This is a genomic window from Mycolicibacterium llatzerense (genome assembly GCF_025331195.1).
Classification (GTDB): Bacteria; Actinomycetota; Actinomycetes; order Mycobacteriales; family Mycobacteriaceae; genus Mycobacterium; species Mycobacterium llatzerense.
The window spans coordinates 496,527-551,535 of sequence record NZ_LXOV01000001.1; the positions used below are offsets into that span (position 1 = coordinate 496,527).

Sequence of the window (55,009 nt, forward strand, 5' to 3'; positions counted from 1 at the left end):
CCAGCTCCGGGTCGACCTGGTACGGCTCGGCCGGCAGGCCGAAGGTCATGCGCAGGAAGTTCTCGACCAGGTTCAGCGAGTTGTCCGGGTAGAGGAACGGCTGACCGACCGACTTCTTGTACGCGTAGGCCGCGATGGTCGGCAGCTTGGCCAGCAGCCGGATGGTCGACAGCTCGACCTGCTCGGGGTCCTTCGGGTCGAGCGAGTCCTGGTAGTAGGCGCTCAGCGCGTTGGCCGCCGACGACAGCACCGGCATCGGGTGCGCGTTACGCGGAAAGCCGTCGAAGAACCGCTTGAGGTCCTCGTGCAGCAGGGTGTGCCGCTGAATCTTGTTGGTGAACGACTCGAGCTCGGAGGCCGTCGGCAGTTCCCCGTAGATCAGCAGGTAGCTGACCTCGATGAAGTTCGACTTCTCGGCGAGCTGCTCGATCGGGTACCCGCGGTAGCGCAGGATGCCGGCGTCACCGTCGATGTAGGTGATGGCGCTCTTGGTCGCCGAGGTATTGACGAAGCCACCGTCGTAGGTGGTGTAACCGGTCTTGGCCAGCAGCGAGCCGAGCTCGATACCGTCAGACCCCTCGGTAGCGCGCACGATCTTGAGGTCGACCTCGCCTCCGGGATACCGAAGGTTGGCGACGTCGTCAGTGCTGGAGGTGTCGGCCACTAGAACCCCTTTTGCGGTGTCGACAGGAGAAACGTCCGGGACTAGACGGTAGTCGTTAAGAGAACTATGTGCCTTGTGGGGGTCGCATATACCCGTTGTCAACCATCATCTGCGCGCCACCCGATACCGGACGAACGCGGGTACCACCAGGACCGATACGACGACGCCGACCACCACCAGGACACCGCCGCCCGTCGCTGCCACCGTCGTGCCCACGACCGCGGCCGCCGCACCGTGCACCGCGTCGGCGATCCGCGGGCCACCCGCGACCACCACGGTGAACACACCCTGCAAACGGCCGCGCAGCTCGTCAGAGGCCGCTTCTTGCAGGATCGTGCTCCGGAACACCGCCGAGACCATGTCCGCGGCCCCGCCGACGGCCAGCAGCACCAGGGCGATCCAGAGGAAGCTGTCGGGCCGGCCCGTGGCCTGCCCGACCGCCAGCCCGAAACCGGCCATGGCCGCACCCCACACCACGATCGACACCACGACCGCCAAACCCTGCCTGCGTACCCGCGGCAGCCAGCCGGAAAACACCCCGCCGGCCACCGCGCCGAACGCCATGGCCGCCGACAACAGGGCCATCGCCGTCCCACCTGCGACCGGCCCGCCGAAGTTCTCATGGGCCATCTGCGGGAACAGCGCCCGCGGCATGCCCAGGATCATCGCGATGAGGTCGACGACGAACGACATGAGCACGACGCGATTCCCCGACAGGTACCGCAAGCCGTCCAGCACGGCCGCGAAGCCCCAGCGCGAGGTGTCGTCGTCGACCGAATGCTCGGGCGGCATCGGCGAGAGCCGGAAGGTGGCCCAGATCGGCGCGATCGTGGTGAGCGCGTCGATGAAGTACAACGTCGACAGGTCCACCCACCGCAGCATCACACCGGCCAGCAGCGGGCCGATGATCGCACCGGCCTGGAACACCGTCATGTTCAGCGAGTTGGCGGCGGGCAGCTGATCGGCGGGCAGCATCCGCGGAATGGCGGCCGAGCGGGTCGGCGAATTGATCGCGTAGAACGCCTGCTGCACCGACAGCAGGCACAGCACCAGCCAGACGTTGTTGAACCCGGCTGCGGCCTGCACCCATAGCAGGACCGACGCCACCGCCAGCCCGCACGACGCGATGATCAGCAGTAGCCGGCGGTCCATCGCATCGGCCCAGGCTCCGCCCCACAGGCCGAACACGATGAGCGGCACGACGCTGAACACACCCGCCAGCCCGACATACGCCGAGTTCTGCGTCAGCGCGTACAGCTGCACCGGCACCGCGAAGATGGTCAGGTTGGCCCCGATCACCGTGACGACGCTGGAGCCCCAGAGCCGGCGATAGTCCGGGTTGCGCAGCGGGGTGGTGTCGGCGATCAGACCTTTCAGGGCTGGAGCCGTTCGATACGGTCGCCGGTGACGCGAATCCTGTTGTGCACCCGGTTCTCCCGGCCCTGCCAGAACTCGATCACCTCCGGGGCGATCAGGTAGCCGCCCCAGTTCGGCGGCACCGGCACCTCGGGTACGTCGGCGAATCGCTCGGTCACATCACGCAACTGTTCCAGCAGCGCCGTGCGCGAGGCAATCGATTTTGACTGGTGCGACGCCCACGCCCCGAGCTGCGAACCGCGCGGCCGCTTCGACCAGTACTCGGCGGTGTGCTCGGCGTCGACCTTCGTCACCGGGCCGCGGATGTGGATCTGACGGCCCAGCAGGTACCAGGGGAACGTCGCCGACGCGTAGGGCACGGCGGCCAGCTGGTCACCCTTGTCGGAGTCGTAGTTGGTGTAGAAGGAGATGCCCGTCTCCTCGATCGATTTGCACAGCACCGAGCGGGTTACCGGATGCCCGTGCCCATCGACCGTGCCGAGCACCATGGCGTTGGGTTCGGAGACCCCGGCCTGCACCGCGTCGGCCATCCAGTCGCGGAACAATGCCAGCCAGCCCCGGTCCAGCCAGTCGACGTCGAGGTCGACGCTGCCGTCCTTCTCCGCCGAGCCGTACTCGGCCCGCATGCGCGCCAGACGATCAGCCGACTGTTCCACATGATCGGATGTCATGGACGGCGACGCTACGCCCATGCGGTGACACAATGCGGACATGGCGTCCATCACACCACCCGACTACTCGGTGTTCGTCTCGGCGGCAACAGCTTTCGCGGACCTGGTGGCATTGGTCCCGGCAACTTCCTGGGACGGCCCCGGTCTCGGCGACTGGGATCTGAGGTCGTTGGTCGGGCACACCTCACGGTCATTGATCACCGTCAGCAGCTACCTGCGGATCCCGGCTGAGCGGGAGGATGTGACCGGGCCGGCGCACTACTACGCGCTGCTGCGCGGCTATGCCGCGGACAGCCCCGACATCGTCGAGCGCGGCCGCGAGGCCGGGCGCGTTCTGGGCGCGGACCCCTCGGCCAAGGTCACCGAACTACTGCACCAGGTGTTGACCGATCTCGACGGCGCCGGCGACCCGCTGATCGCCGTGATCGGCGGTCTGGGCATCCGGCTGAGCAACTACCTGCCGACCCGGGTATTCGAATTGACGGTGCACAGCCTGGACATCGCGCGCGCCACCGGAATCGACTTCGCCCCGCCCGAGCAGGCACTGGAGGCCGCCACGGTGCTGGCGGCGCAGATCTCAGCACTGACCAGCCAGGCCGCAGCGGTACTGACGGCGCTCACGGGACGCGGTGCTCTGCCTGCCGGTTTCTCCGTGGTCTGACCGTTAGTTACCGGCCGGTAGCCCCACGCCCATCGACTAGTGGAACAATTTCGGCATGACCGGAACCACGTCAGTGTCGACGCCGCAGATCCCCGAGAACTTCGTCGCCGGGCTGGAAGGCGTCGTCGCTTTCACGACAGAGATCGCCGAACCGGACAAGGACGGCGGCGCGCTGCGCTACCGCGGCGTCGACATCGAAGATCTGGTGAGCCACCGCGTCACCTTCGGTGACGTCTGGGCCCTGCTGGTGGACGGCGAGTTCGGCCGGGGCCTGCCGGCCGCCGAACCCTTCCCGCTGCACGTGCACTCGGGCGACGTCCGCGTCGACGTCCAGGCCGCGCTGCCGACGCTGGCCCCCATGTGGGGTTTCCAGCCGCTGCTCGACATCGACGACGACACCGCCCGCGACCAGTTGGCGCAGACCTCGGTGACCGCGCTGTCGTTCGTCGCGCAGTCGGCCCGCGGGATCTACAAGCCCGCCGTACCGCAGCGCGTCGTCGACGAATGCTCCACTGTGACAGCACGTTTCATGACCCGCTGGCAGGGTGAGCCGGACCCGCGGCACATCGAGGCCATCGACGCCTACTGGGTGAGCGCCGCCGAGCACGGCATGAACGCGTCCACCTTCACCGCGCGCGTCATCGCGTCCACCGGAGCCGACGTGCCCGCGTCGCTGTCCGGCGCCATCGGCGCCATGAGCGGCCCGCTGCACGGCGGCGCCCCGGCCCGGGTGCTGCCGATGATCGAGGAGACCGAGCGCACCGGCGACGCCCGTGCCGTCGTCAAGGGCATCCTGGACCGCAAAGAGAAACTGATGGGCTTCGGGCACCGCGTGTACCGCGCCGAGGACCCACGCGCCCGCGTGCTGCGCGCCACCGCCAAGCGCCTGGACGCCCCGCGCTACGAAGTGGCTGCCGCACTCGAGCAGGCCGCCCTGGCCGAGCTGCGCGAGCGCCGTCCCGACCGGGCCATCGAGACCAACGTCGAGTTCTGGGCCGCGGTGATCCTGGACTTCGCCCAGGTGCCCAGCGCGATGATGCCCGCCATGTTCACCTGCGGCCGCACCGCCGGCTGGTGCGCCCACATCCTGGAGCAGAAGCGGCTCGGCAAGCTGGTCCGCCCGGCGGCCATCTACGTCGGCCCGCAGCCGCGCAGCGCGAACTCCGTGGCGGGCTGGGACAGCATCAAGCACAGCTGACATTTTGGGCTCAATTTTTTGTCACCGATGAGAAGTAGCGTTGGGGATGGTCATAACGAATGACCCAATCCACGCAGTACCGCTCTGAGGAGAACACGATGACCGAGTCCCAGACCTTCCTCGCCCCGCACCTCGTCGTCGGCGACGGTGCCGCCGCAATCGACTTCTACGTCAAGGCTTTTGGCGCCACCGAGCTGGGCCGGGTGCCTGGCCCCGACGGCAAGCTCATGCACGCCGCGCTGACTATCAACGGCGCGAACGTCTACCTCAACGACGACTTCCCCGAGATGTGTGGCGGCAAGTCGCAGACCCCGAAGGCCTTCGGGGGCACGCCGGTGACCATCCACCTGCAGGTCCCCGATGTCGACGCGGCATACCAGCGCGCCATCGACGCCGGCGCCACCGAACTGATGGCCCCGGCCGACATGTTCTGGGGTGACCGCTACAGCCAGGTGGAAGACCCGTTCGGGCACCACTGGTCGCTGGCGCAGACCGTGCGTGTAGTCAGCCCTGAGGAAATCGCCGAGGCGATGGCAGCCCAGCAGGGCTAGCGATTCGGGCGTGATCCGTAACGCCGAGCGCTACGGATCACGCCGAAATCAGCTGAAGGCGCCGAGCAGACGCTGACGCAGCGTCGGCTTCGGTGCGCTGGCGGCAGCGGCCAGCATGTCGGACACGTCGATGAACTTGTCCCGTGGGCGGTCTGCCCCGCCGCGGGCGATCTCGGCCGCATTGATGGCCCGCCACCCCGCCATGTCGACCACTTCTGGCCGCCGGTCGCGGATGAGTTGTTGCAGCGCACCGTTTCTCGCAGTGGGCTCACCGAGACGGCTGGCGTTGTAGTCGGCGACCAACCGGTCCACGGTGTGCGCCGCGCACGACTTGTTGGTGCCGATGAAGCCCGTCGGACCGCGCTTGATCCAGCCCGCCACATAGCTGCCGCGGACCGGCTCACCGGTCGCCGGATCGATGACGCGGCCCTCGTCGTTGGGCACCACGCCGGCGGCGTCGTCGAACGGCAGGCCACGAATTGCCTTGCCGTGGTAGCCGATTGACGTCAGCACCAGGCCGGCGTCGAGCTGACGGACCTCGTCGGTGCCGGTCACGGTGAACTCGATGCCGGTGACCTCGTCCGAGCCGAGTACCCGGGCCGGGGTCAGCTGGTAGGCCAACCGAATCCGCGGGCGGGTCGCCGGAGCGGAGCTGTCGGCCAGCTTGGCAAGGATCTCGAGCTTGTGCCGCGTCAGCGCGTCCGTCGCTGCTTCCAGGTCCCGGCGGACCAGCTCGTGGTCCGCGGCGTCGAGCACCACGTCGCAGGTCGTCGTCAGGCCGATCAGCTCGGGCAGGGTGAACGCGGAGTGGATCGGGCCACGCCGCGCCACGATGACCACCTCACGCACCTTCGAGTCGCGCAGTGCGGCCAGCGCATGATCGGAAATGTCGGTGCGCGCCAACGCATCCGGGTCGGCGGTCAGGATGCGGGCCACGTCGAACGCGACGTTGCCGTTACCGATGATCACCGCCCGCTCGTGGCCCAGATCGACCGGCAGATGCGAGAACTCGGGGTGCCCGTTGTACCAGGCCACCACCTCGGTGGCGGTTCCTGTTCCCGGCAGCTCCATGCCCTCGATGTCGAGACGCTTGTCGTTGGGCGCACCCACCGCGTACAGCACCGCGTGGTGGTGCTCCAGCAGCTCGGCGTGCGTGACGTCCCGACCCACCTCGACGTTGAGGTAGAAGTCGAGCCCGCGACGCTCGGTGATCCGGTCGAACAGCCGGGTCACGCCCTTGGTGTTCTGGTGGTCGGGGGCGACCCCGGCACGCACCAGCCCATAGGGCGTCGGCAGCTTCTCGAAGACGTTGACCCGGACCCCGCTCTGGGTCAACAACTCGTCGGCGGCATACATGGCGGCCGGCCCGGAGCCGACGATCGCGACCCGCAGCGGACCGTGCGGCCGCTGGTCCACCGCAGGGGCATCAGGCACCGGCGCCAGCTTCGACGTCGGCGGCAGCTTGCCCTCGTACTTCGGATAGAAGGACGCGTTGAGCTCGATGAACGGCAGCTGCGCTTCCGTCAGCTTCGTGTCGGGCTGGATCGCGCCGACCGGGCAGGCCGTGATGCAGGCACCACAGTCCACGCAGGCGGCGGGATCGATGAACAACATTTCGGCGGTAGCGAAACCCGGCTCGTCCGGGGACGGGTGAATACAGTTCACCGGGCATGCGAAAACGCATGAACCATCGCTACAGCACGACTGGGTAATGACGTGCGGCATGAGTTACCTAAATGCTCAGGCAGCGACCACGACGTGCTGGCGCTGCGGCTCGCTGCGGTATCGGCTCGGCGGACCGTCGATCTTGCAGAGCTTCCACACGAGCTTGGCGAGCGGGTTCATCAGACCGGTGTCGTACGCCAGCATGCGGACGTCGGAGAACATATTGCGCAGGAACATGCGCGACTCCGGAGCGTCGAAGAACAGCTCGTCGCGCACCGACTTCGGGATGTCGAAGGTCTTCCAGAAGACGCGCGGCGGCACGATGATCGCCGAGCAGAGGATGCGCATGGTCAGCGGCACGAACAGCGACAGCCAGAACTTCTTCCAGCGGCTCAGCTCCGGGACGCGCTTGTGCAGGTACTCGTGGGCGAACGAGATGTGCCGGGCCTCCTCGGCCACGTGGATGGCCATGACCCGCTCCATGATCGGGTGCAGCTCGCTGCCCTCACGCAGGATGTTCTTCTGGGTGTGGTCGATGGGCTCCTCGCCGGCGAGCACACCGAAGAAGAACGGGATGGGCGCCGGGCCGGCGGCCAGCGGGATCACTGGCTGAATCCACTTGAGCAGCTTCGGCATGCCCGGGACGTCTACCCCCATGTGGTTGACCATCTCCTGGAACATCAGGGTGTGGTTGCCCTCTTCGATGGCCTCGTGGGTGCAGTACCGGAATTCGGGCGACCCGTTCGGGACCCAGAAGGCGTACTCCATCAGGCCGCGGATCAGGATGTTCTCGAAGTGCAGACCGACCTTGGCGACGTTGGCCTGGCGCCACATGCCGATCTCGATCTGACGCTCGTGCGACTGGGCCTGGTACCACGGGTGGCCGCCGAGCGGGTCGGTGTCCGGGAGGATCCAGCGCGGGTCGTTCGGCACCACAGCGAATTCCGGCGAGTCCCAGGAGATGTCCGTGTACGGGTTGAAGTTGCGCCGCACCGACCCCTCGGACAGCGTGGCGAGCTTCTCGACGTAGCCCTGGTCGTCCAGGACATCCATGTTCCGACGCCAGCGACGGATCATGCGGGTACGAGCCATTTTGAGCCTCCCAGGGCTTCATTGTGAGCTTTACATTCGGCTGCCTTGTGTCGAACGGTACCGCAGGTATCACCTAGAAACTAGTGCCCGTCGTCACACATCCCTACCTACATTGTGATCCCGGTCACGCGATTCGGCAGAGCCGTCGGATAAGCAGCCGGATCCCCCACGACAACGAGGCGGCGACCTGCAACTACGCTGACACCCATGGCTGAGCTCACCATCCCCGCCGACATCAAGCCCGCCGACGGACGCTTCGGCTGCGGCCCGTCCAAGGTTCGCCCCGAGCAGCTGACCGCCCTGGCCGCCGCCGGCGACCTGTTCGGCACCTCGCATCGTCAGGCCCCGATCAAGAACCTGGTCGGCCGCGTGCGCGACGGCGTCAAGCAACTGTTCTCCACCCCCGACGGCTACGAGGTCATCCTCGGCAACGGCGGCTCGACCGCGTTCTGGGACGCCGCCGCGTTCGGCCTGATCGACAAGCGCTCGCTGCACCTCACCTATGGCGAGTTCAGCAGCAAGTTCGCATCGTGCGTCGCCAAGAACCCGTTCGTCGGCGACCCGATCGTCATCAAGGCCGACGCCGGCAGCGCGCCCGCGGTGCAGTCGGACCCGGACGTCGACGTCGTGGCCTGGGCCCACAACGAGACCTCCACCGGTGTCGCGGTGCCGATCCAGCGTCCCGCCGGTGACGCGCTCGTCGCCATCGACGCCACCTCGGCCGCCGGCGGACTGCCGGTCAACATCGCCGACACCGACGCCTACTACTTCGCGCCGCAGAAGAACTTCGCCTCTGACGGCGGCCTGTGGATCGCCGTGATGAGCCCCGCCGCGCTGGCGCGCGTCGAGCAGATCGCCGCCACCGACCGCTGGGTGCCCGACTTCCTGTCGCTGCCCATCGCGGTGGAGAACAGCCTCAAGAACCAGACCTACAACACCCCGGCGATCGCGACCCTGATCCTGCTCGCCGAGCAACTGGACTGGCTCAACGGCAACGGTGGCCTGGACTGGGCCGTGAAGCGCACCGCCGATTCGTCGCAGCGGCTGTACTCGTGGGCCGAGTCGCGTCCGTTCACCACGCCGTTCGTCGCGGACCCGGCGCTGCGGTCGCAGGTCGTCGGCACCATCGACTTCAACGACGATGTGGACGCCGCCGCGGTGGCAAAGGTGTTGCGCGCCAACGGAATTGTCGACACCGAGCCGTACCGCAAGCTGGGCCGCAACCAGCTGCGCGTCGCCATGTTCCCGGCCGTCGACCCCGACGACATCAGCGCCCTGACGGCGTGCGTCGACTGGGTCGTGGAACGGCTGTAGCGCAGCTCTCCGCATGATCTGAATCAGCAACCGAGGCGCGCAGCTCAGCAAGAGCTGCGCGCCTCGGTGTGTCAGCACGGTTACGAGTCGATAACGCAGTAGGGTGGGCCGTTAAGCCGCGTCCTAGGAGGTCACCAATGAGGGAACTCAAGGTCGTCGGACTCGACGCCGACGGCAAGCGCATCATCTGCGAAACCGCCGACACCGCAGAGAAATTCGTGGTTCGCGTCGATAATCGCCTGAAGGCCGCCGTCCGCGGCGACCGGGCCGCCAGCAACCAGACGCAGATCGAGGTCGAGGTCGAGGTGCCCAACACCCTGCGCCCCCGTGACATCCAGTCCCGCATCCGGGCCGGCGCCTCCGTCGAACAGCTCGCCGCGGCCGCCGGCGTGACCCCGGAGCGCGTCATGCGCTTCGCCCACCCCGTGCTGCTGGAGCGGTCCCGCGCCGCCGAGCTCGCCAGCGCATCGCACCCGATCCTGCCCGACGGTCCGTCGGTGCTGACCCTGCTGGAGACGGTGACCGGCGCCCTGATCGCCCGCGGCCTCGATCCCGAGGCCACCAAGTGGGACGCCTGGCGCAACGAGGACAGTCGGTGGACCGTGCAGTTCGGCTGGAAGGCCGGACGCTCCGACAACGTCGCGCACTTCCGGTTCAGCCCGGGCGCCCACGGCGGCACCACCACCGCGTTCGACGATGCCGCGACCGAGCTCATCGACCCGAACTACACCCGCCCGGCCCTGCGATCGGTAGCACCGCTCCCGCAGCTGCACTTCGAGGAATCGGTCGCCGAGATTCCGATGCCCGTCTTCGTGCCGGAACCGGAGCCCACGCCGGAACCCGTGCCGGCCCAGGTGGTCGTCATGACGCCGCCTCCCGTCGCTCCCCCGGTGCCCGAGGCGCCCGTCGCCCCGCCGGTGCCCGAGCCCATCCCGGTGCCGGAACCGGCCGCCGCGGCCGAAACCCCCGAGACTCCCGAGCCGGCCGCTCCCGCGGCGCGTCCGCGCAAGAAGAAGCCCGAGATTCCGGCCTGGGAAGACGTCCTGCTGGGCGTGCGGGCCAACGGCCAGCGCTGACACCTACTCGTCCAACGTGAACTAGATCGCGAGATTTCGCCAGAATCTCGCGATCTTCTTCACATTCGGCGGCTAGCTGCTCAGCGCGATGGCCAGTGTCGCGACCCAGCCCAGCGCCACGCCCAGCCCGGCGCCCCAGACAAACCAGCGCCATACCGGGCGCACGCGCCAGCTCCATACCGTCGGGGCCAGGCCGCCGACCGCCACCGCGTTCAACCCCACCGCCAGCAGCGGATGCACTCGCAACAGCCCGAGGGACAAGACGATGATGGCGGCGGCTGTCACCGCGGCCACGAACGCCGACACCGTCAGTCCGGTGCCCCACGGCGTGCGCGACGGCAAGGTCATCTGAGCCAATCTAGACCGCCGATCGAGTGCGTTCGTAGAACGCCATGGCTGCGGCGGTGGCGACGTTCAGCGAGTCGGTGCCCCGCGACATCGGAATGCGCGCCCGCACTTCACAGGCCCGCATGGTGTGTTCGGTCAGCCCGGGACCTTCCGCGCCGACCAGCACCCCGACCTTCTGCTCGGCCAGTGGCGCGAGGGCGTCGGCCAGCGGCACGGACCCCTGCCCCGGCGTCATGGCGATCAAGTGAAAGCCGTTGTCCTGCATCAATTTCAGATCGCCGGGCCAGGACTCCGCGCGAGCGTAGGGCACCAGCAGAGCATGGCCCATCGACACCCGGACCGCGCGCCGGTACAGCGGGTCGGCGCACCCGGTGCCGAACACCACCGCGTCGACGCCCAGGCCGGCGGCGTTGCGGAAGATCGAGCCCAGGTTCTCGTGGTCGTTGACGCCCTCGAGCACCGCGACGGTCCGGGCGCCCAGCAGCACCTCAGGCACCGACAATTCGACCGGACGTGGCGCCGCAGCCAGCACGCCGCGGTTGAGGTGAAAGCCGACGACCTCCGCCATCACCTCGGCGCTGGCGCGGTAGTACGGCACGCCGCAACCAGCCAGGTCGTCGGACAGCTCTCGGAGCCTGCGATCGGTGCCCAGGAAGCCCCTCGGGCTGAACCGCGATGCCAGCATGCGCTGCGCCACCAACACGCCTTCAGCGATCACCAGGCCCTTGCCCGACGGCAGGTCGGGGCGGCGGTCCACGCTGTTGAGGTCGCGAAAATCGTCGAGCCGCGGATCAGCGGGGTCGTCGACGTCGACAACGATGACGTCGTCCAGGGCGTCGATGTCGGGCGCCGCGCTCACTGGGCTTCGTCGATGATCGCGAACATCAGGTCCGCCGCGGCGAGCAGCGTCGCGCGGTCCTGCTGCTTCAGCTTCTCCAGCCGTCCCTGCAGCCATTCCATGCCGGCTCGGCGCTCGGCTTCGAAAAGCTCCTCACCGGCCGGGGACACCACGACCAGCACCTGGCGCCGGTCGTCGGGATGCGAACTGCGTTCCACCAGCCCCAGTTCGACCAGCGACGCGATGACCCGCGTCATCGACGGCGGCCGCACCCGCTCGCGGGTGGCCAGCGCGCCCGGTGTCATCGGGCCCTCCTTGGCGAGAGTCGCCAGCGCCGACAACTGCGTCAGGGACACCGGGGAATCGGGACGACGGAACCGCAACTGTCGCGCCAGCCGCACGACGGCCAGCGACAGGTCATTGGCCAAGCGGTCATCGGCGTCCGTCACGAGCAGATAGCGTACCGATCGATCGACTAGCGTTAGAGGAGATGGCCACGCCCGCGCACGAACACCCGGCGGCACCACAGCCGCCCGCTCTCCCCGACCGACTCCTCGACCCGGTTCCGGTGATCGTGGTGATCGCTGTGGGCTGGCTGGTCGCGGTGGTCTTGGCCTTCACCGTCGCGGCCCTGCACGACTGGCGTCCGGTGACCGTCGCGGGTCTCGGTGTCGGCGTACTCGGCACATCTATATTTCTGTGGCAACGCAGCGCAGCCCGTCGGGGCGCACGTGGTGCCCAACGCGGCCTGCGCTGACCCAACGTCTCGACAAGGGAGAGTCCGATGGCTGGAGAAACACCTCTGCTGCAGGCAGACATCACCATCAACGCGCCGGCGGCCAAGGTCTGGGCTCTGATCTCCGACCTCGGCAACATGCCCAAGTGGAGCCCGCAGTGTCGGACCATGAAGGCGATCGGCGCCGTCAAGGTCGGCACCAAGACCGTCAACGTCAACCGGCGGGGTGCGCTGTTCTGGCCGACGACCGCGACCATCACGGCACTCGACCCGCAGCAGAAGCTGTCGTTCCGGGTCAACACCAACAACACCGAGTGGACCTACGACCTCGAGCCCTCCGGCACCGGTACCAAGGTCACCGTCAGCAGGCACGCGGAAGCCGTGAAACCGATCTCCAGCACGCTGATCAACCGCTTCATGGGTGGAGTGCCCAACTTCGAAGTGGAACTGGTCGAGGGCATGAAGACCTCGCTCGGCCGGATCAAGGCCGCGGCCGAGGGCTCCTCGAACTAAGTACCGAGGTCGAGCACGCCGTCGTCGAACGGCTCGAACGCCGGTGAGCCGATGGGCTCCGGCGGCGGCGTGTCCGAATGGGCGCCACAGCCGTACTCTGCCGACACCACGCGTCCGTCCGCGGACAGCTCGTTGGCGCAGACACCGAACACCAGGCCGAGCGACCCCGACAGCGGCACGAAGAAGCCACAGCCACGGCAGGTTCGTCGGGTGGCGCGCGCCATGGCGGCGTTCGGTCCGAAGTCGCCGTCCTGCCAGCGCTGCGCGGCATCCGTCCGGCCCCAGTCGCTGAGCACCTGCTTGCGGCCGAACCCGATCTCAGCAGCGACGTCGTCAAGCTCAGGATCACCGGATGCCAGGTAACCCGGCACCAGACGCGGATCGTTGGGCAGCGGAGACAGCAGATCACCGGGGCTCAGGTCGCCCGGCTGCACGCGCTCATTCCACGGCACCCATTGCGGGGCCAGCAGCGCATCCGGACCCGGCACCAGGACCACTTCGCTGACGGTGGTGTGGTCGGCGCCCGGATAGGTCGCCAGCACCACTGCCCACTGCCAGCCGTGGTAGCCGGGCATCGAGGCGAGGAAACGATGGGTCACCGAGGCCGGGTCGTCGAAGCTGGCGCCCAGGTAGTCGCCGACGACGCCGTCGCCGCTGAATTCGATGATCGCGGCGCGGGCCTGATCGACCGCGCCCATCAGGATCGGGGTCAGGTCCGGTAGGTCGGCCTCTTCGACAACCGGCTCGGGGGCTGCTTCGGCCTCCGGCGCATCGTCGGTCTCCACAGCCGGAGCCTCGGCGGACGGGGATTCGTCGGCAGCGGCCTGCGGCTGCGGCTCGTCGACGGTCTCCGGCACGTCGGCGGATTCCACTGCCTCAGCGGGAACTTCGACGGCCTCCACGGTTTCCGCGGCGGCTTCAGCGGCCGGCACCTCGACCGGCGCCTCCGTCGGCGTCGACTCGTCCGGCGTCACGGCTGCCGATTCGGTGTCATTGGGCGTGTCCATCGCGATCAATACTGCCTGACCACCCAGGACAAGGCCACACCGCCTGCCTGCGCGCCGCTGTCGGCAGCATGGGGAACAATCGTGCTCATGAGTGGACCGCGGGACGCCGGGTGGTCGGGAGATCCCCGCTACTACCCGCCGCGCCCACCGCGCCGCCATGACGAAGAGCATCCCGGCATGGCCAACTACCCGAGCGATCCCGATCATTCACGACGCCGTCCGCCGCCCCGGGGCTCATCTGCGCACAGCGACAACCGGTGGCTGCCGCCGCTGGACGACGACCACCACGATGGTGCCGGCTACGACCGTGGCTACGACGATGACCGGGACGAGCGGCGCCGTGACTACGACGACCGGCGCGGCGGCCCCGCGGGCGGCGAGAAGATCACCGTCACCCGCGCCGCCGCCCAGCGCAGTCGCGAGATGGGCACCAAGGTGTACGGGCTGGTGCATCGCGCCGCCACCGCCGACGGCGCAGACAAGTCCGGCCTGACGGCGCTGACCTGGCCGGTCGTCGCGAACAACGCGCTGGACGCGGCCATGGGCATCGCGCTGGCCAACACCTTGTTCTTCGCGGCGGCATCCGGCGAGTCCAAGAGCAAGGTGGCCCTGTACCTACTGATCACCATCGCGCCGTTCGCGGTGATCGCCCCGCTGATCGGGCCGGCGCTGGACCGGGTGCAGCACGGCCGCCGGGTCGCCCTGGCGGTGTCGTTCGCGCTGCGCGTGGTGCTGGCACTGGTGCTGATCGGCAACTACGACGGCGCCACCGGCAGTTATCCGCCCTGGGTGCTGTACCCGTGCGCGCTGGGCATGATGGTGCTGTCCAAGTCGTTCAGCGTGCTGCGCAGTGCGGTGACGCCGCGCGTGCTGCCGCCGAGCATCGACCTGGTCCGGGTCAATTCCCGGCTCACCATGTTCGGGTTGCTGGGTGGCACCGGGCTCGGCGGTGGCCTCGCGGCCGCATTCGAGTACACCTTCGGTCTGATGCACCTGCCGGGCGCGCTCTACGTCGTCGCCGTCGTGGCCGTCGCGGGTGCGGTCCTGACGATGCGCATCCCCAAATGGGTCGAAGTCACCGAGGGCGAGGTGCCGGCGACGCTGTCGTACCACGCGCCGACCGAGCAGCTCCGGCATCCGCATCACGATCAATCTCCACGGCAGCCGTTGGGCCGCAACATCATCACGTCGCTGTGGGGCAACTGCACCATCAAGGCGCTGGTCGGATTCCTGTTCCTGTACCCGGCGTTCGTCGCCAAGTCGCACGACGCGGGCGCGTGGGAGCAGCTGAAGATCCTCGGCCTCATCGGGGCAGCCGCGGGCATCGGCAACATCGCCGGCAACATCGCCAGCGCCCGGCTGAAGCTGGGGCATCCCGCGCAGGTGGTCGTGCGCGCGACCGTCATCGTCACCGCATGCGCCATCGCCGCCGCGGTGGCCGGCAATCTGATGGTGGCCGCGGCGGCCGCACTGATCACCTCGGCGGCCACGGCGATCTCCAAGGCATCTCTGGACGCGTCACTGCAACACGACCTGCCCGAAAAGTCCCGGGCGTCCGCCTTCGGCCGGTCCGAGTCCGTTCTGCAATTGGCCTGGGTGATCGGCGGCGCCATCGGTGTGCTGATCTATACCGACCTCTGGGTCGGGTTCACCGCGATCAGCGCCCTGCTGATCCCCGGGCTGGCCCAGACCCTGGTGAGCTACAACGGAGGCTCATTGATCCCGGGCCTCGGCGGCAACCGGCCCGTACTAGCCGAACAGGAAGGACCACGGCCCGATCCCGCGGCAATGCCCGGGGCGCGCCAAGGACGGATATGAAACGAGTTCTCGCACTGTTGGCAGTCGTCGCGGTGCTGTCTGCGACGGCCACCGGTGTCCTGGTCTGGCGGATGACGCGGCACCAGGGCCCCGACTTCCCCGAGATCAGCGCCTTCACCGACGGCCAGCTGGCCCGGGTCGGGCCGTACCGCTACTGCGACGTGCACCTGAAGGCATGCGACGTCCCCGCGACGACGGGCGAGCTGCACGTGACGGCGCGGCATCCCATTCAGCTCTCGGTGCCGCAGGCCATCGCACGCGCACCGTGGGTGCTGCTGCTCGCCTACGAGGACGGCGGCTCGGCAGTGAGCGAGTTTCGGCCGGACAAGCGGCTGGCCGTGACGATCCCGACCGTCGACCCGCATCACGGCAAGCTGCTCGGGCTCGCCGTCCAGCTGCCCACGCTGGCAAGGGATTCCGACGGCAACGAGTTCCCGCTGCCGCACGCCGAATGGTCGGTGCGGACCGTCTGGCCGTAACCGCCGAATGGCCACTTGTCGCACGGGTTTTCGCGATTTCCGCGTCACAGGTGGCCACTCGGCGTAGGGGTCAGGCGCCGTGGCCGATCGGCACCTGTTCGCCCGCACGGACCGGGCCGGGTGGTGTGCCGTCACCGAAAGGCCTGCCGTCCAACGCTTCCCGGCCGTGCGGCGTGAGCCAGTCGGCCAGCTCGGGACCCTTCGGCACGATCCGCGTCGGATTGATGTCCGCATGCACGATGTAGTAGTGCTGCTTGATCTGCACGAAGTCGACGGTGTCGCCGAAGCCCGGCGTCTGGAACAGATCCCGGGCGTACGCCCACAGCACCGGCATCTCGGTGAGCTTGGACCGGTTGCATTTGAAGTGCCCGTGGTAGACGGGGTCGAACCGGGCCAGCGTGGTGAACAGCCGTACGTCGGCCTCGGTGATGGTGTCCCCCACCAGATAACGTTGGCCACTGAGCCTTTCGGTCAGCCAGTCCAGCGCGGCGAACAGCCGGTCGTAGGCGGCGTCGTACGACTGCTGCGAGCCCGAGAACCCGCAGCGATAGACGCCGTTGTTGACCTCGGTATAGATGCGACGCGCCACCTCGTCGATCTCGGCGCGTAGGTGCTCCGGGTACAGCTGCGGCGCACCGGGACGGTGATAGGCCGTCCATTCGGTCGACAGATCCAGCGTCAGCTGTGGGAAGTCGTTGGTCGCCACCGCGCCGGTCGGCACGTCGACGATCGCCGGCACCGTGATGCCCTTGGGGTAGTCCGGGTCGCGCTTGAAGTACGCGTCCTGCAGCCGCGGGATCTTCAGCACCGGGTCCACACCGCCGGGGTCCAGGTCGAACGTCCAGCTGCGCTGATCGTGCGTCGGACCGCAAAAGCCAATGGAGAGCACATCTTCCAGGCCCAGCAGCCGACGAACGATGATCGCGCGGTTGGCCCACGGGCAGGCCCTGGCCACGATCAGCCGGTACCTGCCGGCTTCGACGGGGTACCCGTCACGGCCATCGGCAGTGATCCGGGTGCTGATGTAGTTCGTGTCGCGGGTGTATTCAGTACCTGGGTTGACGTAGGACACGTCCCCAGTCTGCCCGCCCAAAGTTGGCTTGTGTGCGAGAAATCAGTCGAGTTTCGAACACAAGCCAACGTTCGGCGCAGGGATCAGGCGTCGAGCTCGCGCGCGACGGCCTTGACCACCTCGGACACCTTGCGGGCGGTCTTCTTGTCCGGGTAACGGCCCCGGCGCAGCTCGGACTGCACCGCATCCTCGAGGAGCGTGATCATGTCCGACACCATGCCGTGCAGCTCGTCGGGCGTGTGCTTGTGCTCAGGGGCCGACGCCTCGCGACGCGTGCGCGACAGGCTCGGCGGCGGGTCGATCAGCTTGAGGCTCAGCGCCTGCGGACCGCGGCGCCCGGCGGCGACGCCGAACTCGACGCGCTGACCGGCCTTGAGACCTTCGACCCCGTCGGGCAGCGCCGAAGACCGGACGTAGACGTCCTCGCCCTCTTCCTGAGAGAGGAAGCCGAAGCCCTTCTCCGTGTCGTACCACTTAACCCGGCCGCTTGGCACTGGTCTCACCTGCTCGTTCTCAACATGCGGTTACATAACGAAAGCGCCCCACCGACGCAGGACGCGTTGACGTTGATTCTACTCGGCCACCTCAGATCACAGCATCCCCATTACTCAGTAGACTGAAGGTTCTACCTGTAGGAGGTGACATGCGCCTGGTCCTGAACATCATTTGGCTGGTTTTCGGCGGCTTCTGGCTGGCGCTCGGTTACTTCCTCGCCGCCCTCATCTGCTTCATTCTCATCGTCACCATCCCGTTCGGCGTCGCCGCGGCGCGCATCGGCGTGTACGCGCTGTGGCCGTTCGGCCAGACGGTCGTCGACAAGCCCGGCCCGCGCCCGGGTGCGCTGGTCGGCAATGTGATCTGGCTGGTGCTGTGCGGTTGGTGGTTGGTGCTCGGCCACATCGCCACGGCCATCGCCCAGGCCCTGACCATCGTGGGTATCCCCCTGGCCCTGGCCAACCTCAAGCTGATCCCGGTGTCGCTACTGCCGCTCGGCAAGCAGATCGTGCCGGTCGATCAGGCGCACCCCGCACCAGCCTGGCAGCAATGACGCTCACGCCCCTCGGCCTGCCCACCGTCGCACGGCCCGTCGGTTCAGCACCGGAATCCGGGCCGCTGATCGATACGTACGGCCGCGTCGCCGCCGACCTGCGGGTGTCGCTCACCGACCGCTGCAACCTGCGCTGTACCTACTGCATGCCGGCCGAGGGCCTGGACTGGCTGCCCGGCGCCGACCTACTCACTCTCGAAGAGCTCACCCGGCTGATCCGGGTGGCCGTGACCCGTCTGGGCATCACCGGCGTGCGGTTCACCGGCGGCGAGCCGCTGCTGTCTCCGCATCTGGAGGACGTGGTCGCAGCGGCGGCCGCACTCGAGCCGCGTCCGGCGATCGCCGTCACGACCAACGGGATCGGACTGGCCAAGCGCGCCGCGGCATTGAAGAAGGCCGGGCTCAATCGCGTCAACGTCTCACTGGACACCCTCGACCCGGACCGGTTCGCGGCCATCACCCGGCGCCGGCGCCTCCCCGAGGTGCTCGACGGCCTGACTGCCGCGAAGGACGCCGGGCTGAGCCCGGTGAAGGTCAACGCGGTGCTCGATCCGCAGACGGGCCTGGACGACGCCCCCGCGCTGTTGCGCTTCTGTCTCGAGCACGGGTACCAGCTCCGGATCATCGAGCAGATGCCGCTGGATGCCGGGCACCACTGGGAGCGCGGTTCGGTCCTGCAGGCCGAGCAGATTCTGGCGGCCCTGCGCGCCGAATTCACCCTGCGCCCGGACCCGGCGCCGCGGGGTTCGGCACCTGCTGAGCTCTGGCAGGTCCACGACGACGGGGCGGTGCTCGGCACCGTCGGCGTCATCGCGTCGGTCTCCGCCGCGTTCTGCGGCACGTGTGACCGCACCCGGCTCACGGCCGACGGTCAGGTGCGCAGCTGTCTGTTCTCCCAGCAGGAGACGGACCTGCGCGCGTTGCTGCGGGGCGGCGCCGACGACGATGCGCTGGAGGCCGCCTGGCGGGCGGCGATGTGGGCCAAGCCGGCAGGGCACGGCATCAACGATCCGGGGTTCGTCCAGCCGGACCGCCCGATGAGTGCGATCGGCGGCTGAGGTTGACCGAATTGCTGGTGACGGTGCGCTATTTCGCCGCCGCGAAGGCCGCAACCGGAATCGAGACCGAAACGTTGCGGCTTCCTGAGGGTGGAACCGTCCGCGATCTGGTGGACTCCATTGGTACGCGTGGGGCAGATGTGGCAAAAGTGCTGACACGCTGCTCGTTTCTGCGCGACGGCGTCGCTGTGCGCGATCTGAACTCCGCGCTCGCAACAGCTCAGACGGTCGATGTGTTACCCCCCTTCGCCGGCGGCTAATTGTGAAATGCCTCACATAACGAATCGATAACGACCTGGCTGTGGTGCCGCTGACCGGCGTCAATACCTGCGAAAACGCCGAAACAGCCAGCGGCTTTAAAGTCCTCTCATAATTTGCCCTGGCCCGAAACGCCCAAAATCCGCCGAAGTGACGGAACCCACCGGACCCGATACCGTCGTCTCTCAAGCCAGAGCGACCCTTTGGCACCCGCACTTGAAACGCCTAGCTCCATCCATCAAGTGCGGCCGACGACAAACCGTGGATGGAGGCGGGGGACCCAACCGGTCCACCGAAGAAATCAGGACCAGGAGCCTCGGCTCCTTGGGGTGAAGCCTGCTTTGCAGGCCGGGCAACCTCTCCAGCCCGAACCCGACAGCTGACCTCGCAGGCGTTGACGAGAGGACTGCTTTTCTATGAGTGGACGCCACCGTAAACCGACCACGTCCAGCGTCAGCGTTGCGAAGATCGCCTTCACCGGCGCTGTTCTCGGCGGTGGCAGCATCGCCCTCGCCGCTCAGGCGAGCGCAGCGACCGACGGCGAATGGGACCAGGTAGCCCGCTGCGAGTCCGGCGGCAACTGGGCCATCAACACCGGCAACGGCTACCAGGGCGGCCTGCAGTTCTCGCCGAGCACTTGGAGCGCACACGGCGGTGGCGAGTACGCCCCGGCCGCGAACATGGCCAGCAAGGACCAGCAGATCGCCGTCGCCGAGCGCGTCCTGGCCCGCCAGGGCCGTGGCGCCTGGCCCGTCTGCGGCACCGGCCTCTCCAGCTCCACCCCGCGCAACGTGGTGAACACCCCGAAGCCGGCCCCGGCCGTCACGCTGGACAACCCTGAGCTCAACACCCCGGCCGATCCGGCGCCGGTGCAGGAAGCCGCCGCTCCGCTGGACGCACCCGCACCTGAGGCCCCCGAGGGTCCCGCGATCGTCAACGTCGTCAACGAGGTCCCCGCCCCCGAGGCGCCGGTCCTGGACGTGCCCGAGGCCCCCGCGCCCGAGGCTCCCGTCGTCGAAGCACCTGCCCCGGAAGCCCCGGTCGAGGCCCCGGCGCCCGTGATCCAGGCCGCCAACTGGGACACCACCGAAGCCCCCGCCGAGCCCGGCGTCTGGGCACTGCACGCCAAGCAGGACCTGCCGGCCGACCCGGCCCCGGTCGTCGACGCACCGGCTCCGGTTGCTGACGCCGCGGCCCCGGCCCCCGCGCCGGCTGCCCCCGCCGCGCTGCAGACCCCGCCGAACGGCACGCCGCACCTGGCCAGCCCGACCAACCTGCCTCCGGGTTCGACCATGGAGCCGACCGACACCGGCGACAGCGCCAACATGAGCTACCTCAAGCAGCTGTGGCACGCGGTCCAGAACAACGACATCTCGGGACGTGACGCTCTGCTCGCCGTCGCCTCGACGCGGACCGGCACCCCGGGTGGCAGCGTCCCGGCTCCGCCGAACGCTCCGGCGCCCGGCCCGGCCCCGGTTGCCGACATCGCCCCGGCTCCGGCCCAGTAACACCGACAAACAGAAATCGCCCCGGTCATCGACCGGGGCGATTTCTTTTTGCCGAGTGGCCAGTTACGGCACGGATATACGTCGAACGCGGGTCGTAAGTGGCCGGTCGGCGGAAGTCAGGCGGAGCCGACCCATTCTTCGGTGCCGTCGGTGAAGAACTGGTGCTTCCAGACCGGCAGCCGCTCCTTGACGGTGTCGACCAGTAGCGCGCAGGTCCGGAACGCAGCGGCGCGGTGATCGGCCGAGACCGCCGCGACGAGGGCCGCGTCGCCGATGTTGAGGACGCCGATCCGGTGGCTGACCGCGATGGCCCGCACGCCTTCGGAGGCGGCGGCGACCTCGGCGGCGACCTCGGCCAGTACCTCCGCGGCCGACGGGTGCGCCGAGTACTCCAGGCGCGTCACCCCACGGCCGCCGTCGTGATTGCGCACGACGCCGGCGAAGCTGACGACCGCTCCCGCGCCGCTGTGGTCGACCAGCGCCTCGTGGGAGGCGACGTCGATCGGCGATTCACTGAGGTCGGCACGGAGCACGATCACCCGGCATGGTCCTTTCCGCTGAGCTGGTCGAGCGCATGGTCCAGCACCCCGGCCAGCACGCCCAGCCCGTCCTTCACTCCCCCGGACGAACCCGGCAGGTTGACGATCAACGTCCGGCCGGCGACGCCGCACACACCACGGGACAGCACCGAGGTCGGGACGTGCGGCAGGCCGGACTGGCGGATCGCATCGGCCAGCCCGGGAATCTGGTAGTCCAGGACCTCGAGGGTGGCTTGCGGGGTGGCGTCGGTCGGGGAGATTCCCGTGCCACCTGAGGTGAGGACGACGTCCACGTCGTCGGCAATGGCGCGGCGCAGTTCAGCGCCGACCGGCGCGCCGTCGGTGACGACGACCGGTCCGGGCACGTCGAACCCGCGCTCAGCGAGCCAGGTGACGATCAGCGGGCCGGTGCGGTCCTCGTAGACGCCGGCGGCGGCCCGGGTCGAGGCGATGACGACGCGAGCGGTACGGCTCACGCCGGCTCCCAGAGACCGGTCTTGCCGCCCTCCTTGCGCAGCACCCGGATGTCATCGATGCGCGCGGCCGGGTCGACGGCCTTGATCATGTCGTACAGCGTCAGCGCCGCGACGCTGACGGCGGTGAGGGCTTCCATCTCGACGCCGGTGCGGTCGGTGGTGCGCACCGTCGCGGTGATTCCGATATCGGCAGCACCCGCACTCGTCTCGAAGGCCACCTCGACCTTGGTCAGCGCCAGCTGGTGGCACAGCGGGATCAGGTCGCTCGTGCGCTTGGCGGCCATGATGCCGGCGACGCGGGCCGTCGCGAGGGCGTCGCCCTTGGGCAGGCCACCGCTGGTGATGAGGTCGACGACGTCAGCGCGGGTGTGCAGGACGCCCGCCGCGACGGCGGTCCGTCGGGTGGCGTCCTTGGCGGACACGTCCACCATGTGGGCCGCACCCGATTCGTCCAGGTGCGAGAGCTCCACGGCTACTTGTTGACGACGGTGACCGGGTGCATGTACGGCAGCCGCTCGGCCGGCAGCGGGAACTCCACGTCACCGAACGGAGACAGGGCGCCGGTACGGTCCGTCGCGAGCTCACTGACGGCGTGATCGTCGTCGGCCACCTCGGGCCAGCCGTTGTCGACGTACTGGTTCTTCTTCTTCTCAGCCACGGATGACATTGTGGCAGGCGCCGCGCCCGCTGGCGAGGCCGGGAGGCTGCTTTACGCTGGTCAGCAATGATCGACGAATCCCCGGGTGTGCCGCTGGGCTCCTGGCTGGCCGACATGTCGGATGCGCAGCTGGTACAGCTGCTCAGCGCCCGACCTGACCTCACCCAGCCGCCACCGGCGACCCTGTCGGCGCTGGCCGCCCGGGCCCAGTCCCGGCAGTCGGTCAAAGCCGCGACGGACGATCTCGATTTCCTGCAGCTGGCGGTGCTGGACGCGCTGCTGACGCTGCAGGCCACCAGCATCGCCGTGCCGACCGGAGCCCTGTTCAAACTGCTGGCCGGCCGGGCCACCAAGAAGATCGTCACCTCGGCGCTCGACGAGCTGCGGACCCGCGGGCTGGTGTGGGGCGACACCTCGGTGCGGGTGGTCTCGGAGGCGGCGTCGGTGCTGCCCTGGCATCCGGGGCAGGTCACGGTCGAAGACCCTGACGGCGACGGCATCGCCGGGAAGCTGGCCGGTATCGATACCCCGCAGCGCGATCTGCTGGAGCGGCTGGCCGACGGATCACCGATCGGCCGAACCAAGGACGCGGCCCCCGGCACGCCGGACGACCGCCCGGTGCCACAGCTGATCGCGGCCGGACTGCTGCGCCGGATCGATGACGAGACGGTGATCCTGCCGCGACTCGTCGGCCAGGTGCTGCGCGGTCAGCCACCGGGGCCGACGACGTTGACTCCACCGGCTCCGTCGTCGCCCGTGCTGGCGCCGGCGGACGTCGATGCTGCGGCGGCCGGCTCGGCCATCGACCTGCTGCGCGAGGTCGAGCTGGTCCTCGAAACTCTCTCGGCCACACCGGTTCCCGAGCTGCGCAGCGGCGGCCTCGGGGTGCGCGACGCCAAGCGGCTGACCAAGGTCACCGGCATCGACGAAGGGCGGCTGTCGCTGATCCTTGAGCTGTGCGCGTCGGCCACGCTGATCGCGTCGGGCATCCCGGACTCCGACGACTACGACGACGGCCCCTACTGGGCGCCCACCGTGGCCGCGGACCGGTTCATCGAATCGAGCGCCGCGACGCGCTGGCATCTGCTGGCCACCACCTGGCTGGACCTGCCGGGCCGGCCCGGCCTGGTGGGCAAGCGTGGCCCTGACGGCAAGCCCTATGCCGCCCTGACCAATGCGCTGTACTCGTCGGCGGCTCCGCTGGACCGCCGGCTGCTGCTGACGGTGCTCGCCGAGCTGCCGCCGGGCAGCACCATGGACACTGCCGCGGCGTCCGCCGCGATGCTCTGGCGCCGGCCGCGCTGGACCGCCCGGCTGCAACCCGAGCCCACCGACGAATTGCTCACCGAGGCACACGCTTTGGGCATGATCGGCCGCGGCGCCGTCGCCGGCCCCATCCGGCTGCTGCTGGCGGGTGCGCCCGAAGAAGAGGTCACCGCCGCGATGGCCGCGGCACTGCCCGACCCCATCGACCATTTCCTGCTGCAGGCCGACCTGACGGTCGTCGTCCCCGGACCGCTGGAACGCGACCTCGCCGATCAGCTGGCGGTCGTCGCCGACATCGAATCCGCCGGCGCGGCAACGGTGTATCGCATCAGCGAGCAGTCCATCCGGCGTGCCCTGGACACCGGCAGGACCGCCAGCGAGATCCACACCCTGTTCGCCCGGCACTCCAAAACGCCGGTGCCGCAAGGCCTCAGCTACCTCATCGACGACGTGGCCCGGCGGCACGGACAGCTGCGGGTGGGCATGGCATCGTCGTTCGTGCGGTGTGAGGACCCCGCCCTGCTGGCACAGGCACTGGCCTCCCCCACCCTCGAGCAGTTGAGCCTGCGGGCCCTGGCCCCCACCGTCGCGGTGTCCCCGGCCCCGATCGCCGACGTGCTCGCCGGCCTGCGCACCGCGGGCTTCGCCCCGGCCGCCGAGGACTGGTCGGGCACCATCGTCGACCTGCGCCCGCTCGGCACGCGGGTGTCCACACCGATACACCGTCGCAGCTTCCGGCACCCGCAGCCGCCGAACCCGAAGACGCTCGGCGCGATCGTCGCCGTCCTGCGCCAGACTGGCCGCGGGGGCAACGGCGAGCGACTCGATCCGGCCGCGGCGATCTCGCTGCTCACCGATGCCGCCGTGACCCAGTCGTCGGTGGTGATCGGCTACGTCGACGCCGCCGGGGTCGCCACGCAGCGGGTGGTGTCGCCGGTCAACGTCCGCGGCGGCCAGCTGACCGCCTACGACCCGGCCGCCGGCCGGGTCCGCGAATTCGCCATCCACCGGGTGACCTCGGTGGTGGCGCCGGACTGACGGAATCTGGGCCACTCCGAGAAGTCTGGATAATGGATCGGATGGCCTGCGAGCGAGTAATGGAATGGATCGCACATGACTGACGGACCCCTGATCGTTCAGTCGGATAAAACCGTGCTGCTCGAGGTCGACCATGCGCTGGCCGGGGCGGCGCGGGCGGCGATCGCGCCGTTCGCCGAGCTGGAGCGTGCGCCCGAGCACGTGCACACCTACCGGATCACGCCCTTGGCGCTGTGGAACGCGCGCGCCGCGGGCCACGACGCCGAGCAGGTGGTCGACGCGCTGGTGTCGCACTCCCGCTACGCGGTGCCGCAGCCGCTGCTGGTCGACATCGTCGACACCATGGGCCGATACGGGCGCCTGCAGCTGGTGAAGCATCCCGCGCACGGGCTCACCTTGGTGAGCTTCGACCGCGCGGTGCTCACCGAGGTGCTGCGCAACAAGAAGATCGCCCCGATGCTGGGCGCCCAGATCGACGACGACACCGTCATCGTCCACCCGTCCGAGCGCGGCCGCGTCAAGCAGATGCTGCTCAAGATCGGTTGGCCCGCCGAGGATTTGGCGGGTTACGTCAATGGCGAAGCGCACCCGATCACGCTGGAAGAGGACGGCTGGAAGCTGCGCGACTACCAGGAGCTGGCCGCGGATTCGTTCTGGGCGGGCGGCTCCGGCGTCGTGGTCCTCCCCTGCGGCGCGGGCAAGACCATGGTCGGCGCGGCGGCGATGGCCAAGGCCGGGGCGACGACGCTGATCCTGGTCACCAACACCGTCGCCGGCCGGCAGTGGAAGCGCGAACTGATCGCGCGCACCTCACTGACCGAAGAGGAGATCGGCGAATACTCCGGTGAACGCAAGGAGATTCGGCCCGTCACCATCGCGACGTATCAGGTCATCACCCGGCGCACCAAGGGCGAATACAAGCACCTGGAACTGTTCGACAGCCGCGACTGGGGCCTGATCATCTACGACGAGGTGCACCTGCTGCCCGCACCGGTGTTCCGGATGACGGCCGATCTGCAGTCCCGGCGCCGACTTGGCTTGACCGCCACCCTGATTCGCGAAGACGGCCGCGAAGGCGACGTCTTCTCCCTGATCGGGCCCAAGCGGTACGACGCCCCGTGGAAGGACATCGAGGCGCAGGGCTGGATCGCGCCGGCCGAGTGCGTCGAGGTGCGGGTCACCATGACCGAGAACGAGCGCATGACGTACGCGACGGCCGAACCCGAGGAGCGCTACAAGCTGTGCTCGACGGCGCATACCAAGATCGCGGTGGTGAAGTCGATCCTGGCCCGTCATCCTGATGAACCGACCCTGGTGATCGGCGCTTATCTGGACCAGTTGGAGGAACTCGGCCAGGAGTTGGACGCCCCGGTGATCCAGGGCTCGACCAAGAACGCCGAACGCGAAGCGCTGTTCGATCAGTTCCGACGCGGTGAGGTGCGCACCCTGGTGGTGTCGAAGGTCGCCAACTTCTCCATCGACCTGCCGGAAGCGTCTGTGGCCGTTCAGGTTTCGGGCACCTTCGGGTCGCGACAGGAAGAGGCCCAGCGCCTGGGCCGGTTGCTGCGCCCGAAGGCCGACGGTGGCGGCGCAGTGTTCTACTCGGTGGTCTCGCGCGACAGCCTCGACGCCGAGTACGCCGCACACCGGCAGCGCTTCCTGGCCGAGCAGGGGTACGGCTACGTCATCAAGGACGCCGACGACCTGCTGGGGCCCGCTATCTAGTCAGTCCCAGCAATCAGGGCATAGGCTCTTCGCAGTTCGCCGATTGCGGAGGTCACAGATGACGTACGACTACGACTGGCTGGTCATCGGGTCCGGTTTCGGCGGCAGCGTCTCGGCGCTGCGCTTGGCCGAAAAGGGTTACCGCGTAGCGATTCTCGAATGCGGGCGGCGCTTCGAGGATGCCGACTTCGCGGACGAGACCAAGGACGCCAAGAATTACTACTGGGCGCCGCAGCTCGGGATGCGCGGCATCCTGCGGCTGACGCTGTTCAAGGACATCTTCATCGGCTCGGGCTGCGGTGTCGGTGGTGGCAGCCTCGGCTACGCGAACACGCTCTACCGGGCCTTCCCGAATTTCTACGAGAGCTCGCAGTGGAAGGGCCTGGCCGACTGGGAAACCGAGCTGGCGCCGCACTACGACGAGGCCGAACGGATGCTGGGCGTCGTCGAGTACGACGACGACGGGCCGGCAGACCTGCTGTTGCAGGAGTACGGCAAGTCGATCGGTGTCGGCGACACCTACCGCCGCGCGCATGTGGGCGTGTTCCTCGGGCAGCCGGGCCGGACGGTGCCGGACCCGTATTTCGGCGGCGACGGACCCGACCGGACGGGCTGCATCAAATGCGGTTCGTGCATGGTCGGCTGTCGCCACGGTGCGAAGAACACGTTGCGGAAGAACTACCTGTGGTTCGCCGAGAAGCTCGGGGTCCGCATTTTCAGCGAGCGCGCGGTGACCGACATCAAGCCGCTCGATGACGACGGTTCAGCGGGATATGAAGTGACACACCGCAAGAGTGGCGCATTGGGCAAGCGCACCAGCGAGACGCTGCGTGCCCGCGGCGTCGTCGTCGCGGCCGGGGCCTTGGGCACCAACCGGCTGCTGCAGCGCTGCAAGCTCAGCGGTTCGCTGCCGAACATCTCCGACCGCCTCGGGTATGTGGTGCGCACCAACAGCGAATCGATCATGGCGGTGATGGCGCCCGAGGGCTACCCCGACGACTTCACCCACTCGATCGCAATCACGTCGAGTATCTACACCGACCCGACCACCCACATCGAGGTCGTCACGTACGGCAAGGGCGGCGACACCCAGTCGATGCTGTTCAACCTGATGATCGAGGCCGGCAAGCGCGGCACCAGGCCACTTCATTTCCTGGCCGCCGCGGCGAAGAACCCGAAGGCAGCCCTGGCCGCATGGAAGATCAAGGGCACCTCACGCCGCACGATCATCCTGCTGGTCATGCAGTCCATCGACAACGCGATGCGCCTGAAGGTCAAGATGCGGCTGCCGAACGGAAACGTCGCGCTGACGACCGAGCAGGACCCGCTCAACCCCAACCCGGATTTCGTGCCGGCCGCCTACGACGCGGCGAAATGGTTCGCTCGGCGGATGGGCGGCGTTCCGTACACCGGCGTGACGGAGGGCATCTTCGCGATCCCGTCGACGGCCCACATCCTCGGCGGCGCGGTGATCGGCGCCTCTCCGGAGACGGGTGTGGTCGACAGCCGCAACCACGTGTTCGGCTATGAAAACCTGCTGGTCACCGACGGTGCGGCCGTCCCGGCGAATGTGGGTGCCAATCCGAGTCTGACCATCACCGCGCTCGCCGAGCGCGCGATGACGTCCATTCCACCTAACGCGCAGGCTGTTTGACCACCGTCAGCAGCACCACCGAGTCGGCGAGCGCCTTCAGGCTGTGCCGGGTGGACGGGATGATGAGGTGGTCGCCGGCCATACCGTCCCAGCTGGCCTGCTCGGCGACGAGCCGCACTCGGCCCAGCAGTACCTGAAGGGTGGCCTCGCCGGGGCTCTCGTGTTCGGCCAACTCATTGCCGTCGGCGAGAGCGATCAGCGTCTGCCGCAACGCGTGCTCGTGGCCGCCGAAGATCGTGTGAGCACTGCGCCCACCGTTCCCATCCCGCGCGATGTCCAGATGCTGGCGCGCCAGAGCGGTCAGCGAGATTTTCTCCATGAGTCAAATATCCGCTTCAGCAATGCCCACCGGAACCGTTTGGCGGTTTAAATCACGCGCAGCGAATCCCCCTCGTTGGGGAAGCGACGGCCCAGTGCGTCGAGCATCCGCTGCACCTCCATGAGTCGCCGACGCAGGGCGAGCAGAGTGTCCGACGGAAGCTCCGACCCCGCTGCCGCGGTGCCTTGCGCACGTCGGGATCGCCGCTCCACCAACGTCATCTGGTCTTCCAGATCGGCGATCTCGTCCAGCAACAGCGCCGCGAACAGGCGTGATTGAGCCAGGTCGGCGCGGTGGGCGGGACGGGGCTGCGTATCGACGCGCGGCCGGCCGCTCACGACGCCCTGGCGCACCGTGCGCCGGGTGGCCGTGGCATTGGAGGGGATCGGCACCGGGGCGGCTCGGCGTCCGGTTTCGCGCATCGTCGGCAACATGGCGCAATGATCACCGAGACTGCACCTTTGCGCTACCAGCCGTTCATCTGCCAGACCGGAAGCGGACACCTTCGGGTAAAGGTCAGCGGAGCGCGGTGGGCCGCCCGAAACGGGCCTGCACGCCCGGCGAGAACAGCGCGCGCAACGGCGGCCCCACCGGCACCACACCGCTGGCGGGCACCAGATCGTCGGTCAGCTCGATCAGCTCGGCCTGCCGTAGCGGCCAGGTCGGATGCGCATTGGGGACCCACCACGTCCGGCCTGCCTTGCGGGTGTGCGCGCCCCACCGAGCGGTCAGCCACACCTCCAACGCCGTGGGTTCGACGGGCTCCCCGATCGCCAGTTCCGCCAGGCTGCGCAGGCCCCGCTCCGGCCACCGGCGCGTGCCCGCATAGGTGATCCGGTCACCGGTGCGGGTGACCCGCAGCTTGGCCCAGGTGTACGGGACACCCATGCCGAGCCTCGTCATCCCGACGACCGCCAGCCGCGTCGTCTCCAGCGACCGGAACAGCACGCCGTGCCGGCCCGCGGCGTCCACCGAATACAGCCGCACGTTGGTTTCGGCGAAGGCGCCGAAGTACGGCAACGGCACTCTGCCGGCCACCGCGGAGCGGTGCATGACGAACGGGATCAGGCCGACGTACGTCAGCCCGTCGATGAACACGTCGGGCTCGGTGCCGGGCGGATACAGGTGCGCGACGGTCGCCGGATCGACCGGCCAGTGCAGGAACGTGAGGTCGCCCCAGAACTGTTCGACCCACACCGGCGGCGGCAGCGGCGGGGCGTCGACCAGGAAGTCGCTCACGTTGTCATCCTCACCCGCCCGACGGCTCCGCCGCCAGTTGAGGTCACGCGGCCGCGGGGCCGGCGGCCAGGATCCGTTCGTAGTTCCACGCGGTGGGCGGAGTGATGCTCGGCGGAGTCCAGTCGGTGACCCACCGGCCCTGGGGGTGGGCCACTTCGACGGGTGCCACTCCGAGCGTCCGCTGGACCGCGCCGTACGGTTTCGGCAGCAGCGCTTCCCATGGCGCCGCCATCAGCAGATCGGCCCTTCGGCCACGCTCGACGGCTTGGCGGTAGTACCGCAACTTGAACGGCACCGACGCACCCGGCAGCGTGAGCGCACCGAACCAGCCCAGCTTCTCCAACGGTCCGGCGGGTTCCATTTGCCCGCAATGGAATCCGATGTTGGCCATCTCGCCTGCGATGTCCGGGCCGTAGCCCCCGATGGTGTGGAACATGTCGTGCAGCGCGGTGCCGCGCACGACCATGTAGTAGAAGTCGTCGTCCCAGTTGTTCTTCTCGGCGATGGGCCGGATGGTCTCGGCCTCGCCGAAAACGCCCGCATCGAGCTTGTTGGTGTTGAGGAAGCTCAGGTAGGCGTGGCCGAGACTGCCGAACGGCAGCGACGCCAGGTACTCCCGGTCGTTCAGGACGGCGAGCAGATCTGGCTTGTCCCGGAACAGCTTGCGCCCGTTGGGATGTGACCGCACCTGGTAGTAGGCGCGCGCGAGGATGGGCGCTTCCATGCCGAGGAAGGCCTCATAGATATCGGTGTGATATTTGGCGTCGATGAGCATTCGCCAGGCTTTCAACCACGGCGTCCACGTCGTCTTATCTGGGACAACGCCACCGCTGCGTCCATATTCGGTCGGCCCTGGCACATGTTCATTCACCTGAATCCAGCCTCCACATTGAGTGATTCAACCGAATTCGATAATCAGACACACGACGACATATGTCAACATATTGGTCATGTGCTGGAGAATGTGGTGATGGCGCGGAACACGAAGGACGGCCCCGCCCCCAAACGCGGCCGGGGCCGCCCCACGGGAGGCGGAAACAGCGCACCTCAGGCGCAAACCCAGATCCTGGATGCCGCGGAACGACTCTTCATCCGGCAGGGTTTCGCGGCGACCACGATGGAGGCCATCGCCCTGGAAGCCGGATACAGCAGGGCTGTGATGTACCGGCATTTTCGCAACCGCGATCAATTGCTGGAGGCCCTCGTGGTCCGCGTGACGCTGACCCAGATAACCCAGATGGCCGCCCGGCTACTGATGCTGCAGGACCTCGCCGAGATCATGACCGAGTCGCTCGTCATCGTCGCCACCGAGGTACGTCAGAATCCGATTCTGCGGGTCCTGTCAGAGCACGACGAGAAATCAAGCGTCGCAACGCTTATCGTGACGGCGCCGAACCTGGTCACGCTGCTCGGCTCGATGTACGAGGGCCTGTTCAAGGCGCAGGTGATCAGCATGCGGCCGGGACTGCAACCCGCCGACGCCGCGCAGTACGTCCTGGGCGTGGCACTGAGCCTGCTGATGGATGTGATCCCCGGGGCCGACGACGCGGCCCAGGTACGTCGATACGTCCGGGTCTTCGTGTTACCGGCGTTGCTCGCCGAACCACCGGCAGCAGAGCCGGTGTTTCCGCAGTAGCGACGACGCCCTAACTCAGCGCGGGGATGACCTCGCGCTCGAATGCCTCGATGCTCGACCGGTCGTACGCGGCTTCCGGGAAATACAGGATCGCGTACTCACACCCGAGATCTTTGATCTTCTGCAGCTTCGAGACGACCTGTTCGGTTGTGCCGCAGGCAGAGTCGGGCGAGGTCAGGTTCTTGACCATCGCGTCGACGGCAGCCTCATGCGCGACAGCGACCTGCCGCTCCCGGATGCGCGCGATGCGGGCCGCGACGTCGGCCTCGGAGTCACCGATCACGACGTTGAAGTTGGCCGACCTGACGATGCCGTCGTAGTCGGTGCCGACCTCGCGGCAATGCTGTTGCAGCACTTCGGATTTGTGCGCGAAACCGTCGGGCTCGGAGGTGAAGTTGGTGTACTGCGCGTACTTCGCGGCGATCCGCAGCGTCACCTTCTCCCCGCCGCCCGCGATCCACAGCGGAATCCCGCCGGTCTGCAACGGCTTGGGCTGCACGATGGCACCGTCGACCTGGTAGTGCTTGCCGTCGAAGCTCACCACGCCGTCGCGCCAGGCCGCGCGCATGATCTGCACGCCTTCGTCGAGCCGGGCCAGCCGTACCCCGGCCGACGGGAAACCGTAACCGTAAGCGCGCCACTCATGTTCGTACCAGCCGCCGCCGATGCCCATCTGGACCCGGCCGCCGGAGATGATGTCGGTGGTCGCGGCGACCTTCGCCAGATATGCGGGGTTGCGGTAGCTGATCGCCGTGCACATCTGGCCCAGCTTGATGCGATTGGTGGTCGCCGCGTAGGCCGCCATCAGCGTCCATGCCTCGTGCGTGGCCTCCGCGGTCGGCATCGGCACGGTGTGGAAATGGTCGTACACCCACAGCGAATCCCACGGTCCGGCGTCGGCGTACGCGGCGAGGTCGCGCATCACCTGCCATTGATCCTGCGGGGCGATCCCCACCAGATCGAGACGCCAACCTTGCGGGATGAACAGTCCGAAGCGCATGGCCCCGACTTTAGGCCGCACGACGATCAAGCGGCGAGGAACGAGCCGCGATGAGGAGTGCGGCAAATCAGACCCGGCCGTACGACGATCAAGCGGGGAAAAGAAACAGCGTCGGGGACCACGCCGCCGCGGCCTTAGGCTGAAGAAATGGCACCCGAATTGCGCGTCGACCCGCAGGTCCTGACAACCGCGGCGAGCACAATGACGTCGTGCGGTTCCGCCGTCGGCGAGCTCAAGCCGGGCGAGCCGCTGAATTCGGCCGCGTCCGGCATGTCCGGGCTCGCGACCGGGGCCGCCTGCCAACGCGTCGGCCCGCTGCTGAACACCGACGGCCAGAACCTCGGGAAGGCGGTCACGGGGTACGCCGACTCACTGCGCACCGCGGCGACCAAGTACCAGAACACCGATGCCGCGTCAGGTGGCGCCATCTGCAAGACCATGCCGGGACGCTGATCAGCCCGCGGCCCTACGGGGCCAGCAGCATCTTGTACTGCGCCGCCGTCTCCTGACGAGCCCCGGTGGCATCGGCATTGCGCACTGCGATGACGGTGTTGTTCAGCGCCGCAAAGCAATAGAACATCGAACCGTTGGTCATCGTCGGATCGATCTCGGATTGCACGCACCGGCTGCCCGGCAGGAAATCGACGGCATTGGCCGGGTGCGCCGACACCTCGACGCGCGCGGTGAGGTCGGCCAGGTCATCGACCAGTTTCTTCGCGGCCGCCGCATCTTTCACGCGATAGACGATCGTCTGGTTGTAGGTCATCTCCTGCAGGCCCGCTGCCGCGAACAACGGTGCGGCGCCGGTCGGCTCGTCCTGAAAGTGCAGCGCGGCCCGCGGCAGGTAGCTGCCGATCTTGGCGTCCGGCAGCCGCGAGGACGGCGGATCAGGGAAAGTCGGCGGCGACATGGTGTGCGACAGCAAGCCTGACGGATCCACGGCAAGCGTCGGTAGCTTCGCCGGGTCGGTCGGCACGAACTCGTCGATGCGCGGCATTTGCGCGTCCAACGCAACGCCGACGGCCGCTGCGGCACCATCCTGGTCCGGCCCGTAAACCAGCTGGGTGAGGACATACGGACCGTGCGGCGTGAACGAGTACAGCGTGACCGGCTGATCCGGGCCGGTGTTCAGGTTCGAGCTGTAGGTGGTGGCGCGCGCGTCCGGATGCCCGGTGATCGGTACCGGGTGATTCACCGTCGGCGACAGCCCGGCGACCGCACCGGCCAGATCCGCGGCCGCCGCAACGGCGGCGGCGGGGTCAGGGAACCGCAGGACGCCGTTCGTCAACCGCCACTGATCGGGGTCCTGCCGGTCGGATGCGAAGCCGTACAGCATGTGGTGCGCGGTGACGGTGCTCGCCACGGCGGCGGGCAAGATCGTGCCGAGGGCCGGCGCTCCGGTGATCACGACGGCCCGCGATTCACCGGGCACCACCATCTGCGGGTCGATTTCCCAGGGCCCGACGACGTCGTCGGCCATCCGCCGCGCATCGATCTGCGCCCCGGTGGACGCCGCTCCCGCCGTGCCCAGCGGAGGTGTCGGCGTCACCGGGAAGTTCCCGCTGCCGAGCAGGGTCGCGTCTACGACGGACGACGGCGGCCCGCCGCCCTGCTTCTCGGCCTGCCCGGGCTCGGTGTTGGCACAGCCGGCCACGACCAGCGCCACAAGCGACACCGCGATCAACCGGCGGTCCATGGCTCAGCCCGGCAGGCGGTTGTTGATCTTCAGGCCCGCGAACAACGCCAACACCAGCACGAAGAATCCGACTCGCGTCCAGCTGCCGCTGGCGTCGCCGCGGATGGTCTGGTAGCCGATCTGCTCCTGCAGATTGGCGTAGACGCGGGTCAGCTGGTCGAGGGTCTCGGCGCGGAACGACTCGCCGCCGGTCACCTTCGCGATCTTCTGCAGCGACAGGTCGTCGGTCGGGACCGGCACTTCCTGACCCTCGTAGGTGATGACGCCCGACGGCGTACCGAACGAGATCGTCGAGATCACGACGTCCTGGTCCTTGGCCGCCCGCGCCGCCGTCAGGGCGCCGCGGGGGTCGTTCGGGTCCGCCGGCACGGTTTCCTTACCGTCCGACATCAACACGATGTGGGCAGGCGGCGGACCGTCACCGCCACCCATCACCGCATCGAGGGTGGCGATGGCCTGCAACGCCGTGAAGATGCCTTCGCCGGTCGCGGTGCGCGGTGACGGCTCCAGAGTCTCGATGGTTCGCGCCACGACGTCGTGATCACTGGTCGGGGCCACCAACATCGTTGCGCTGGACGAGAACTGGACCAGGCCCACGCTGATCCCGTTGGTCAGGCCCTTCACGAACGTCTTGCCTGCGCTTTTCGCCGCCTCGATGCGGCTGGGTTTGACGTCGGTGGCGATCATCGACTCGGAGACGTCGATGACGAGCATGACGACGGCGCGGTTGCGCGGAATCCGGATGTCGTGGGTCGGTCCGGCCATGGCGGTGGTGAGCAGCACCAGCGAGGTCACCAGCAACACCGCCGGCACATGCCGCCACCGCGATTGCGTCTTCGGACGGGCCGCGACGACCTGCTCCAAGAGCTCGGTGTTGGCGAACCGCAGCACTCGCTTGCGCCGCGCCTTGCGCAGCAGCAGGTAGATCGCGACGGCCCCGATGACGGCGATCAGATAGAGGAAGAACCACGCACTGGAGAACCCGGACAGCGTCAGTGGCCCGACAAAGGGGATCTCCAACAGGCACTCTCCGTTGCGTTCGACGTCGATCGCTCAGACCGATATGGGGCAATCGTACCGACGCCGCCTTGCGGGGTTCTGAATGCGACATCCTGGCCGGCTGTGGTCGACGCGACGGCCCTCAGTCCGGCAGCCCGAGCGCGGCCATCGCGCCGTCGACCGTCGCCTGTCTCAGCTGGTCGGCCGGGACGTCCGGGAACTGCAGGCAACAGTCCTGCAGGCCGCCGAATGCGATGACGGCGCGCGTGGACTGTTCGAGGGTCGGCCGGCGTCCGAAGACCAGCTTGCCGAGCCGGTCGCGCCAGGCCAGCATGGCGTCGATCAGCCCCAGATCGGCGAGCGTGGTCAGGTCGGTGACGATCAGCAACAGATCGGCGCGGTGCCGGTAGTGGAAGTCGAAGTAGCCCTGCAGCAGCTCGCGGGGCGTGGCCCGGGCGGACCCGCGCAGGCGTTCCTGGGCGGCCACGAACTCCTCACCCTCGTCGACCAGCGGCTGCAGGATGCTGCGCACCAGGTCCTCGCGCGAACTGAAGTGGTAGTACAGCGCGGGTTTACTGATTCCGAGCCGATCGGCGATGTCCTGCAGGCTGGTCCGCTGCACGCCCTTCTGTCCGAATAGCTCGCGCGCCACGCCTTGGATGCGCAGCCGGGTATCGGAAGGGGGTCTCGCCACGTAACCACCCTAACTTACTTAACGGGCGGTAAGCTGGCCGGACATCTACTTACCGACCGTTAAGTAAACACGGAGGAACCCCATGAAGGTACTCATCTCCGGCGCCAGCATCGCCGGCCCGGTTCTGACCTACTGGCTGTCCCGCAACGGATTCGACGTGACGGTGGTCGAACGCGCGCCCGCGCTGCGCAAGACCGGCGGCCATGCCGTCGACCTGTTCCGGCCTGCGATGGAGATCTCCGAGCGCATGGGCGTGTTGGACCGCATCGAGTCGCGCGCCACCGGGACCACCATGCTCGCCCTCAACCGCCCGCCCAGCACCCGGTGGACAAACGTCGACTACGTCAAGCTCCTCGCGGCCATGTCCGACCGGCATGTCGAGATCATGCGGGACGACCTCAGTGAGGCCTACTACGACGCCGTCCGCGACGACGCAGAGTTCCGCTTCGGAGACCAGATCACGTCCATCACCGACGCCGGAGAGGTGACGTTCGAGCACGGCGCCCCGGAACGGTACGACCTGGTGATCGGCGCTGACGGCCTGCACTCGGGAGTGCGCCGACTGACCTTCGGCGATCAGGTGCGGGAACGGTTCCTCGGCGGGTACCTGGCGGTGGTCTCCGTGCCGAAAGTGCTTGCGCCCAAAGGTGAGATGAGCGGATATCTGGCGCCCCGGCGGATCGCCATGATCTATACCGCCGACCATCTCGACGACGCTCGCGCGGTCTTCATGTTCCGGACGCAGCAGCCCTTGGACTACCACTACCGCGACGTCGCCGGCCAACAGCGGCAGCTGCGGGCGGCGTTCGCCGGGCTGGCGCCCGAAGTCGACTACTGGCTGCAGGAAACGGACCGTACTCCGGCATTCTATTTCGACGCGATCACCCAACTGGAGATGAGCACCTGGTCGCGTGGGCGCGTCACGCTGGTCGGCGACGCCGGATATTGCCCGGGCCCCGCGGTCGGCGGCAGTACCAGCCTGGCGGTGTACGGGGCGTACGTCCTGGCGCACGCCCTGATCACGACGCGCGGCGACCACACTGCCGCGTTCGCCGCCTACGAACGAACCATGGCCGCGCCGGTGGCGGGCAGCCGCACCATGGCGCGGGTCAACGCGAAGACCATCGTGCCCGGATCGGATTGGGGCACAAGGGCACTCCTCGGCGCGGCACGCACCGTCTCGCTCTTGCCGAGCGGCCTGACGCAGCGGCTGGCCCGGCTCAACGCGAAGGGCGTCAGGCTGTACGACACCATGCCGCTGCCGAACTGACGTCATCGCGTGTGGCGGAAGCCGCTGCGGTGTCACACATTTTCGCTACGTTGGATCCCATGGCGCTTTCCAAGGACGAACGCGAAAAATTTCTGGCCGAACCACACATCGGGGCACTGTCGGTCAACGCCGGCGCGGACCGCGGCCCCCTGACGGTGCCGATCTGGTACCAGTACACGCCCGGCGGCAAGTTGTGGCTGCTCACCGGGCTCGACTCTCGCAAGCACAAGCTGATCGAGGCAGCGGGGCACCTGTCGCTGATGGCCGAGCGTCTGGATCCGACGGTCCGCTACGTCGCGGTCGACGGTCCGGTGCTCAGCATCGAGCCGGGCACCGACGAGCAGTTGGTCGAGATGGCCGTCCGGTACCTCGGTGAAGAGAAGGCCCCGGCGTATCTGGAGATGGCGCGGCGCGAGCATGGCACGAACGTGACCGTCACCGTCGACCCCAAGCACTGGCTGTCGGCCGACCTCGGGGCGCTGTGATGCCATGTCGTCCCGGCAGCGCTTGTTCCGGGCCTTCTATCGGCTCGGATTCACTCCGTGGGACGGTCATCCGCTAGCCACCAGCCTGCGTGAGCTGGTCGAGGGTGACGATGCCCTACCCCCGGGCACCGTGCTCGACATCGGTTGCGGCACCGGCGACAACGCGCTGTATCTGGCCGGGCTCGGCTGGGACGTCACCGGAGTGGACTACGTCGCCAACGCAGTGCAGAAGGCGCGGGCCAAGGCCGCCAAGCGGGCCGACTCCGCGCCGGGGGCGGTGCGGTTCGACCAGGCCGACGCCACCCGACTCACCGGCCAGGGCATCGGCGCGGATTTCGCGCTGATCGTGGACAGCGGGTGCCTGCACGGGATGAGCGCGAACGACCGCGACGCGTACGTGGGCGAGGTGACCGCGGTCGCGGCCCCGGATGCGCGGCTGCTGATCGTCGCGTTCGTCCCGGACACCTCATTCGGGGTGCCCGGGATCGACCCGGCCGAGGTGCAGCGACGGTTCGCGCTCGGGTGGACGCTGCTGGACAGCGGTGACGAGCCGGGGCTGGACGACAATGGCAAGAACCCGGCGCGGTACTACCTGTTCGCCCGGCGGCGCACCTGAATCCTGATCGCGGTCAGGAAATAGGCGTGATGTCGGTGGCCGGGTCGAAGACGGCGCGCAGGCTCACGATTTTCGCGTCGTCGTCGAAGACCATGATGTCGACGGGGCTGAGCTCGAAACGGTACGAGCCGGTCCCGGTGCGGAGTTTGAACGAGAAGACGGCGGTGTCAGCGGCGACCTTGCTCCACAGAAGTTCGGCGCTGATGTCTTCCATCGACGCCAGGACCGTGTAGAAGTCGACCAACGTTTGGCGGCCCGTCTTCGGTTCGGTGCCGACGGGATCCTCGATGGTGGCGTTGTCGGCGAAGAGGTCGACGATCGCGTCCGGTTGGTGTGCCGCAAGCAATTCGACGTACCGCGCGACGACGTTCTGGATCTGCGCGACGGATGCCATGTGAAATCTCCTATGTGAGTGCCGGCAGCACTGTGTCGGTGAGCAATTCGATGGACTTCCACGCCGCGTCGACGGGCATGCCGCCGACCAGCGGGTGCATGACGAGCGGGCCGTACTGATCGGCGGCGCGAATCTCGTCGATCAGCGCATCCGGCGTGAGAATGCGGTACTTGCCTGACGCCCTGACCTCGTCGATGGTCTGCACGCCGGGAATGTGCATGAGGGACCGGCGTTCGACGGACCAGGCGCCGTAGGTGACGGCCTCCCACAGGATGTGTTCGCCGAGTTCCGCCCAGGCCTTGTCAGGGTCCTCGTGCAGGTAGATCATGCCGCGGTTGACTTCTCCGGGCATCATCACGAACGGGGTGATGCCCTTTTCGACGCACAACTTTCGGTAGTGGTCGGCAACCTCGGGCAGGTAGTCGACCAGGCTCAGCGGCAGCCCGAACCGTGCCGCTCGCCGCGCCGTCGCCTGAACCCCGCCGCCGACGAACAGCATCGGATGCGGCCGGGTCCAGGTGCCGATCTCGGCCCAGTGCGCCAGCATCCGTGTGATCAGGTCGTCCAGCAGCCGGCCTCGTTGGCTGAAATCGACTCCCAGCGACTCGTATTCGCATTCGCGGTAACCGAGGCCGACGGTCGTGAACAGCCGTCCGCAACTCATGTTGTCCACCAGCGCGATGTCTTCGGCGAGCCGCACGGGATTCCACAGCGGGCCGAGCGCGCAGTCCACACTGGCGACCAGCTTCGTGGTCCGCGCCAGAAACATGGACGCGGCCATGATCGGGTTGCAGCTCCAGCCGTGCCCGGTGGCGTGGTGCTCGTCGACGCTCACCGAGGTGATGCCCTTGGCCTCGCCCCACTGCGCCATTTCCAGCGCCGCCGACAACAGCCGGTGCTGGTTGCGCGGATCTCCCTGTGGGGAGGCGAAATTGAAGCGCAGAACGGTCAGCTGCATGGCTACACGCAGTCCGAGGCGCCGTCGACGACGAACAGCGCGCCCGAGGTGTACGCACTCTGCTCGGTACACAGGAAGGCGATCGTGGGCGCGATCTCGTGGACGGATCCGAAGCGCCGCAACGGAACATGGGCCAGCTCGGCGTCGACCAGTTGCTGCGCGAACTTCATGGGCGCGGTCATCGGGGTGTCGATCACGCCGGGCGCCACCGCGTTGACGCGGATGCCCTTGTCGGCCCACTTAACGGCGAGATTGCGGGTGATGCCGATGATTCCGGCCTTGGCGGCGCCATAGCCGGGCACCAGTGGGACGGCTCGCAGCGCCGACATCGACGCCATGTTGACGACGCTGGCACCGCCGGTCGCGGTCGACGCCTTCAGCGCGCGGTACAGCCCGACGGTCAGCCGGTACGGCGCGGTGAGGTTCAGCGTGACGGAGGCGTCGAAGCCGTCGGGCTGCGATTCATCCAGGCCGCCAGGGAAATTCGCGCCCGCGTTGTTCACCAGGACGTCGAGCCGGTCGAACCGCTGGGCCAGTGCATTCACCGAGTCGGGGTCCGTGATCTGCAACTGCTGGTACGCCATCCCGGACAGGTCGGTGTCGTATTCCGCCGCAACGGATTTCGTGCCGGTGATGGTGACGTCGGCCCCGGCATCGCGGAACAGCGTCGCGGCGGCATGACCGATGCCGCTGGTGCCGCCGGTGACCAGGACCGCGGTCCCGGTGAAGTCGAAGGTGACTCTTGCGGTCATTTCTGCCCCTCTAATGTGTGGAGAACGTTTCTGAGCCAAGCGGTTTCCCAGAAATTCGTGCTATCGGACAGCAGTCCTTCGTGGGCCTGCCGCAACACCTCGCGCGCGCCGGGATCGTCGGGGCCGACCAGTTCAGCCAGGTGAACGGCCTCCAGCGGGCGGCCGGCATCGAGATGGGCCCGGGCCCGGTCGACGAGGGCTTGCGCGCCCGCCAGTTCGACGATGTCAGCGGCGACGGCATCGAGTCCGACGGGGTACAACTCGGTGGTCGACCGGTGGTGGAACCAGCCCGTGTAGTTCTCCCAGATGGCCCGCACGTCCCAAGCCACCTTGCCGTAGCCCTGCCCCACCTCGTATTCAGCGGGCAGGGTGATCTCGCGCATCAGGGTCCGAACGTCCTTGCCGGCGTTCATCCCGGCGACGGTCTCGTCGTGAATGTACTCGACAGCGTTGCGCAGCCGGGTGAGTTCGGCCTCGATCAACTCCGCCCCGGCGATCGGCCCGAAATGCCCTGTCACCAACAGCTCCGGCTGCAGCGCGCGCACCCGCTCGATCGACGCGATGACAGTCAGCGCGTCGCGGTACCGGTCGCCGCGCATCGTCACCAAGTTGGGGATGTGCCCGAAGAGCGCTCCGAAGACGTTTCCGGCCAGGCAGATTCGCTCGTCGGGCAGCCAGACCACCAGCGAGTCGGTGGTTTCTCCGCCGGGCACGGAAATGAGTTCCATGCGGCGGCCGCCGACCTCGAGACTGAGGGTGTGCTCGAAGTCGATGTCGACGGTCGGCACGCTCTGCCCGGCAAGGTGTGTGGTGCCCAGCCGCTGCTGAATCCGCCGGACGCCGCCGGCCAGCGTGTCACTGAAGGCGAACGCGCTGCGGCCCGCGCGATACGGGATCAGCCGGTCGTTGTCATCGCGCCACGTCGTCCAGTTCGCCTGCGCGACCACCTGCGTGTCCGGGTCACGCACGCTGTCCAGTCCACCCACGTGGTCGACGTGCCCTTGCGTGAAGATGACGTAGCGTACCGGCGAGGAGTCGACGGCGTCGAAGTTGGCGCGGTGCACCGGCCCTTCAAAACCCATGCCGCTGTTGATGATCACCCTGCCGTCGTCGGTGGTCAGCAGATAGGAATTCGACAGGCCCGGCGAGCACCACAGGCCTGGGGCGATCTGCTCGGCGGCTTCGGCGGATGCGGGCGCCATCGCATCGGCGCCGGGCCGGCTGCGGTAGATCGGTTCCATCACGTCTCTCCTCAATTCTCGGGCCGGACGTCGAACCGGTCGAAGTAGAAATCGAACCGGCTGCGCAGGTCGTCAGGCGTGACGCCGAAATGCCCCTGCAGGTCGTAGCGGATGCGGCCGTGTTTGCCACGTGGGTTGCTGTCCAGGTACCGCTGGAAACCCTTGCGGGCCTTGGGTGTCAGCTCGATGCCGCCGACCGCGTAGAGCTGCTCCAGCAGGGGCATTTCGTTGCCGTTGAGGTCATGGAAGTTGATGTCGATGCTGCGGCCGGCGGGTACCAGCTCGCGGTCCCGGACGCCCGCGCTGAGCAGTCGGTGCACGCGGTCACTCCAGTACTCGATCAGCACGTCGGGCTCGATGCTTGTCCGTCGCATCCGGTCGCCGTACGCGATCATGGTGACCGCCGACTGGATCACCGCGACGGGATCGCGGTGAGTGAAGGCGACGGTGGCGTCGGGGAAGGTCGCCATCAGCGGACCCAATTGCTCGGAATGCTGCGGGCTCTTGAGCACCCAGGTGCGGGGCCCACGCAGGAACGTCAGCGCCTGCAGCACCTTCTTGAGGTAGGCATAGTGCTTGGTCTGGTCGAGCCCCAGGTAGTAGTCGCGCCAATCCGGCACGCGCGCATGCCATTCCAGCACATACGAAGCCAGGTCCAGGTCGAGGACTTCGACCTCCTCCTCGATGGCTGCGGGGAACCGGTCGTGCATGGCCGCCACCAGCGGCGTGGTGGCCATCATGGCGTCATGTTCGGCTTTCGACCGTGCGAAGCGCGGGTCGATACCGTTGATGTCCGGCCCCTCACCCAGCGCCGGGATCGGTTCCTGGCTCTCCCAGTACGGCAATGCCCGGCGCCCCGGATCGGCGGCGATGAGGTTCACCAGATGTGTGGTGCCCGACCGCGGCATTCCGACGACGATGATGGGCCGCTCGATCTCGATCGACTCGATCTCGGGGTGACGCTTGAGCAGCTCGGTCAACGACAGCCGGTTGCGCAGTAGCCGAATGATTCTGCCGCGCAGCGTCATCCGAGCGAGTTGACGCAGTCCGTCGTCGGCCTCGATGGCAGCCACGTGGGCGGCGAGACGAGCGGTGAAACCGTCGGTGTCAGCCAGATCATCCACCCCGGCCTGGGCCACTGCCTCGGCCAGCATCGTCCCGATGTCGAGCTCAACCCGCCGGGACTCGGTGTAGTCGAGGATCTGCTGTTGCGCCGCCGTGAGTTGCGGTGCGACCAGGTCTCCTATGTCGACGACGTCGGAGGCGTTCGCCATTGATCACTCCTCGGTTCAGACTTGTAAATGTCGAATATTCGACGTATCGTTCGAAAGTATGACACCGAAGGTAGACGGGCCCGACGTTGTCAGTCAAGTGCCATCACCGCCGACCGAACGCGTGATCGCGGTGATGCATTTGCTGGCCGCCGAGCCCGACCGCTCGTTCTCCCTTGCCGACATCACCCGTCGGCTCGACATCAGCCGCGCCACCGGGCATGCCATCTTGACGACTCTTGCTGCGCACCAATGGGTTCTGCGCGACGAGGAGAGCGCGGGCTATTCCTGCGGGCCGGCGGTAGCGACGCTCGGCCGTCCGTCGAACAATCGCGCGTTCCGACCGGTGCTGACCGAATTGTCCGAGTCGATCGGCACGCTGGTCATGCTGGCCCGCCGCGACGGAGCCGCGCTGCAGATCGTCGACACGGTCGGCGAATCGCTCACCGCTCCGCGCCTCGGCCCCGGCTTCCGGGTCCCACTGGTCGCTCCCTTCGGACGCGACTATGTGGCGTGGGCCGCCGAGTCGGCGCAACAGACGTGGCTGGGCGCGGGGCAACCGGCCACGCAGCTCCGGAAACGCCTGGCCGCGGTGCTGCAGGAGACACGGCGACGCGGGTACGTGATCGAGCGGCTGAGCCCCGAGTACGTCCGGGTCTACTCCGCGCTGCGCGCACTGGCCGTCGAGGGCGAAGCCGACGCCATCACCCGTCGCCTCGCCTGGTCGTTTGCCGACCTCACACTCGTCGACTACCTGCCCGGTGAACTCGACGACTCCAGCCCACACCAGATCGCCACCATCGCGGCGCCGGTGCGGGACGCCGACGGGCTGGTGACCATGTCGGTCAGCGCGGCACCGTTCTCCACACTCACCGCGGTCCAGGTGGAGGACATCGGCGCACAGGTTTGTGATGCTGCCCGCCGGATCGAACAACGAGGAGTCGGAGCATGAAGGCGGCCGTGGTAACCGGCACGGGCACAACGGATGTCATCGACTTGGCCCGGCCCGAGGTCGGGCCGCGTGACGTGCTGGTGAAGATCCGTGCCTGCGGCATCTGCGGCAGCGACGCGCTCTACATCGCGATCGGCGGGCTGCCGCCGCATCAGGGCCGCATGCCGTTGGGGCACGAACCTGCCGGTGAGATCGTCGCGGTCGGCGGGGAGGTCGCAGACCTGGCCGTCGGCGACCATGTCGTCGTCGACCCCATGGCGACCCCCGGTGACATCATCGGCAACGGCGGCGGCCGCGGCGCCCTCGCCGAGTACCTGCTCCTCACCGACGCCGTCCGCGGCACTCACCTCGAAGTCATCCCCGACCACATCCCGTTCGAGGTGGCTGCCCTCAACGAACCCATGGCCGTCGCCCGGCATGCCGTCAACCGGTGCCGGCCGAAGCCCTCCGACAAGGTGCTGATCTTCGGCGCCGGCCCCATCGGCCTCGGCGCCGTACTGGCGCTCAAATCCCTTGGCGTGCAGCATGTCGCGGTCGCCGACGTCGTCGCATCCCGGCTCGAGACCGCGCTGGGGATCGGCGCCGACGCCGTCATCAACTCCGCCGAAGAGAACCTTGCCGCCCGCCTCGTCGAACTGCACGGCGCGGGTGCGGCGATGTTCCCGGGCAAGGCCGATACCGACATCTACCTCGACGCGGCGGGCGTCGGCGCTGTCATCGAGAGCGCGGTGACCTTGGCGAAGAAGGGCGCGACCATCGGCGTGGTGGCCGTGCACAAGGCGCCCGTCCCGGTCGACTTCCTGTCCCTGATGAGCAACGAGATCACGATTCTCGGGTCCATGGGATACCCCGATGAAATCTTCGACGTCACAAGCGATCTCGTCGCGAACTGGCAGACGTACGCCCGCATCGTCAGCCACACCATCCCGTTCGACCAGGTCAACGAGGCGCTGGTGACAGCAGCGACCCCGGGTGCCGCCGACAAGATCGTCGTCACCTTCGACTGAGTGACGCGCTCCGGCCGACGGCGCCCGAGCGTAGCGTGGCCGCATGGGCGAACTTTCCGACGATGTGATCGCTTTCCTCTCCGAGGGCACCCGCACCGCGGTGCTCGGCTGGGTTGCCGCCGACGGCCGGCCGTTGGCCGCACCCGTGTGGTTCGTCGTGGACAACGGCGAGTTGGTGTTCAACACCGACAAGAACAGCGCCAAGGGACGAGCGCTGGCACGCGACCCACGGGTGGTGTTATGTGTCGATGACACGTCCCCGCCCTATGCGTTCGTCCAAGTTCAGGGCGTCGTGTCGATCAGTGAAGATCCCGACGAGCTTCTCGACATCGCCACCCGTACCGGCGGTCGCTACATGGGCGCCGACCGCGCCGACGAATTCGGCCGGCGAAACGGCGTACCCGGCGAGCTCGTGGTGCGGGTCAAACCGACAAAAGTCATTGCCGCATTTGATGTGGCGGATTGAGGACTCCATGACCGACCTTTCTGCTTTCACCGAGCTGTCCGCACGTGATCACGGGCTGTGTGTGCTGAACACCCTGCGCGATGACGGCAGCATCCAGTCCTCGGTCGTCAATGCCGGCGTGATGCCCCATCCGAACACCGGGGAGCCGGTCGTCGCGCTCGTCGCGATCGGGTCCACCCGCAAGCTGCGCAATCTGCGCGCCGACCCTCGGACCTCGGTCGTCGCGCACGCCGGCTGGCAGTGGCTGACCGTGGAAGGCACCGCGGAGGTCATCGGCCCGGACGACACCGACGCCGGGACCCTGAGAGTGTTGTTGCGCAACGTCTTCACCGCCGCCGGCGGGACGCACGACGACTGGGACACCTACGACCGCGTCATGCGCGAAGAGGGTCGGGCCGCGGTGTTGATCTCACCGACACGCGCGTACTCGAACCCAGCACGCTGACCACACGCAAAACCCCCAAATCCCTGAGGATTTGGGGGTTTTCGCGACTGCTTGCGCTAAGAGGCTAGCTCTCCAGCGACGCCGGCGGCAGGAAGCGGTCGCCGTACTTGGCTGCCAGTTCCTTGGCCCGGGCCACGAAGGCCTCCTTGCCGACACCGAGCTCACCCTGGTAGCCGACGATGAACTGCGCCGAACCACCGGTGTACGGCGGGAAGCCGATACCCATGATCGAGCCGATGTTCGCGTCAGCGGTCGAGGTCAGCACGCCCTCGTCGATGCACTTCTGGGTCTCCAGTGCCTCGGCGAACAGCATGCGGTCGATCATGTCCTGCAGCGGCAGTTCGACCGAGCCCGAGTTGAAGGCGTCCTTCAGACCCGGCCACAGCTGGGTCCGCTTGCCGTCGGTGTACTCGTAGAAGCCGGCGCCCTTCAGACGCGACGGGCGACCGAGCTCGATCATCTTCTCGACGACAGCCTCGGCCGGGTGCCCGACGTAGGTGCCGCCCTCGGCCTCGACGCCTTCCTTGGAAGCCACGGCGATCTTGTGCATGAGCTCGAGGTTGAGCTCATCCGAAAGCTGCAGCGGCGCCGCCGGGTAACCGGCCTGCGAACCGGCCTGCTCGATGGACGCGGGCGCGACGCCCTCGCCCAGCATGGCCAGCGCCTCGTTGACGAAGGTGCCGATCACGCGCGAGGTGAAGAAGCCACGGCTGTCGTTGACGACGATCGGGGTCTTCTTGATGGCGAGGGTGTAGTCGAACACCCGGGCCAGCGCCTCGTCAGAGGTCTTCTCGCCCTTGATGATCTCCACCAGCGGCATCTTGTCGACCGGCGAGAAGAAGTGGATACCGATGAAGTCCTCCTGGCGCTTCACGCCGGTCGCGAGACCGGTGATCGGCAGGGTGGAGGTGTTCGAGCCGAGCAGTGCGTTGGGCTCGACGATGTCCTCGATCTCCTGGAACACCTTGTGCTTGAGTTCCTGGCTCTCGAACACGGCCTCGATCACGAAGTCGACACCCGCGAGGTCGGCCGGGTCGGCGGTCGGGGTGATCCGGGCCAGCAGCGCGTCGGACTTCTCCTGAGAGGTCTTGCCACGCTCGAGAGCCTTGGCCTCGATCTTCTCGGAGTAGTTCTTGCCCCTGTCGGCGGCTTCCTGCGTGACGTCCTTGAGGACGACCTCGTAGCCGGCCTTGGCCGACACGTAGGCGATACCGGCGCCCATCATGCCCGCGCCGAGGACACCGATCTTCTTGATGTCCTGCTTGGCGATGCCCTGCGGACGCGAGGCGCCGCCGTTGATGGCCTGCAGGTCCAGGAAGAACGCCTGGATCATGTTCTTCGCGGTCTGGCCGGTGACCAGGGTGGTGAAGTAGCGGCTCTCGATCCGTGACGCGGTGTCGAAGTCGACCTGCGCACCCTCGACGGCGGCATCCAGGATGGCGCGCGGCGCGGGCATCGGAGCGCCCTTGAGCTGCTTCTTCAGCAGAGCCGGGAACGACGGCAGGATGCCGGCCAGGCCCGGGCTCGACGGGGTGCCGCCAGGCATCTTGTAGCCCTTGACGTCCCACGGCTGCACGCCGCCCTCGGGGTTGGCCTTGATCCATGCCTTGGCGGCGGGGATCAGTTCCTCGACGGTGTCGACGAGCTCGTTGACCAGGCCGGTGGCCTGCGCCTTGGCCGGGGTGAACCGGGTGCCCTGGCTCAGGACCTCCATGAAGGCCTTCTGGATGCCGAACATGCGGACGGTGCGGGCGACGCCGCCACCGCCGGGCAGCAGGCCCAGGGTGACCTCGGGCAGGCCGATCTGGCTGCCGCGGACGTCCGCCGCGATGCGGTAGTGGCACGCGAGGGCGATCTCCAGGCCACCGCCGAGGGCGGCGCCGTTGATGGCGGCGACGACGGGCTTGCCCAGGGTCTCCAGGGCGCGCAGGTCGGCCTTGATGTCCTCGACCATGGAGAACGCCTCGCCGGCGTCGTCCGGACCGATCTGCATCATGCCCTTGAGGTCACCACCGGCGAAGAAGGTCTTCTTCGCGCTGGTGATGACGACGCCGGTGATGGAGTCCTTCTCAGCAAGCAGGCTCTGCACCGCGTAGTGCATCGACTCCTTGTAGTGCTCGTTCATCACGTTGGCCGACCCGGTCGGGTCGTCCATCGTCAGGGTGACGATGCCGTCGGCATCCTTGTCCCACTGAATTGTCTTCTCAGCCATTGTTTTTCAATCTCCCTAGACGCGCTCGATGATGGTGGCAACGCCCATGCCGCCGCCGATACACAGCGTGACCAGGGCACGCTTGGCACCGCGGCGCTCGAGCTCGTCGACCATGGTTCCGGTGATCATGGCGCCGGTGGCGCCCAGCGGGTGGCCCATCGCGATGGCGCCACCGTTGACGTTCAGCTTCTCGTCCGGGATGTTCAGGTCCTTCTGGAACTTGAGCACCACCGAGGCGAAGGCCTCGTTGATTTCGAAGAGGTCGATGTCGTCGACCGTCAGGCCGGCGCGGTCCAGGACCTTCTTGGTGGCCGGGGTGGGGCCGGTCAGCATGATGACCGGGTCGGCACCGCTGGTGGCGGTGGCCACGATGCGGGCGCGCGGGGTCAGGCCCTGCGACTTGCCGGCGGCCTCCGAACCGATCAGCACCAGCGCGGCACCGTCGACGATGCCCGAGCTGTTGCCACCGTGGTGGACGTGGTTGATCTTCTCCACGTAGTGGTACTTCTGCAGCGCCACGTCGTCGAAGCCGCCCATGGCGCCCAGACCCGCGAATGCGGAGTTCAGCTTGCCGAGGCTCTCGACGGTGGTGCCGGGACGCATGTGCTCGTCGTGGTCCAGGATGGTCAGGCCGTTCTGGTCCTTGACCGGGATGACGGACTTGGCGAAGTAGCCGCCGGACCAGGCCGCGGCGGCCTTCTCCTGCGAGCGCACCGCGTAGGCGTCGACGTCTTCACGCGAGAAGCCCTCGATGGTGGCGATCAGGTCGGCGCCGATGCCCTGCGGGACGAAGCCGATGCGGTAGTTGGTCTCGGGGTCACCGGCCCACGCGCCGCCGTCCGAACCCATCGGGACGCGGCTCATGGACTCGACGCCACCGGCGTACACCAGGTCGTCCCAGCCCGAACGGACCTTCTGAGCGGCCAGGTTCACGGCCTCCAGGCCGGAGGCGCAGAAGCGGTTGAGCTGGAAACCACCGGTGGTCTCGGGCAGCTTGGCCACGAGAGCGGCGGTACGGGCGATGTCGCCGCCCTGGTCGCCGACGGGCGAGACGACGCCCATGATGACGTCGCTGATCAGGTTCTCGTCGAGGTCGGGATTGCGGCGACGCATTTCGTCGATCAGGCCGACGATGAGGTTGACCGGCTTGACCTCGTTCAGTGCACCGTTGCGCTGCTTGCCACGGGGCGTGCGAATGGCCTCATAGATGAAGGCTTCTTCGGACATGTGTTTGCTCCAGGTCCTATTGAGATGGGGTTGTGGGTGCGCCCACCAGCAGGTCGACGGTCCCCTGCCCGGAAGCGTAACAGGCCCTCCCAACCAGGTGGTTGGGAGAGTGACCAGAGGAACGCAAAAGGCCACCTACTGCACGTTCTGGACGACCTGACGTGCAATAAGTGGCCACTGCGCCGTGAGTTAAGCGACAGCCTCGGTGAGCGTCGGATAGTCGGTGTAGCCGACGGGGCCCGGCGCGTAGAACGTCGCCACGTCGGGCTCATTGAGCTCGGCCCCCAGGATCAGCCGGTCGACCAGGTCGGGGTTGGCCAGGAAGGACCGCCCGACCGCGGCGGCACTGATGGCACCCAGGTCGACGAAGCTGTTCAGCTGGCAGAAATCGGTGCCTGACCCCCGACCCGTATTGAGCACGAAGGTCCCCGACCACTGCGCGCGGATCGCACCGAACAGGCCCTCGGTGGGGTCGATGAGCACGTGCAGGTAGGCGATACCGAGCGGGTCGATCCGGTTCAGCAGGGCCTCGTACGTGCTGAACGCGTCGTCCTCATGCATGTCGCCGGCGGGGTTCCCGGGAGATATCCGCAGCCCGACCCGCCCGGGCCCGATCTCGGCCACGACCGCTTCGACGACCTCGGCGGTCAGCCGGGCCCGGTTCTCCGGCGTTCCGCCGTATGCGTCGGTGCGCTGGTTGACCACATCGGACGCGAACTCGTGCAGCAGGTAACCGTTGGCGCCGTGAATCTCCACGCCGTCCATCCCGGCGTCGACCGCGCGGCGCGCGGCGGCACGGAAGTCGGCGACGATCCCGGGAATCTCCGCGATGTCGAGCGCCCGTGGGATCTCCAGCGGCTTCTTGCCCGTGGGGGTGTGGGTGACCATGTCGGCGGCGATGGCCGACGGCGCGACCGGCGTGGCACCGCTGATCTCCGAATGCGCCATGCGGCCGACGTGCCACAGCTGGACGAACATCTTCCCGCCGGCATCGTGTACCGCTTGCGCGATCCCGGCCCACTTGGCCTGATGCCCGTCGGTGTACATGCCGGGGGTGTTCATGTAGGCGCCGTTGGCGCTCCGCGAGACGGCGGTGGCCTCGGAGATGATGAGCCCGGCGGCAGCGCGCTGCGAGTAGTACTCGGCCGCCAAGTCCGACGGTGTGCCGTCGGCGTCGGCCCGCGACCGGGTCAGCGGCGCCATGAACAGACGGTTGGGGGCCAGCGTGTCACCGACCTCAACTGGCTTGAGCAGTGCGGCGTCGGTGGCAAGACGGAAGGGAGCGGCAGTCACGGAGTAGGCAACCGCCGCACGGCGCCGGTTCATTCCCGGCTGTGGTGGCGTCGAATGGTGGGGCTAGACGACCGACTTCACGAACTCCGTGACCTCGCGGACCGCACGACGAGCGTCGGGGTTCGAGAAGGCGAACGCCTGGAAGACGTGGACGGCGCGGTCGAAGACCTGCAGCCGCACCGGCACTCCCGCCGCTGCGAGCCGCTCGGCCATCAGCTCAGAGTCGGGCCGCAGCGCCTCTTCGGATCCCACCTGCAGCAGGAACGGACCCAGGCCATGCAGGTCGGCGTCAACCGGCGACGGGATCGGACCGCGGGCTCCGTTGCGCAGCAGGAAGACCTCGCTGATCATCCGCAGGAAGTCGATCGGGAACATGGCGTCGGGAACGCGTTTGGCTGCTTCATATTTCGGCGTCATGTCACTGTCGGTGGCGGCCGAGAGCAGCACGCAGCCCGCGGGCGGCGTCAGGCCCTGGTCGCGTACCGCGACGGCGGTCATGGCCGCGATGAAGCCACCGGCAGAGTCGCCGGCCAACACGATGTTCTCCGGTTTCACGCCCTGCGCCAGCACGTAGCGGTAGGCGTCGACGCCGTCGTCGACCGCGTCCTCGACGAGACTGCGCGGGCACAGCCGGTACCCGACGTTGAGGGCACGCGCGCCGCTGTCGCGGGCGATGTGGCTGACCAGCGGCCGGTGGCTGTTGATGCCCAGCGCGATGAACGCCGACCCGTGGAAGTAGATGATGACGCGCCCGTCGACCGGAGGGGTGGTCTCGTTCCAGACCCATTCCGCCGGGCAGTTCGGCAGTTCGACCTTTTCGGTCCGCGAACCGGCCACGCCCGGCATCCAATGCATGACGCGTTCGGCACCGTCGTAGGCGCGGTTCAGCAGCACCTGCGGAAACCGCTTGTTGATGGCCAGCATCACCTTGGTCAACAGGAACATGAGCGGCTTCATGGCCTTGAGCAGGTAGGTCTCTGCGACCGAATGCCAGTTGGCCTTGCCCATCCATTCCGGGCCGGTGTACGTCGCGGTTTCCGGCGCAGAGCCCTCAAAGGGATCGTCGATCCGTTCGGCGCTGGTCATAGGGCCTCCTTTGGCAACGTTGCTGTGCCGAGACTAGATCAGCTCCCCGATGGGGGCGTTGACTCGACGTGCTGAGATCGCGTTGGCACGGCACGATAGGCAGGTGTCGGCCCCCCAACATCGCATCCCCGCGGATGCACTACATCGCATCGACACCCTGTTGTCCCGCGTCGACGCCGACCTCGCAGCGCGGTTCCCGGGAGACAGCGCTGACGTCCAGCCCATACACACCGTCTATGTCAGCGCGGCCGACGCCGCTCCCGACACTCCTGTGCAATGGGGGCGGGCCGCGCTCGAACTGCTGGACCGGCACGCAGAGGTCTTCGCCGAACTCGGCGACCCCACCACTGTGGAGCTGGTGCGCGACCAGCTCACCGAAGCGCCGATTGCCGATCTGCGGCTGGATTTCGAGGACGGCTACGGCCGCCGTGGGGACGATGTGGAGGATCGTGACGCGGCACGGGCGGCGGCGACCCTACGCGCACTCGGGTTGCGCCACAGCGGGATTCGCATCAAGGGGCTGACCGCCGCCGAGCGACCCCGGGCGCTGCGCACCCTCGAGTTGGTGCTGGATGCCGGCGCCATCGACGGATTCGTCTTCACCGTGCCGAAACTGCGAGCCGCCGAACAGGTCACCGCGGCGGTCTGGCTGTGCGAAGCCCTGGAGACCGCACACGGTCTGGCGGAGAACACGCTGCGCTTCGAGCTGCAGATCGAGAGCCCGCAAGCGGTACTCGGCCCCGACGGGACCGCGACCCTCGCCCGCGCGATCCAACTCGCCAACCAACGGTGCAGCGGATTACATTACGGCACATACGATTACAGTGCCGCCTGCGGTATCGCACCGCAGCACCAAGCGCTGGATCACCCGGTGGCCGACCACGCCAAGGCGGTGATGCAGACCGCCGCCGCACAAACCGGGGTCTGGGTTGCCGACGGCTCGACGCAGGTGGCCCCGGTCGGCACCGAAGATCAAGTGGTGCAGGCGATCCGGCGTCACCACCGGCTCGTCACCCGGTCACTCGAGCGCGGTTTCTACCAGGGCTGGGACATGCACCCCGGCCACCTGGTGACGCGGTGGCTGGCCACCTTCACGTTCTTCCGGGCCGCCATGTCCGCCGCGGCGCCACGGCTGCAGGCCTACCTGGACCGCAGCGGCGGCCCGATCGTCGATGAACCCGCGACCGCCGAGGCGTTGGCGGCGGTCGTCTTGCGTGGCCTGGACTGCGGCGCATTCGGTGCCGATGACGTCCTCGCCACCGCGCCCGGCGCCACCGTCGCCGTGCTACGAAACCTCAAGAACCGGAAGCTCTCATGACTGAATCACTGCCAGACTTCACCTGGCTGCCGGACCTCGCGCTACGAAGCCTCGGTGGGGCGGTGATCTGGGCCAACGACGACGTGTTCGCCGAGAAAGAGAACCTCATCTCCCCGGGCCCCTCGGCATATCGGCCGGCATCGTTCGGGCACAAGGGACAGGTATACGACGGTTGGGAGACCCGGCGGCGCCGCGACGCCGGCCACGACACGGCGATCGTGCGGCTGGGTGTGCCGGGTGTCATCCGCGGCGTGGTGGTGGACACCGCTTGGTTCAAAGGCAACTATCCGCCGGCGGTCTCCGTCGACGCCATCGAGGTCGACGGGTATCCGACCGCCGAACAGCTGGCCGCCGATCCCGGCTGGGCGCCGCTCATCGAACGCTCGCGCACATACGGGGACACCCGCAACAACTTCGAGGTCTCCTCGGAACAGCGATGGACGCATGTGCGCCTCAACATCTACCCGGACGGTGGGGTGGCGCGACTGCGGGTGCACGGTGAGGGCCGTCCGGACAAGCGGTTCTTCGGCATCGGCCCCCTGGACCTCGCGGCGCTGGAGAACGGCGGTCTGGTGCTGGACTGCTCGAACCGGTTCTACAGCTCGCCGCAGAATCTGATCTTCCCCGGACAAGCGCAGGTGATGGGCGACGGCTGGGAAACCGCCCGTCGTCGCGACGACTCCAACGACTGGGTGCGTATCGGGCTGGCCGGACCGGGCCGGGTGCAGCTCGCCGAAATCGATACGTCCTACTTCATCGGCAACAGCCCCGGGGCCGCGGCGTTGACCGGATTGCGCGCCGACGGGCAGTGGATCGAACTCCTGCCCCGCACCGAGCTGCTGCCCGACACACGCCACCGCTTCCTCATCGACACCGCTGACGTGGTGTCCGAGGCACGACTGGACATCTATCCGGACGGAGGGTTGGCGCGATTGCGGCTGTTCGGGGAGCTCACGTGAGCTACCCGCGCGATCTGGTGGGCTATGGCCGCACCCCGCCGGACCCGCAGTGGCCCGGGGGTGCGGCGATTGCGGTGCAGTTCGTCCTCAATTATGAAGAGGGCGCGGAGAACAACGTGCTGGACGGGGATCCGACGTCAGAGACGTTCCTGTCCGAGATGACCCCGGCCGACGCGTTCCCCGACCGGCACATGAGCATGGAGTCGCTCTACGAGTACGGCTCGCGGGCCGGATTGTGGCGGATACTAAGGCTTTTCGAGCGCCGGGGTGTCCCGCTGACCATCTTCGCAGTGGCCCGGGCCCTGCAGCGCAACCCGGAGGCGCTGGCCGCGTTCGGCGAACTCGGTCACGAGATCGCCTGTCACGGTCTGCGGTGGAAGTCCTACCAGCTCACCGACCGCGACACCGAACGCGAGCACATGGCCGAAGCGGTACGGATCCTGACAGAGCTCACCGGCGCCGCGCCGCTGGGCTGGTACACCGGCCGGGACTCACCGCACACTCGGGAGCTGGTGGTCGAACACGGCGGGTTCGTCTACGACTCGGACTCCTACGCCGACGATCTGCCGTACTGGGTGCGGGTGGCCGGCACCGACCATCTTGTGGTGCCGTACACGCTGGACACCAACGACATGCGATTCGCTTCTCCGGCAGGCTTTTCCAACGGCGAGGAGTTCTTCGCGCATCTGCGTGACGCGTTCGACGTGCTCTACGCCGAAGGTCTGGGCGGCAGCCCGAAGATGCTCTCCGTCGGGTTGCACTGCCGCCTGGTCGGCCGACCGGCCCGCAGTGCCGCCCTGGAACGATTCCTCGACCACGTGCAGCGCCACGAACGGGTGTGGCTGGCCCGACGCATCGAGATCGCCGAGCACTGGCGCGCCGTACACCCGGCCGGCTAGCCTCCGCGCCGGACGGTGTACTCCTTCACCGGCGGAGCGGCGAACTCGCCGCGTTTGCCGGTGTGCAGACCCATCCGCACCAACGCCTGCACCGTCAGCGTCGCGGCGCTCACCCCGTCGACCACCGGCACCCCCAGCTCGGCGGTGATCGCCGCGCACATCTCGGCCATGCCCGCGCACCCCAGAACGATGGCGTCGGAGCCGTCGGCCTCCAACGCCTCCCGGCACGCCTCGGTGATGACCTTGCGTGCCGTCGGATCGGTCTCC

General features: G+C 67.9%; 61 protein-coding genes and 1 riboswitch (2 of these 62 only partly in view). Of the genes, 28 read left to right on the forward strand and 33 right to left on the reverse strand.

Annotation, left to right across the window (positions count from 1 at the left end; all coding sequences use genetic code 11):
- The 3 genes from A7G45_RS02720 to pdxH form a co-directional block, all read right to left on the reverse strand.
- Positions 1-664: the 5' portion of a citrate synthase gene (locus tag A7G45_RS02720; protein ID WP_043390565.1), read on the reverse strand. Its footprint begins 632 nt before the window's first position; 664 of the gene's 1,296 nt are visible here — the first part of the coding sequence; the start codon lies at positions 662-664; the stop codon falls past the left edge of the window.
- A 105-nt stretch (positions 665-769) separates the two neighbouring features.
- Positions 770-2,041, reverse strand: coding sequence for an MFS transporter (locus A7G45_RS02725; protein WP_043983900.1), 1,272 nt, complete (start codon positions 2,039-2,041; stop codon positions 770-772).
- A complete protein-coding gene (gene pdxH / locus A7G45_RS02730; RefSeq protein WP_043390935.1) occupies positions 2,038-2,712 on the reverse strand; it encodes a pyridoxamine 5'-phosphate oxidase in 675 nt (224 codons plus the stop codon). Before pdxH ends, A7G45_RS02725 begins: the two co-directional genes overlap by 4 nt.
- A 40-nt stretch (positions 2,713-2,752) precedes the next feature.
- Here pdxH and A7G45_RS02735 point away from each other — a divergent pair, with 40 nt between their 5' ends.
- The 3 genes from A7G45_RS02735 (at position 2,753) to A7G45_RS02745 (ending at position 5,122) form a co-directional block, all read left to right on the forward strand.
- Positions 2,753-3,373, forward strand: a complete 621-nt coding sequence (locus tag A7G45_RS02735) for a maleylpyruvate isomerase N-terminal domain-containing protein (protein WP_260933382.1) — start codon at positions 2,753-2,755, stop codon at positions 3,371-3,373.
- A gap of 55 nt (positions 3,374-3,428) precedes the next feature.
- A complete protein-coding gene (locus A7G45_RS02740) occupies positions 3,429-4,571 on the forward strand; it encodes a citrate synthase 2 (RefSeq protein WP_260933384.1) in 1,143 nt (380 codons plus the stop codon).
- Positions 4,572-4,669: 98 nt separating this feature from the next.
- On the forward strand, positions 4,670-5,122 hold the full coding sequence (locus A7G45_RS02745) for a VOC family protein (RefSeq protein ID WP_133762308.1): 453 nt from the start codon (positions 4,670-4,672) through the stop codon (positions 5,120-5,122).
- 48 nt (positions 5,123-5,170) lie between these two features.
- On the opposite strand, the gene A7G45_RS02750 is transcribed toward A7G45_RS02745, so the two are convergent.
- Both A7G45_RS02750 and A7G45_RS02755 read right to left on the reverse strand, forming a co-directional pair.
- Entirely contained in the window at positions 5,171-6,847 is a 1,677-nt protein-coding gene (locus A7G45_RS02750) for an FAD-dependent oxidoreductase (protein ID WP_260933389.1), read from the reverse strand.
- A gap of 15 nt (positions 6,848-6,862) precedes the next feature.
- Positions 6,863-7,879, reverse strand: a complete 1,017-nt coding sequence (locus tag A7G45_RS02755; protein ID WP_043390557.1) for an AurF N-oxygenase family protein — start codon at positions 7,877-7,879, stop codon at positions 6,863-6,865.
- A gap of 207 nt (positions 7,880-8,086) precedes the next feature.
- On the opposite strand from A7G45_RS02755, the gene serC reads away from it, so the two are divergent.
- Together serC and sepH are read left to right on the forward strand one after the other, a co-directional pair.
- Entirely contained in the window at positions 8,087-9,193 is a 1,107-nt protein-coding gene (gene serC, locus A7G45_RS02760) for a phosphoserine transaminase (protein ID WP_043390555.1), read from the forward strand.
- Between the two features lie 137 nt (positions 9,194-9,330).
- A complete protein-coding gene (gene sepH / locus A7G45_RS02765) occupies positions 9,331-10,269 on the forward strand; it encodes a septation protein SepH (RefSeq protein WP_260933393.1) in 939 nt (312 codons plus the stop codon).
- 72 nt (positions 10,270-10,341) lie between these two features.
- On the opposite strand, the gene A7G45_RS02770 is transcribed toward sepH, so the two are convergent.
- From A7G45_RS02770 to A7G45_RS02780, 3 genes are read right to left on the reverse strand one after another with little or no spacing between them, the layout of a single operon-like run.
- Positions 10,342-10,617 (reverse strand): DUF2537 domain-containing protein, encoded by a 276-nt coding sequence (locus tag A7G45_RS02770; protein WP_043390551.1) that lies wholly within the window; start codon positions 10,615-10,617, stop codon positions 10,342-10,344.
- 10 nt (positions 10,618-10,627) lie between these two features.
- On the reverse strand, positions 10,628-11,476 hold the full coding sequence (locus A7G45_RS02775) for a TrmH family RNA methyltransferase (RefSeq protein WP_260933396.1): 849 nt from the start codon (positions 11,474-11,476) through the stop codon (positions 10,628-10,630).
- The gene (locus A7G45_RS02780) at positions 11,473-11,904 is read right to left on the reverse strand and encodes an Rv0880 family HTH-type transcriptional regulator (RefSeq protein ID WP_133762318.1); all 432 of its coding nucleotides are present in this window, start codon (positions 11,902-11,904) and stop codon (positions 11,473-11,475) included. Before A7G45_RS02780 ends, A7G45_RS02775 begins: the two co-directional genes overlap by 4 nt.
- A 41-nt stretch (positions 11,905-11,945) precedes the next feature.
- On the opposite strand from A7G45_RS02780, the gene A7G45_RS02785 reads away from it, so the two are divergent.
- A complete protein-coding gene (locus A7G45_RS02785; protein WP_043983892.1) occupies positions 11,946-12,212 on the forward strand; it encodes a DUF2530 domain-containing protein in 267 nt (88 codons plus the stop codon).
- Between the two features lie 27 nt (positions 12,213-12,239).
- Positions 12,240-12,704, forward strand: coding sequence for an SRPBCC family protein (locus tag A7G45_RS02790; protein WP_043390543.1), 465 nt, complete (start codon positions 12,240-12,242; stop codon positions 12,702-12,704).
- Here the strand turns inward: A7G45_RS02790 and A7G45_RS02795 are convergent.
- Entirely contained in the window at positions 12,701-13,402 is a 702-nt protein-coding gene (locus tag A7G45_RS02795; protein WP_260937921.1) for a DUF3027 domain-containing protein, read from the reverse strand. The genes A7G45_RS02790 and A7G45_RS02795 overlap by 4 nt on opposite strands.
- 396 nt (positions 13,403-13,798) lie before the next feature.
- On the opposite strand from A7G45_RS02795, the gene A7G45_RS02800 reads away from it, so the two are divergent.
- Positions 13,799-15,529, forward strand: coding sequence for an MFS transporter (locus A7G45_RS02800; RefSeq protein WP_260933403.1), 1,731 nt, complete (start codon positions 13,799-13,801; stop codon positions 15,527-15,529).
- On the forward strand, positions 15,526-16,008 hold the full coding sequence (locus A7G45_RS02805) for a DUF2771 domain-containing protein (protein ID WP_043390538.1): 483 nt from the start codon (positions 15,526-15,528) through the stop codon (positions 16,006-16,008). Before A7G45_RS02800 ends, A7G45_RS02805 begins: the two co-directional genes overlap by 4 nt.
- A gap of 70 nt (positions 16,009-16,078) precedes the next feature.
- On the opposite strand, the gene A7G45_RS02810 is transcribed toward A7G45_RS02805, so the two are convergent.
- Together A7G45_RS02810 and A7G45_RS02815 are read right to left on the reverse strand one after the other, a co-directional pair.
- Positions 16,079-17,080 carry a glutathione S-transferase family protein gene (locus A7G45_RS02810; RefSeq protein ID WP_260933405.1) on the reverse strand — a complete coding sequence of 334 codons (1,002 nt, stop codon included), beginning with the start codon at positions 17,078-17,080 and terminating at the stop codon, positions 16,079-16,081.
- A gap of 83 nt (positions 17,081-17,163) precedes the next feature.
- On the reverse strand, positions 17,164-17,574 hold the full coding sequence (locus A7G45_RS02815; protein ID WP_043390536.1) for a cold-shock protein: 411 nt from the start codon (positions 17,572-17,574) through the stop codon (positions 17,164-17,166).
- A gap of 149 nt (positions 17,575-17,723) precedes the next feature.
- Between A7G45_RS02815 and A7G45_RS02820 the strand changes: the two genes are divergently transcribed.
- The 4 genes from A7G45_RS02820 (at position 17,724) to A7G45_RS02835 (ending at position 20,952) form a co-directional block, all read left to right on the forward strand.
- Positions 17,724-18,128 (forward strand): YccF domain-containing protein, encoded by a 405-nt coding sequence (locus tag A7G45_RS02820; protein WP_260933410.1) that lies wholly within the window; start codon positions 17,724-17,726, stop codon positions 18,126-18,128.
- Entirely contained in the window at positions 18,125-19,186 is a 1,062-nt protein-coding gene (gene moaA / locus A7G45_RS02825) for a GTP 3',8-cyclase MoaA (RefSeq protein ID WP_260933412.1), read from the forward strand. The genes A7G45_RS02820 and moaA overlap by 4 nt, the downstream gene beginning before the upstream one ends.
- Before the next feature lie 2 nt (positions 19,187-19,188).
- Positions 19,189-19,446: a MoaD/ThiS family protein gene (locus A7G45_RS02830; RefSeq protein ID WP_260933415.1), complete on the forward strand. Its 258-nt coding sequence runs from the start codon at positions 19,189-19,191 to the stop codon at positions 19,444-19,446.
- 234 nt (positions 19,447-19,680) lie between these two features.
- A riboswitch (cyclic di-AMP (ydaO/yuaA leader) is annotated at positions 19,681-19,853 on the forward strand.
- A 7-nt stretch (positions 19,854-19,860) separates the two neighbouring features.
- Positions 19,861-20,952 (forward strand): transglycosylase family protein, encoded by a 1,092-nt coding sequence (locus A7G45_RS02835; protein ID WP_260933417.1) that lies wholly within the window; start codon positions 19,861-19,863, stop codon positions 20,950-20,952.
- 116 nt (positions 20,953-21,068) lie between these two features.
- Here the strand turns inward: A7G45_RS02835 and A7G45_RS02840 are convergent, their stop codons facing one another.
- From A7G45_RS02840 to A7G45_RS02855, 4 genes are read right to left on the reverse strand one after another with little or no spacing between them, the layout of a single operon-like run.
- Complete coding sequence (locus tag A7G45_RS02840) at positions 21,069-21,491, reverse strand: molybdenum cofactor biosynthesis protein MoaE (RefSeq protein ID WP_260933420.1); 423 nt, start codon at positions 21,489-21,491, stop codon at positions 21,069-21,071.
- Positions 21,488-21,967, reverse strand: a complete 480-nt coding sequence (locus A7G45_RS02845) for a MogA/MoaB family molybdenum cofactor biosynthesis protein (RefSeq protein WP_260933422.1) — start codon at positions 21,965-21,967, stop codon at positions 21,488-21,490. Before A7G45_RS02845 ends, A7G45_RS02840 begins: the two co-directional genes overlap by 4 nt.
- Positions 21,964-22,437: a cyclic pyranopterin monophosphate synthase MoaC gene (gene moaC, locus A7G45_RS02850; RefSeq protein ID WP_043390524.1), complete on the reverse strand. Its 474-nt coding sequence runs from the start codon at positions 22,435-22,437 to the stop codon at positions 21,964-21,966. The genes A7G45_RS02845 and moaC overlap by 4 nt, the downstream gene beginning before the upstream one ends.
- Positions 22,438-22,439: 2 nt before the next feature.
- Complete coding sequence (locus A7G45_RS02855; protein ID WP_043988086.1) at positions 22,440-22,634, reverse strand: hypothetical protein; 195 nt, start codon at positions 22,632-22,634, stop codon at positions 22,440-22,442.
- Positions 22,635-22,691: 57 nt separating this feature from the next.
- Between A7G45_RS02855 and A7G45_RS02860 the strand changes: the two genes are divergently transcribed.
- The 3 genes from A7G45_RS02860 to A7G45_RS02870 all read left to right on the forward strand — a co-directional run bounded on the left by A7G45_RS02860 (position 22,692) and on the right by A7G45_RS02870 (position 28,308).
- A complete protein-coding gene (locus A7G45_RS02860) occupies positions 22,692-24,929 on the forward strand; it encodes a helicase-associated domain-containing protein (RefSeq protein WP_260933432.1) in 2,238 nt (745 codons plus the stop codon).
- 75 nt (positions 24,930-25,004) lie between these two features.
- Positions 25,005-26,654 carry a DNA repair helicase XPB gene (locus tag A7G45_RS02865; protein WP_260933434.1) on the forward strand — a complete coding sequence of 550 codons (1,650 nt, stop codon included), beginning with the start codon at positions 25,005-25,007 and terminating at the stop codon, positions 26,652-26,654.
- A gap of 58 nt (positions 26,655-26,712) precedes the next feature.
- Positions 26,713-28,308 (forward strand): FAD-dependent oxidoreductase, encoded by a 1,596-nt coding sequence (locus A7G45_RS02870; RefSeq protein WP_260933437.1) that lies wholly within the window; start codon positions 26,713-26,715, stop codon positions 28,306-28,308.
- Here A7G45_RS02870 and A7G45_RS02875 read toward each other — a convergent pair.
- The 4 genes from A7G45_RS02875 to A7G45_RS02890 form a co-directional block, all read right to left on the reverse strand.
- Complete coding sequence (locus tag A7G45_RS02875) at positions 28,289-28,627, reverse strand: cupin domain-containing protein (RefSeq protein WP_043390515.1); 339 nt, start codon at positions 28,625-28,627, stop codon at positions 28,289-28,291. The two genes, A7G45_RS02870 and A7G45_RS02875, sit on opposite strands and share 20 nt — an antisense overlap.
- Positions 28,628-28,674: 47 nt before the next feature.
- Entirely contained in the window at positions 28,675-29,061 is a 387-nt protein-coding gene (locus A7G45_RS02880; protein ID WP_260933440.1) for a hypothetical protein, read from the reverse strand.
- Positions 29,062-29,143: 82 nt separating this feature from the next.
- Positions 29,144-29,866 carry a YqjF family protein gene (locus A7G45_RS02885; protein ID WP_260933442.1) on the reverse strand — a complete coding sequence of 241 codons (723 nt, stop codon included), beginning with the start codon at positions 29,864-29,866 and terminating at the stop codon, positions 29,144-29,146.
- A gap of 43 nt (positions 29,867-29,909) precedes the next feature.
- Positions 29,910-30,725, reverse strand: coding sequence for a Coq4 family protein (locus tag A7G45_RS02890; protein WP_260937922.1), 816 nt, complete (start codon positions 30,723-30,725; stop codon positions 29,910-29,912).
- A 111-nt stretch (positions 30,726-30,836) separates the two neighbouring features.
- On the opposite strand from A7G45_RS02890, the gene A7G45_RS02895 reads away from it, so the two are divergent.
- Positions 30,837-31,502 (forward strand): TetR/AcrR family transcriptional regulator, encoded by a 666-nt coding sequence (locus tag A7G45_RS02895; protein ID WP_260933443.1) that lies wholly within the window; start codon positions 30,837-30,839, stop codon positions 31,500-31,502.
- Positions 31,503-31,512: 10 nt separating this feature from the next.
- Here the strand turns inward: A7G45_RS02895 and A7G45_RS02900 are convergent, their stop codons facing one another.
- On the reverse strand, positions 31,513-32,502 hold the full coding sequence (locus A7G45_RS02900; protein WP_260933446.1) for an LLM class F420-dependent oxidoreductase: 990 nt from the start codon (positions 32,500-32,502) through the stop codon (positions 31,513-31,515).
- Between the two features lie 147 nt (positions 32,503-32,649).
- On the opposite strand from A7G45_RS02900, the gene A7G45_RS02905 reads away from it, so the two are divergent.
- A complete protein-coding gene (locus A7G45_RS02905; protein ID WP_260933449.1) occupies positions 32,650-32,955 on the forward strand; it encodes a type VII secretion target in 306 nt (101 codons plus the stop codon).
- Positions 32,956-32,968: 13 nt separating this feature from the next.
- Here A7G45_RS02905 and A7G45_RS02910 read toward each other — a convergent pair whose 3' ends face one another.
- The 3 genes from A7G45_RS02910 to A7G45_RS02920 all read right to left on the reverse strand — a co-directional run bounded on the left by A7G45_RS02910 (position 32,969) and on the right by A7G45_RS02920 (position 35,891).
- Positions 32,969-34,198, reverse strand: coding sequence for a DUF7373 family lipoprotein (locus A7G45_RS02910; RefSeq protein ID WP_260933451.1), 1,230 nt, complete (start codon positions 34,196-34,198; stop codon positions 32,969-32,971).
- Between the two features lie 3 nt (positions 34,199-34,201).
- On the reverse strand, positions 34,202-35,218 hold the full coding sequence (locus tag A7G45_RS02915; protein ID WP_043390508.1) for a VWA domain-containing protein: 1,017 nt from the start codon (positions 35,216-35,218) through the stop codon (positions 34,202-34,204).
- Positions 35,219-35,339: 121 nt separating this feature from the next.
- Positions 35,340-35,891 (reverse strand): TetR/AcrR family transcriptional regulator, encoded by a 552-nt coding sequence (locus A7G45_RS02920; protein WP_260933455.1) that lies wholly within the window; start codon positions 35,889-35,891, stop codon positions 35,340-35,342.
- A gap of 82 nt (positions 35,892-35,973) precedes the next feature.
- Between A7G45_RS02920 and A7G45_RS02925 the strand changes: the two genes are divergently transcribed.
- The 3 genes from A7G45_RS02925 to A7G45_RS02935 are packed head-to-tail and all read left to right on the forward strand — an operon-like array spanning position 35,974 to position 38,262.
- On the forward strand, positions 35,974-37,161 hold the full coding sequence (locus tag A7G45_RS02925; protein ID WP_260933458.1) for an FAD-dependent monooxygenase: 1,188 nt from the start codon (positions 35,974-35,976) through the stop codon (positions 37,159-37,161).
- A 59-nt stretch (positions 37,162-37,220) separates the two neighbouring features.
- Entirely contained in the window at positions 37,221-37,646 is a 426-nt protein-coding gene (locus tag A7G45_RS02930) for a pyridoxamine 5'-phosphate oxidase family protein (protein WP_133762344.1), read from the forward strand.
- Positions 37,647-37,650: 4 nt separating this feature from the next.
- Positions 37,651-38,262, forward strand: a complete 612-nt coding sequence (locus tag A7G45_RS02935; protein ID WP_260933462.1) for a class I SAM-dependent methyltransferase — start codon at positions 37,651-37,653, stop codon at positions 38,260-38,262.
- A 13-nt stretch (positions 38,263-38,275) separates the two neighbouring features.
- On the opposite strand, the gene A7G45_RS02940 is transcribed toward A7G45_RS02935, so the two are convergent.
- From A7G45_RS02940 to A7G45_RS02960, 5 genes are read right to left on the reverse strand one after another with little or no spacing between them, the layout of a single operon-like run.
- Entirely contained in the window at positions 38,276-38,656 is a 381-nt protein-coding gene (locus A7G45_RS02940) for a nuclear transport factor 2 family protein (RefSeq protein WP_260933465.1), read from the reverse strand.
- Between the two features lie 10 nt (positions 38,657-38,666).
- Positions 38,667-39,614, reverse strand: coding sequence for an LLM class flavin-dependent oxidoreductase (locus A7G45_RS02945; protein WP_260933467.1), 948 nt, complete (start codon positions 39,612-39,614; stop codon positions 38,667-38,669).
- Positions 39,615-39,616: 2 nt separating this feature from the next.
- Positions 39,617-40,366, reverse strand: a complete 750-nt coding sequence (locus tag A7G45_RS02950) for an SDR family NAD(P)-dependent oxidoreductase (protein WP_260933469.1) — start codon at positions 40,364-40,366, stop codon at positions 39,617-39,619.
- Positions 40,363-41,610 (reverse strand): MBL fold metallo-hydrolase, encoded by a 1,248-nt coding sequence (locus A7G45_RS02955; protein ID WP_260933472.1) that lies wholly within the window; start codon positions 41,608-41,610, stop codon positions 40,363-40,365. Before A7G45_RS02955 ends, A7G45_RS02950 begins: the two co-directional genes overlap by 4 nt.
- Before the next feature lie 8 nt (positions 41,611-41,618).
- The gene (locus A7G45_RS02960; protein ID WP_260933475.1) at positions 41,619-42,881 is read right to left on the reverse strand and encodes a sulfotransferase family protein; all 1,263 of its coding nucleotides are present in this window, start codon (positions 42,879-42,881) and stop codon (positions 41,619-41,621) included.
- A 58-nt stretch (positions 42,882-42,939) separates the two neighbouring features.
- Between A7G45_RS02960 and A7G45_RS02965 the strand changes: the two genes are divergently transcribed.
- From A7G45_RS02965 to A7G45_RS02980, 4 genes are read left to right on the forward strand one after another with little or no spacing between them, the layout of a single operon-like run.
- Positions 42,940-43,830: an IclR family transcriptional regulator gene (locus tag A7G45_RS02965; RefSeq protein ID WP_260933478.1), complete on the forward strand. Its 891-nt coding sequence runs from the start codon at positions 42,940-42,942 to the stop codon at positions 43,828-43,830.
- Entirely contained in the window at positions 43,827-44,837 is a 1,011-nt protein-coding gene (locus A7G45_RS02970; protein ID WP_260933481.1) for a zinc-dependent alcohol dehydrogenase, read from the forward strand. The genes A7G45_RS02965 and A7G45_RS02970 overlap by 4 nt, the downstream gene beginning before the upstream one ends.
- A 43-nt stretch (positions 44,838-44,880) precedes the next feature.
- Positions 44,881-45,303 (forward strand): PPOX class F420-dependent oxidoreductase, encoded by a 423-nt coding sequence (locus A7G45_RS02975; RefSeq protein ID WP_260933486.1) that lies wholly within the window; start codon positions 44,881-44,883, stop codon positions 45,301-45,303.
- Positions 45,304-45,310: 7 nt separating this feature from the next.
- On the forward strand, positions 45,311-45,748 hold the full coding sequence (locus A7G45_RS02980; protein ID WP_260933490.1) for a TIGR03618 family F420-dependent PPOX class oxidoreductase: 438 nt from the start codon (positions 45,311-45,313) through the stop codon (positions 45,746-45,748).
- A 64-nt stretch (positions 45,749-45,812) separates the two neighbouring features.
- Here A7G45_RS02980 and A7G45_RS02985 read toward each other — a convergent pair whose 3' ends face one another.
- The 4 genes from A7G45_RS02985 to A7G45_RS03000 all read right to left on the reverse strand — a co-directional run bounded on the left by A7G45_RS02985 (position 45,813) and on the right by A7G45_RS03000 (position 51,566).
- On the reverse strand, positions 45,813-47,960 hold the full coding sequence (locus A7G45_RS02985; RefSeq protein WP_260933493.1) for a 3-hydroxyacyl-CoA dehydrogenase NAD-binding domain-containing protein: 2,148 nt from the start codon (positions 47,958-47,960) through the stop codon (positions 45,813-45,815).
- A 15-nt stretch (positions 47,961-47,975) separates the two neighbouring features.
- On the reverse strand, positions 47,976-49,187 hold the full coding sequence (locus tag A7G45_RS02990) for an acetyl-CoA C-acetyltransferase (protein WP_043390495.1): 1,212 nt from the start codon (positions 49,185-49,187) through the stop codon (positions 47,976-47,978).
- Positions 49,188-49,376: 189 nt separating this feature from the next.
- Positions 49,377-50,513: an alkene reductase gene (locus tag A7G45_RS02995; RefSeq protein WP_260933497.1), complete on the reverse strand. Its 1,137-nt coding sequence runs from the start codon at positions 50,511-50,513 to the stop codon at positions 49,377-49,379.
- 30 nt (positions 50,514-50,543) lie between these two features.
- Entirely contained in the window at positions 50,544-51,566 is a 1,023-nt protein-coding gene (locus A7G45_RS03000; protein ID WP_308203991.1) for an alpha/beta hydrolase, read from the reverse strand.
- Positions 51,567-51,669: 103 nt separating this feature from the next.
- Between A7G45_RS03000 and A7G45_RS03005 the strand changes: the two genes are divergently transcribed.
- The 3 genes from A7G45_RS03005 to puuE are packed head-to-tail and all read left to right on the forward strand — an operon-like array spanning position 51,670 to position 54,742.
- A complete protein-coding gene (locus A7G45_RS03005; protein WP_260933500.1) occupies positions 51,670-52,884 on the forward strand; it encodes a DUF6986 family protein in 1,215 nt (404 codons plus the stop codon).
- Entirely contained in the window at positions 52,881-53,843 is a 963-nt protein-coding gene (gene alc / locus A7G45_RS03010) for an allantoicase (RefSeq protein WP_260933502.1), read from the forward strand. Before A7G45_RS03005 ends, alc begins: the two co-directional genes overlap by 4 nt.
- Positions 53,840-54,742 (forward strand): allantoinase PuuE, encoded by a 903-nt coding sequence (gene puuE / locus A7G45_RS03015; protein ID WP_260933505.1) that lies wholly within the window; start codon positions 53,840-53,842, stop codon positions 54,740-54,742. The genes alc and puuE overlap by 4 nt, the downstream gene beginning before the upstream one ends.
- Here puuE and A7G45_RS03020 read toward each other — a convergent pair.
- Positions 54,739-55,009: the 3' end of an aspartate/glutamate racemase family protein gene (locus tag A7G45_RS03020; RefSeq protein WP_260933510.1), read on the reverse strand. The gene runs 452 nt beyond the window's last position; the window shows 271 of its 723 coding nt (coding positions 453-723); its start codon lies off the right edge, out of view; it ends in the stop codon at positions 54,739-54,741. The two genes, puuE and A7G45_RS03020, sit on opposite strands and share 4 nt — an antisense overlap.

Excerpts from the sequence above, each read along its gene's own strand:
- A7G45_RS02800 (WP_260933403.1), top strand. The coding sequence starts at position 13,799 with ATGAGTGGACCGCGGGACGCCGGGTGGTCGGGAGATCCCCGCTACTAC.
- A7G45_RS02880 (WP_260933440.1), bottom strand. The coding sequence starts at position 29,061 with ATGTTGCCGACGATGCGCGAAACCGGACGCCGAGCCGCCCCGGTGCCG.
- A7G45_RS02990 (WP_043390495.1), bottom strand. The coding sequence starts at position 49,187 with ATGTCCGAAGAAGCCTTCATCTATGAGGCCATTCGCACGCCCCGTGGC.
- A7G45_RS02790 (WP_043390543.1), top strand. The coding sequence starts at position 12,240 with ATGGCTGGAGAAACACCTCTGCTGCAGGCAGACATCACCATCAACGCG.
- A7G45_RS03000 (WP_308203991.1), bottom strand. The coding sequence starts at position 51,566 with ATGACCAGCGCCGAACGGATCGACGATCCCTTTGAGGGCTCTGCGCCG.
- A7G45_RS02785 (WP_043983892.1), top strand. The coding sequence starts at position 11,946 with ATGGCCACGCCCGCGCACGAACACCCGGCGGCACCACAGCCGCCCGCT.
- A7G45_RS02770 (WP_043390551.1), bottom strand. The coding sequence starts at position 10,617 with ATGACCTTGCCGTCGCGCACGCCGTGGGGCACCGGACTGACGGTGTCG.
- A7G45_RS02950 (WP_260933469.1), bottom strand. The coding sequence starts at position 40,366 with ATGACCGCAAGAGTCACCTTCGACTTCACCGGGACCGCGGTCCTGGTC.
- moaA (WP_260933412.1), top strand. The coding sequence starts at position 18,125 with ATGACGCTCACGCCCCTCGGCCTGCCCACCGTCGCACGGCCCGTCGGT.
- A7G45_RS02925 (WP_260933458.1), top strand. The coding sequence starts at position 35,974 with ATGAAGGTACTCATCTCCGGCGCCAGCATCGCCGGCCCGGTTCTGACC.
- A7G45_RS02855 (WP_043988086.1), bottom strand. The coding sequence starts at position 22,634 with ATGTCATCCGTGGCTGAGAAGAAGAAGAACCAGTACGTCGACAACGGC.
- A7G45_RS02995 (WP_260933497.1), bottom strand. The coding sequence starts at position 50,513 with ATGAACCGGCGCCGTGCGGCGGTTGCCTACTCCGTGACTGCCGCTCCC.
- A7G45_RS02970 (WP_260933481.1), top strand. The coding sequence starts at position 43,827 with ATGAAGGCGGCCGTGGTAACCGGCACGGGCACAACGGATGTCATCGAC.
- A7G45_RS02985 (WP_260933493.1), bottom strand. The coding sequence starts at position 47,960 with ATGGCTGAGAAGACAATTCAGTGGGACAAGGATGCCGACGGCATCGTC.
- A7G45_RS02905 (WP_260933449.1), top strand. The coding sequence starts at position 32,650 with ATGGCACCCGAATTGCGCGTCGACCCGCAGGTCCTGACAACCGCGGCG.
- A7G45_RS02860 (WP_260933432.1), top strand. The coding sequence starts at position 22,692 with ATGATCGACGAATCCCCGGGTGTGCCGCTGGGCTCCTGGCTGGCCGAC.
- A7G45_RS02980 (WP_260933490.1), top strand. The coding sequence starts at position 45,311 with ATGACCGACCTTTCTGCTTTCACCGAGCTGTCCGCACGTGATCACGGG.
- pdxH (WP_043390935.1), bottom strand. The coding sequence starts at position 2,712 with ATGACATCCGATCATGTGGAACAGTCGGCTGATCGTCTGGCGCGCATG.
- A7G45_RS02750 (WP_260933389.1), bottom strand. The coding sequence starts at position 6,847 with ATGCCGCACGTCATTACCCAGTCGTGCTGTAGCGATGGTTCATGCGTT.
- A7G45_RS02835 (WP_260933417.1), top strand. The coding sequence starts at position 19,861 with ATGAGTGGACGCCACCGTAAACCGACCACGTCCAGCGTCAGCGTTGCG.
- A7G45_RS02895 (WP_260933443.1), top strand. The coding sequence starts at position 30,837 with ATGGCGCGGAACACGAAGGACGGCCCCGCCCCCAAACGCGGCCGGGGC.
- A7G45_RS02960 (WP_260933475.1), bottom strand. The coding sequence starts at position 42,881 with ATGGCGAACGCCTCCGACGTCGTCGACATAGGAGACCTGGTCGCACCG.
- A7G45_RS02935 (WP_260933462.1), top strand. The coding sequence starts at position 37,651 with ATGTCGTCCCGGCAGCGCTTGTTCCGGGCCTTCTATCGGCTCGGATTC.
- A7G45_RS02820 (WP_260933410.1), top strand. The coding sequence starts at position 17,724 with ATGCGCCTGGTCCTGAACATCATTTGGCTGGTTTTCGGCGGCTTCTGG.
- A7G45_RS02875 (WP_043390515.1), bottom strand. The coding sequence starts at position 28,627 with ATGGAGAAAATCTCGCTGACCGCTCTGGCGCGCCAGCATCTGGACATC.
- A7G45_RS02900 (WP_260933446.1), bottom strand. The coding sequence starts at position 32,502 with ATGCGCTTCGGACTGTTCATCCCGCAAGGTTGGCGTCTCGATCTGGTG.
- A7G45_RS02870 (WP_260933437.1), top strand. The coding sequence starts at position 26,713 with ATGACGTACGACTACGACTGGCTGGTCATCGGGTCCGGTTTCGGCGGC.
- A7G45_RS02740 (WP_260933384.1), top strand. The coding sequence starts at position 3,429 with ATGACCGGAACCACGTCAGTGTCGACGCCGCAGATCCCCGAGAACTTC.
- A7G45_RS02735 (WP_260933382.1), top strand. The coding sequence starts at position 2,753 with ATGGCGTCCATCACACCACCCGACTACTCGGTGTTCGTCTCGGCGGCA.
- A7G45_RS02745 (WP_133762308.1), top strand. The coding sequence starts at position 4,670 with ATGACCGAGTCCCAGACCTTCCTCGCCCCGCACCTCGTCGTCGGCGAC.
- A7G45_RS02865 (WP_260933434.1), top strand. The coding sequence starts at position 25,005 with ATGACTGACGGACCCCTGATCGTTCAGTCGGATAAAACCGTGCTGCTC.
- A7G45_RS02975 (WP_260933486.1), top strand. The coding sequence starts at position 44,881 with ATGGGCGAACTTTCCGACGATGTGATCGCTTTCCTCTCCGAGGGCACC.
- A7G45_RS02945 (WP_260933467.1), bottom strand. The coding sequence starts at position 39,614 with ATGCAGCTGACCGTTCTGCGCTTCAATTTCGCCTCCCCACAGGGAGAT.
- A7G45_RS02755 (WP_043390557.1), bottom strand. The coding sequence starts at position 7,879 with ATGGCTCGTACCCGCATGATCCGTCGCTGGCGTCGGAACATGGATGTC.
- A7G45_RS02940 (WP_260933465.1), bottom strand. The coding sequence starts at position 38,656 with ATGGCATCCGTCGCGCAGATCCAGAACGTCGTCGCGCGGTACGTCGAA.
- serC (WP_043390555.1), top strand. The coding sequence starts at position 8,087 with ATGGCTGAGCTCACCATCCCCGCCGACATCAAGCCCGCCGACGGACGC.
- alc (WP_260933502.1), top strand. The coding sequence starts at position 52,881 with ATGACTGAATCACTGCCAGACTTCACCTGGCTGCCGGACCTCGCGCTA.
- A7G45_RS02965 (WP_260933478.1), top strand. The coding sequence starts at position 42,940 with ATGACACCGAAGGTAGACGGGCCCGACGTTGTCAGTCAAGTGCCATCA.
- A7G45_RS02805 (WP_043390538.1), top strand. The coding sequence starts at position 15,526 with ATGAAACGAGTTCTCGCACTGTTGGCAGTCGTCGCGGTGCTGTCTGCG.
- A7G45_RS02930 (WP_133762344.1), top strand. The coding sequence starts at position 37,221 with ATGGCGCTTTCCAAGGACGAACGCGAAAAATTTCTGGCCGAACCACAC.
- A7G45_RS02910 (WP_260933451.1), bottom strand. The coding sequence starts at position 34,198 with ATGGACCGCCGGTTGATCGCGGTGTCGCTTGTGGCGCTGGTCGTGGCC.
- sepH (WP_260933393.1), top strand. The coding sequence starts at position 9,331 with ATGAGGGAACTCAAGGTCGTCGGACTCGACGCCGACGGCAAGCGCATC.
- A7G45_RS02795 (WP_260937921.1), bottom strand. The coding sequence starts at position 13,402 with ATGGGCGCGGTCGATCAGGCCCGCGCCGCGATCATCGAATTCAGCGGC.